This window comes from Halomonas stenophila, from assembly GCF_014192275.1.
Taxonomy (GTDB): Bacteria; Pseudomonadota; Gammaproteobacteria; order Pseudomonadales; family Halomonadaceae; genus Halomonas; species Halomonas stenophila.
In genome coordinates this window covers 1-56160 of sequence record NZ_JACHXR010000008.1, presented here as the reverse complement: position 1 = coordinate 56160, position 56160 = coordinate 1, and the positions used below count along the sequence as shown (strand labels likewise).

The window sequence follows — 56160 nt, the reverse complement described above, 5'->3', positions numbered from 1 at the left end:
GCGGGCGCGACCCTCGGCATCGAACAGCAGGGTGGTGGGCAACCCCGGGGCGCCACTCGCCACCAGCATCGACTGGCGCGGGTCGAGCAGGGCGTGCTCGAAGGCGAGCCCCTGGTCGTCGAGGTAGCGCACCACCGGCAGCAGGTCCTCGCCCTGGTTGATCACCACCACGGTGACGTCGTCCCGGGCGTCGGCCTCGGCCAGCAGCGGCATCTCGCGCCGGCACGGCGGGCACCAGGTCGCCCAGAGGTTGATCACCACGGTCTGGCCGGTGAGGGAGGCCAGTGCCACCGGTTCGCCCTCGAGGTTGTCCAGGGTCAGCTCGGGGAGCTCGCGCAGGGCCATGCCGCCGCCCAGCGGCGCCAGGGTCACCAGCGCCAGCCACAGCAGCGAGGCGCCGAGCGTCAGTCCCAGGGCGCCGAGCATGGCGCCGAGGCGCTGGCGTAGCGTCCAGGCGCTCCAGGCCAGTGCCGCCAGCAGGCCCCAGAGGGTATGGAAGCCCGGTTGCCAGAGCTTGAGGGCATCCAGCGGTGCGTCGAGATAGCTGGGCAGGTGCGTGGCCACGTGACCGATCCGGGCCCCGGCGAGCCAGGCGATCACCAGGCCATTGAACCAGCGGGCGTGGCGCCGCCTGGGCAGGCCGAGCAGGAAGGCACTGGCCGCCAGCAGCAGCAGGGCGACGGCGAGGGCATAGAGGCGCGGCAGGGGAAGGAGCACGGGCCCCAGGGCGATGGCGTCCATGTCGTGGTGGGCTCTCCCGAGAGTCGGGTTCGGCGCCGGCGCCGGACCGGTTACACTGGATGCGTTCGTTTCGCCAAGCCTACTGTCGGTAGGCGGGGCTGTCATCCAGCGGGAGCAATCATGGCAAGACCGGCCTTCGATACCCTGCGGGCCCTGGCCATCGCCAGCCAGGCCCTGGGCTTCATCCTCATCATCAGTCTGGAAACCGTCATGGGCGACGCCGCCCGGCCCTGGCAGGGCTGGACCCTGGCCGCCATGGTGGTGGCCGCGCTGTGGATCGCGCTGGTGCGCCTGTACCGGCGCAACAAGGCGCGCAAGGCCTGGGCGCGACAGCACAGCGATGACTAGGCTCGCCCGGAGGGGCCCATGGTTGCTGGCCGGATGGCTGGTGCTGGCCCTGCTCGCGGGCTGCGTTGGCCCGGCCGTGCCCCGGGAGCACGGGCTGGCGTTGCGCGATGCCGAGATCCGCAGCACCTGGCTGGGCCAGTGGGCCCGCCAGGCCGCCGCCGACCATGCCGGCCTGAGCGGCTTTGCCCTGCTGGCCAAGGCCGAGGAGGCCTTCGCCCTGCGCGCCAACCTGGTCGAGCAAGCCAGCAAGCGCCTGGACGTCCAGACCTACCTGCTGGGGGAGGGGCAGACGGTCCAGGTCCTGCTGCATCGCATGATCGGCGCCGCCCAGCGCGGCGTCGAGGTCCGCCTGCTGCTCGACGACCTCACGGCGTCGGGGCAGGGCGACCAGCTGGCGGCGCTGGACAGCCACCCGAACATCCAGGTCAGGGTCTTCAACCCCTGGCCCCTCGGCCGCGAGCACCTGGTCAGCCGGGTGGTGCTGTCGCTGCCCGCCCTGGCCCGCCAGCACCGGCGCATGCACAACAAGACCTGGATCGTCGACAACGCCGTGGCCATCACCGGTGGGCGCAATCTCGACGACGAGTATTTCAATGCCAGCGAGCCCCGCAACTTCGCCGATGTCGACCTGCTGGCGGTGGGCGACGTGGTCGATGCCCTGTCGCTGAGCTTCGACCTCTACTGGAACCACTTCCTCAGCCAGCCCCTCGCGCGCTACCACACCGCCGCGCCCGAGGCCTGGCGTGAACTGGCCACGAGCCTGGCGCGCCAGCTGGCCGAGCAGCGCGACAGCGACTCTCCCTACTTCGTGGCCCTGCGGGCCCGCTACGGGGCGGCCGCCGAAAACAAGCTGTTCCGCGACCTGCACTGGGCCCCGGGCCAGGCCCTGTGGGATCCGCCGGGCAAGATCGCCGGCAGTGAGCGCTCGCCGCTGAAGCGGACCCTGTTCGGGGCCCTGCTCGACCAGCTCCCGGAGCTGGAGTCGCGGCTGGTGATCGTCTCGTCCTACTTCGTTCCCGCCGAACGGGGAACGGCGCTGCTGACGCGGCTGGCCGAGTCGGGCATCCGGGTCGAGGTGATCACCAACTCCCTGGAGGCCACCGACCTGTCCCTGGTCCACGGCGCCTATGCCGGGCGTCGCCGGGCGCTGCTGGAGAGCGGCGTGCGGCTGCACGAGCTGCGTGGCCGCCAGCAGCACGGCGAGGAAGCCGAGATCGGCATCCCCGGCACCTCGCTCTCCTCGCTGCACAGCAAGGCGGTGAGCTTCGACGACGACCTGGTGTTCATCGGTTCCTTCAACGCCGACCCGCGCTCGGTCATCTGGAACACCGAGATCGGGGTGCTGGTCGAGAGCGAGTCCCTGGTGGCCGAGTTCCTCGAGTTCGCCGAGGCGGGCATGACCCCGTCGCTGAGCTACCTGCCCGGCCTCGACGGCGAGGGGCGCCTCTACTGGCTCACCGAGCTCGACGACCGGCTGGTGCGCCTCGACCGGGAGCCGGGCTCCCTGAAGCAGCGGCTGGGCTCCTGGTTGAGTCGCCTGCTGGGCCTCGAGATCTGGCTCTAGTGCCGTCGGCTTGATCCCGGTCAAGCCGACGGCGTCCGGCGTTGCCGGCGAGGCGGAAGCGACTAGGCTTATAAGCAGGGCCTATGCCGGGCCCTTCCCATCGCATCCTGCCAGGGGGTGATCATGTACACGTCGATCCTCGCGCCCGTCGACGGCTCCGAGCATTCCGCCAAGGCGCTGGGCGTCGCGGCCCAGCTGGCGCGGGCCTCGTCCGCGTCCCTCATCCTGCTGACCGTGGCCGAGTATCCGCCCGGCAACATGGGGCTGTTCACCGGCGGCACCCCCGAACCCTTCACCGCGGAGGACTGGGGCAAGGTGTCCGACTCCCTCAAGCAGGATGCCGAGGCGGCCCTGAGGAAGGTCCGGGACAGCGTCGACCTGCAGGGTATCGAGGTCGAGGAGGTGATCCGCCAGGGGGCGCCGGCCGAGGGCATCCTCCATGAGGCCAGGCATCGCGGCGTCGATGCCATCGTGATGGGCAGTCGCGGGGTCAGTGACATGCGCGGCATGCTCTTCGGCAGCACCTCCCACAAGGTCAGCCATGTCGCCGAGTGCACGGTCATCACCGTGGCCTGACGCCCGGGTACACGCATGACACCGAATCCGGCGGAGGCCCGGTGGCCCGCCTCGACCCTTCGGACCTCCCCCGTCGATCCCGACGAACACGGCCGAACCAGGCAGCCTGGTTCGGCCGTGTCGTCGGCAGGACGTGACTGCCGGTCATGGCATCAGGAGGGGAAGGCGAACTGCGCGCCCTCGCGAACCCCGGCCGACGGCCAGCGCTGGGTGACGGTCTTGCGCCTGGAGTAGAAGCGCACCGCGTCCGGGCCGTAGGCGGCGAGGTCGCCGAACAGCGAGCGCTTCCAGCCGCCGAAGCTGTGGTAGGACACCGGCACCGGCAGCGGCACGTTGATGCCGACCATGCCCACCCGGATGCGGTCGCTGAAGTAGCGGGCCGCCTCGCCGTCGCGGGTATAGAGGCAGGTACCGTTGCCGTACTCGTGATCGTCGATCAGCCGCATGGCCTCTTCCATGGAGCCGGCGCGGACCACCAGCAGCACCGGGCCGAAGATCTCCTCGAGGTAGCAGGTCATCTCGGGGGTCACGCGGTCGATCAGGGTGCCGCCGACGTAGAAGCCGTTTTCAAAGCCCGGCACCTGGACGCCACGGCCGTCGACGACGATCTCGGCGCCTTGCTGCTCGGCGCTGTCGATATAGCCGCAGACCTTCTCCTGGTGGGCCCTGGTGATGACCGGGCCAAAGTCGTTCTCGGCGTCATGGAAGGGGCCGACCCTGAGGGTCTTCATCTGCGCCTGCATCTTGGCGATCAGGGCGTCGGCCGCCGTGTCGCCCACGGCCACCGCCACGGACAGCGCCATGCAGCGCTCGCCGGAGGAGCCGAAGGCGGCCCCGGTCAGCGAGGTGACCACGTTGTCCATGTCGGCGTCGGGCATCACGACGGCGTGGTTCTTGGCGCCGCCCAGCGCCTGGCAGCGCTTGCCGTTGGCGCTGGCGCGGGAGTAGATGGTCTCGGCGATCGGCGTGGAGCCGACGAAGCTCACGGCCTGCACGCGGGCATCGTCGAGCAGGGTATCGACGGCTTCCTTGTCGCCGTTGACCACGTTGAGCACGCCGGCGGGCAGGCCCGCTTCCAGCGCCAGCTCGGCGATGTACAGCGTCGAGGTCGGGTCGCGCTCGGAGGGCTTGAGCACGAAGGTGTTGCCGGTGGCGATGGCCATCGGGTACATCCACAGCGGGACCATGGCCGGGAAGTTGAACGGCGTGATGCCGGCGACCACCCCCAGCGGCTGGAACTCGCTCCAGGAGTCGATGTTGGGCCCCACGTTCTTGCTGTACTCGCCCTTGAGCAGCTCCGGCACGCCACAGGCGTACTCGACGTTCTCGATGCCGCGTGCAAGCTCGCCCTTGGCGTCGTGGACGATCTTGCCGTGCTCCTGGCCGATCAGCCGGCAGATCTCGTCGGCATGTTGCTCGAGCAGGGCCTTGAAGCGGTACAGGGTGCGGGCGCGCTTGGCGGGCGGGGTGTCGCGCCAGGCCGGGAAGGCGGCCTGGGCGGCGGCGATGGCGTCCTCGACGGTGGCCTGGCTGGCCAGGCTGACCTGGCCGCCTACCTCGCCGGTGGAGGGGTTGAAGATGTCGTGGGTGCGCGCGGCGTCGTCGACACGGGCGCCGTTGATCAGATGGCCAAGAATGGTCATGGTGAATCCTCTCAATCCAGTTCGCCGATGGCATCGCCAAGGGCGTTGATGAGTCGGTCGATCTCGTCGCGCTCGACGGTGAAGGGCAGGCCGAGCTGGAGGGTGTCGCCGCCATAGCGCACGTAGAACCCCTTGTCCCAACACTTCATCGCGATCTCGAAGGGACGGCGAGCCGGCTCGCCGGGGTAGGGTTCGATCTGCAGGGCGCCGGCGAGGCCGTAGTTACGGATATCGCTGACATGGCGGCTGTCCTTGAGGCCGCCCTTGAGAGAATGAAGGGCGTCCTCGAAGACCGGGCTCATCTCACGCACGCGGCCGATCAGGCGACCCTGCTCGAGCACGTCCAGGGTGGCCAGGGCCGCGGCGCAGGCCACCGGGTGGCCCGAGTAGGTGTAGCCATGGGGCAGCTCCATCATGTAGTCGGGACCGCCCTGCGCCATGAAGGTCTGGTAGATCTCTCCCTGCACGATGACCCCGCCCATGGGCACCACCCCGTTGGTCAGCTGCTTGGCGACGTTCATGATGTCCGGCACTACGCCGAATTCCTCGGCGCCGGTCATCGACCCCATGCGGCCGAACCCGGTGATGACCTCGTCGAAGATCAGCAGGATGTCGTGGGCATCACAGATCTCGCGCAGGCGCTCGAGGTAGCCCCGGGGCGGCGGGATCACCCCGGCCGATCCGGCCAGGGGCTCGACGATCACCGCGGCGATGTTGGAGGCATCGTGCAGGGCGATCAGCTCCAGCAGCTCGTCGGCGCGCTCGGCCCCGCGCTCGGGCATGCCACGGGTGAAGGCGTTTTCCTTCAGCAGGGTATGCGGCAGGTGGTCGGCATCGATGCCCTGGCCGAACAGGGCGCGGTTGGCGCCGATGCCGCCCAGGCTGGTGCCGCCGAAGTTGACCCCGTGATAGCCCTTGGCGCGGCCGATCAGCTTGGTCTTGGTGGGCTTGCCCTTCTTGCGCCAGTAGGCCCGGGCGATCTTCAGCGCGGTGTCGGCGCTCTCGGAGCCGGAGCCGGTGAAGAACACGTGATCGAGACCCGCCGGTGTCAGCTCACGGATCCGGTGGGCCAGTTCGAAGGCCTTGGGGTGGCCGTACTGGAAGGCCGGGGCATAGTCCAGCTGCTGCAGCTGCCGGGCCACGGCCTCGGTGATCTCGGGGCGGCCATGGCCGGCGCCGCAGGTCCACAGGCCGGAGAGGCCATCGTAGATCCGGCGACCGTCGGCCGCGGTGTAGTAGCTGTCCTCGGCACCGACGATGATCCGCGGGTCGCGCTTGAACTGGCGGTTGCCGGAGTAGGGCATCCAGTAGGCATCCAGCTGCTCGGCGGTCAGGCCCGCGGTCTGCTGGAGAGAACGATCTGACATGGCAGCACCCTCTCTGGTCATCGTCTTGTTGGTGGCTGTGCAGGGAAGCGTGGTCTAGGGCGGCGATAAGTTAAATCTAGACGTGTTGAATTTCATGTAAGCGATGGCTTAACTTTCTGGCTCGTCCGGCATAGGCTGCAGGAGACCCATCACCGCGGGGGGAGAGGCCATGACACGCCGCAAGGAGGCCCTGACGGGGCAGCTCAGTGATGCGGACCTGCGGCTGCTGCGCATCTATCGCAAGGTCGTGGAATGCGGTGGCTTCTCCGCCGCCGAGGTGGAGCTGACCATCAGCCGTGCCGCCATCAGCATGGCGATGAGCGATCTGGAGACGCGGCTGGGGTTGCGGCTGTGCCAACGCGGCCGCAGCGGCTTCGCGCTGACCGACGAGGGCGCCGAGGTCTATGAGGCCACCCTGCAGTTGCTGGCGGCGACGGAGGGCTTTCGCACCCGCGTCAACAGCCTGCATGCCTGGCTCAAGGGCGAGCTCAACATCGGCATCACCGACAACCTGGTGACCATGCCGCAGATGCACATCACCGATGCCCTCAGCGCGCTGAAGGAGCGCGGCCCCGACGTGCGCATCAACATCCGCATGATCCCGCCCCACGATATCGAGCTCGCCGTGCTGGACGGCCGCCTGCACACCGGGGTGGTGCCCGCGATCAAGACCCTGCCCGGGCTTGACTACCTCTCGCTCTACGAGGAGACGTCGCAGCTCTACTGCGCCGGCGACCATCCGCTGTTCGATGCCGAGACCGTGACGGATGAGCAACTGGCGAGCAGCGATGCGGTGACGCCGGCCTATGCCCAGAGCCCGGAGATCAAGGCGCTGCATGAACCCCTCGAGGCCACCGCCTCGGCCACGGACCGGGAAGGCATCGCCTTCCTGATCCTCACCGGCCGCTATATCGGCTACCTGCCGACCCATTTCGCCGAGCGCTGGGTGCGTGACGGCAAGCTGCGCGCCCTGAACCCGGACACCTGCCGCTACGTCACCCGCTACAGCGCCATCACCCGCAAGGGGGCCCCGCCCAATCGGGTCCTGGAAAGCTATCTCGAGGAGCTGGGCCAGCGGGTGGAGGGGTGATTCACGTCCTGGCGACTCCACGGAGGCTCCCCGGCCTAGTCGTCTTCGGCCGTCCGGCGGGCCGTCTCGGGGAACTGCCTCGGCAACCGGGCCTCCAGCAGGCGGGCGGCCTGGATCAGCCGCAAGTCATCGAACCGGGCGCCGACCAGTTGCAGGCCGACTGGCAGGCCATGGTCATCGAGGCCGCAGGGTAGCGAGATGGCCGGTTGTTGGGTGAGGTTGAAGGGGTAACTGAAGGGCGTCCATTCCATCCATTCCCGATAGGGGCCGCCGGGCGGCACGTCGTGGCCCGCGGTGAAGGGCGAGAGCGGCAGGCTCGGCGTGACCAGGAGGTCGAAGCGCCGGTGGAAGTCTGCCAGCTGCGCGGTCAGCCGCTCCCGGGCCCGGCAGGCGGCGAGGTAGTCGGCGAGGGTGAGGGCGGCGCCGCGCAGGGCGATATCGAGCAGCCCGGGGTCCAGCAGCCGTCGCTGGGCCGCGCTCCAGGAAGCAAGCAACTGGGAGGCGCCGGCGAACCACAGGGTGTTGAATGGCTCCAGGGGGCAGGCGAACCCGGGCGTCACCTCCTCGACACGGGCGCCGAGTTCCCGGAGCCGTTCCGCCGCTTCCCGGACACGTGAGGCGATGTCCGGTGCCACCTCGACGTAGCCCAGGTCGAGACTCAGGGCGACCCGCCAGCCTCGCAGGTCGGGAGGCGGCGGCGTCAGCCAGTCGGGACGGCGAGGATTGCCCAGGTAGCCGTCCCGGGGATCGGGCCGGGCCAGGGTCTCCAGCATCAGGGCGACGTCCTCGACGCGGCGGGCGATCGGACCCAGGTGCGACAGGGTGCCCATGGGGCTGGCCGGCCATTGGGGCACCCAGCCGAAGGTTGGCTTGAGGCCGACGGTACCGGTGAAGGCACAGGGGATGCGGATCGAGCCGCCGGCATCGCTGCCCTGGTGCAGCAGCCCCAGGTTGAGCGCCGCCGCGGCCGCCGCCCCGCCCGAGGAGCCGCCCGGCGTGAGCCGCGTGTCCCAGGGGTTGCGGGTCACGCCGGTCAACGGCGAGTCGGTGACGGCCTTCCAGCCGTATTCCGGGGTGGTGGTCTTGCCGAGGATCACCGCTCCTGCCTCGTGCAGCTGCACCGCGATGGGAGCGTCGTCCCGCCAGGGGCCTTCCTCCGGCGTGGTGAGCGAGCCCAGCCGGGTCGGCATGCCGGCGGTGCGGGTCATGTCCTTGAGGGTGACCGGGATCCCGTCCAGGGGACCGCAAGGCGTCCCGGCCCGCCAGCGGGCCTCGGAGGCCCGGGCCGCCGCGCGAGCCGATGCCGCAGCCACATGGGCGAAGGCATTGATCGCGGGGTTCTCGCGTTCGATGCGAGCCAGGCAGTCCTCGACCAGTGTCAGCGGCGAGAGGGCGCCGCGGCGGAAACGGAACAGGGCCTCCGCGGCAGTCAGGGAAGCGAGGTCTTCGGCCGGCCGGAGGGAGGACATGGTGGCACTCCTCGGCATGGGTGACGTTCGGCGATGCCGCTCCGGCCCCTCCAAGTCTGCCGGGACGGCGTCTCCCATCAGTGTGGACGATGGGGCGCGTCTCCGGCATGTCTCTGCCGTCGGGTCCATGCCGTGGTTATCCTCCTGCGACGGGAGCCGCACCAAGTACGAGCGGCTGCGCTTCGTCCCCCTGGTCGAGTGCGAGCTGGGCCTGCTGCGCCCCGGGCGGCGCAGCCTGTCGCCGGCCGTCCAGGCCATGGAGGCCTTCGTGGTCGAGTCGCTGCGGCCAGACGCCGCCGCCGGGCGCTGAGTCAGGCGAGCGACAGCAGGGCGGCCACCAGCAGGTCCTCGTCGAAGTGAGGGGCGCTGCGCTCGCTGACCAGGGGGGTGTCGATCAGGGTCACCCCCAGTTCGGCCAGGAAGTCGGCGTCGAGGTGCCCGACATAGTCGCCGTGCCGGCTGTCGATGAGGATGACGTCGAGCAGCGCCGAGGCGGGACAGGCCTCGCCGGTATCGCGGCGCAGGGTCTCGACCAGGGTCGTGACCAGGCCGGGCAGGTCCCGGCCGACCTGTTCGGGGTCATGTCCCGGGTTGGGAATGAACACCTTCGGGCAGGGGGTATCGCGGATGGCCCGGCCGACCCCGGCGGGAAGGAGGTTGGCGAGCACGCTGGAATAGAAGCTGCCGGGGGGATAGCAGATCAGGTCGGCGGAGGCGATGAGCCGGCGGTTCTCCTCGGGCAGCGCCGCCGTGACCGGGACGTGCGCCTCGCCGCTGGCGGACAGGTCGACCCGTGCGATGGGGGTGTCCAGTGGCGGAACCTCCTTGCCGGTGATGCGGTGCTGGCCGAGCACCCGACGGCCGTCCGCCAGGGTGGCCGCCAGGTGATAGTCATCGCCGACCACCGCACGCACGGTGCCCCGCACGTGGACCAGCTCGGAGACTCGCCGGACCAGGGGGTCGAGCTGCCGTCGGCCGTCCAGGTAGCCGCCCGCCAGGATCAGGTTGCCGATGCTGGCGCCGCGCAGGTCGAAGTCGTCGGGCATGGCCGCCCGGAAGACGCCGAGCCGATGGCAGATCAAGCGGCGCATGGGGTTGGAAATGTCGTCGATCAGGGGGTGGTGTCCGCTCGCCAGCGCGTCCAGGGTGGCCCGCAGGGTGTCCGACCCGGCCTCCTTCGGCAGGCGGTGGGTGAACAGCCGGTGGACCTGCGAGTGGCCCGGGACAGTCTCGTCCGCCAGGGCCATCAGCCGGCTGCGCAGGTCGCCGAGGGCCGGCATGCCGAAGGCGTCGCGCAGCGTGGCCGAGCTGCCGCCGGAATCGAAGGGCGTCACCAGGTGGATGGTGTTGTGGCTGTAGCGCTGCAGTCGGCGCGAGATGCCCTCGAGGGCCGAGCCGCCGCTGAAGAACAGCAGCCTGGGGCCCCGTTCCGGGGCCTGCCGATAGCGTCGGACTCGCAGTGGGTCGAGCACCTGGTCGGTGCGGGGCGGCCGGATATCCATCATGCATCCTTTCCTTCGGCTTGGGTGCCTGCCTGGCTGGCGACGTTATCTCGTTGTGCTGGCCTTGTCGCCTGTCGATGCCGGGTTGGCCCGCCGCATGCGGACAGGCCATGTCGTTGTGGCAGGATTGGACCGCGAAGATGGCAAGAAGTGGCATTCCGGCGCCAGGGTCGAGCCGCCGGCGACGGGATCCAGGGGCCGAACAGGCGGGTTCTCCGGAAAGAGGCGATACGCCTGGCGGGGAAAAGGCGCGCAACATTCCTGGCGGGGTAGGGGATGCCATGGTGATGGCCGGTGCCGTAGACCCGAGGGGGCGCCCGTGGCCCGGCTGGTGGCTATCCTGAAATCACTCGCGTCGGATGCCAGCCCGGCCGCGCCATGCGGCGAGGCAGGCCCTCTGGCGACGCCTCCGAGCCGTCGAGAGGCCTCGCCATCGTCAAGGAGGCACGTCATGCCCCGAGAACTGCTACTGCTGCGCCACGGCAAGTCCGACTGGTCGAAACCGGTCTGCGACATGGCGCGGCCGCTGAAGCAGCGCGGCAAGCGCGGTTCGCGACGGATGGGGGCCTGGCTCGCCCGGGAGGGCCGGGTGCCGGAGCGGATTTTGACCTCGCCCGCCGAGCGCGCCCGGGCCACCGCGGAGACGTGCGCCAAGGCCATGGGGCTGGCCCGTGACGCCGTGGTGATCGAGGCGAGCCTCTACGAGGCCGGTCCCGAGGCGCTGGTGCAGGCGGTGGCGTGTTGCCCCGCCGCGGTCTCGCGACTGATGGTGGTCGGCCACAACCCCGGCCTCGAGGCCTTGCTGGTCTGGCTGCTGCCCGAATCGCCCCCCGTGCCCGACGATGGCAAGCTGCTGCCCACCGCCAGCCTGGCCCGCCTGACGCTCGACGGGCCCTGGTCGTCGCTCGGCGCCGGGAAGGCGCGCCTGGTCGAGATCCAGCGGGTGCGGGAGTTGCCGGCGGATCTTCCCTAGTCGCTTCCGCTCCTTGCCGAGGGGTGGCCCGGTGTCCACGCGGGGCGTCGCCGGTCCCCGCGCCAGGGGGCGCTTAGTCCGCCGGACCGATCAGGTGCTTGACCTCGAGATAGGCGGAGAGTCCCCAGGGGCCGAGCTCGCGGCCGATGCCGCTGATCCCGAAGCCGCCCCAGCTGGCTTCCGGCATCACCAGCTGCTCGCTGTTGAACCAGATGCTGCCGGCCCGAAGCGCGCGGCCGACGCGCCGGGCACGTTGCGTATCCCCCGAGATCACCGTGGCGGCCAGGCCGAAGGCGGAATCGTTGGCCAGCGCGATGGCCTCGGCGTCGCTCTCGACGCTGCGGGCGCAGAGCACCGGGCCGAAGATCTCCTCGCGCCACAGGCGGCTCTCGTTGGGCACGTCGCGAAACAGGGTCGGGGCGACGAACTCGCCCTGGGTGGGCAGCTCGCGATGGCGGGCGTCGCGCACCGCGACGAGGCCCTCCTCGCCGGCCACGGCCAGGTAGCCCTCCACGGCCTGGCGCTGACGGGCGCTGGTCATGGGCCCCATGTCGGTGGCGGCATCCAGCGGGTCGCCCAGGCGGAGGGCGTCGATGCGCGTGGCGAGTGCCGCATAGAGCGCCTCGGCCAGCGACGCGTGGACGATCAGCCGCGAGGTGGCCGAGCAGATCTGGCCGGAGTTGAAGTAGATGCCGGCCATCACCCAGTCGGCGGCCGCCTCGAGGTCGGCGTCGTCGAGCACCAGGATCGGCGACTTGCCGCCGAGTTCCAGCGACACCCCGCGCACGCCCTCGGCGGCGGCGCGCATGACCTTCTCGCCCACGGCATTGCTGCCGGTGAAGGACAGCTTGTCGACGCCGGGGTGGGCGGTGAGCGGCGCGCCGATGCCCTCGCCGTCGCCGTGCACCAGGTTGAGCACCCCCGCGGGCAGGCCGATCTCGAGGGCGATCTCCGCCAGCGCCTGCTCGGGCAGCGGCGTCACCTCGGAGGGCTTGAACACCACCGTGCAGCCGGCGGCCAGCGCCGGGGCGATCTTCCAGGCGCTGGTCACCAGCGGGAAGTTCCAGGGGGTGATCAGGCCCACGACCCCCGCGGGATCCTCGTAGCTACGGGCCTCGATGCCGTCCATGCCGTGCTCGACGAGGCGCCCCTGGCGCGCCTCGAGCGCCCGGGCCTGGCCGGCGTAGTAGCGGTAGCAGGCGATGGCATCGTCCAGGTCGATGCCGGCCTCGGCCAGCGCCTTGCCGTTGTTGGTGGACGAGAGGCGCATCAGTTCTTCGCGTCGCTCGACGAGTACCGTGGCGAAGGCCTCGAGGTAGGCGGCCCGGCGCTCGCCGCCCAGGGCCTGCCAGGCGGGCAGGGCGCGACGCGCGGCGGCCACCGCGGCGTCGACATCGGCCGCATCGCCGGCGGTGAGCTCGGCGATCGGCACCTGGCGATAGGGATCGGTCACCGCGAGCGAGCGCGCCCCTCGGGAGGGGATCCATTGATTGTCGATAAACTGCGTGGTCAGTCGTTGCACGGCAAGGCTCCGGTTGGGCCGACCGGTGGGACGGCCTGGGAGAGACAGACGGGGATCAGTCGACGGCGGCCTGCCAGGCGGCGGCATCGATCTCGATCAACAAGGGGCCATCCGAGGGTCGGGTGGCCAGGGCGTGGGCCAGTTCGGCGGGCGCGGCGACGCGGGTGGCCAGGCAGCCGAAGCCCCGGGCCACGGTCAGGAAGTCCGGGGCCCGGATGTCGACGCCCAGGCGGGTGACGCCGGCGTCGTCCATGAAGCGGCGGATCTCCTCGTAGCCCTGGTTGTGCCAGAGCAGGATCACCACCGGCAGCCCTTCCTCCACCGCGCAGGCCAGCTCGCCGAGGGTGAACATGATGCCGCCGTCGCCGACCAGCGCGACCACTGGCAGGTCGGGTCGGGCGAGGCTGGCGCCCAGGGCCGCCGGCAGGCCGTAGCCGAGGGTGCCGTAGCCGGTGGAGGCGTTGAAGAACCGCCGCGGGGCCGGCTGGGCGACCAGGTGGTTGGCGGCGTAGGTGGTGGCGCAGGAATCGCCGACCAGGATCGCCTCGGGCAGCGCCTCGCGCAGGGTCGCGAACAGCGGTACATAGGCGGCGAAGGCCGGATCCCGGGGCAGGTCCAGGGCCGCGAGGGCGGCGCGGGTGCGGGGGGCTCCGTCACGCGCCAGGCGCACGCCGGCGAAGCGCGCCGCCAGGGCGTCCAGGGTCTGGCCGGCGTCCGCCACCAGGGCCAGGTCGGCGGCCTGGTTGCGGGCGAGCTGCTGGGGGTCGACATCCACCCGGATCAGCCGGCCGTCCAGGCGGAAGCCGTCGTCGAAGACCACATCGTAATCGGTCTCGCCGAGCTCGGTGCCGATGGCCAGCACCACGTCGGCCTCCCGGGCCAGCGCGCGCACCGCCGGCAGCGAGGCATTGGCGCCCAGGTCCAGGGGGTGGTCGCGGCCGAGCAGGCCCTTGGCGTTGATGGTGGTGACGGTGGGCGCGTCCAGGGCCTCGACCAGCGTGCGGGCGGCCCCGGGCGCATCCACGCAGCCGCCACCGAGCAGCACCAGCGGACGCTCGGCGGCACCGAGCCAGTCGGCGGCCTGGGCCAGCGCCGCCTCGGCCGGGGCGGCTGGCGCCAGGGAACGCCGCTGCCAGGTGCGCAGGGCGCGCACCGGGGCGTCGAACAGGTCGATGGGGATCTCGATATGCACCGGCCCCGGCCGGGCCCCCTCGAACACCGCAAAGGCCCGGGCCAGGGTCTCCGGCAGGGCATCGGGGTCGAGCAGCGTCTGGCTGAAGCGGGCGACCCCGGCGATCAGCTGCTGCTGGCTCGGCAGCTCATGCAGCCGTCCCTGGCCACGGCCCAGGGTGTCGCGGCGGCTGACGCTGGAGATCACCAGCATCGGCACCGAGTCGGCGAGCGCCTGGCCCATGGCGGTGGCGATGTTGGTCATGCCGGGGCCGGTGATGATGAAGCACACCCCGGGCCGGCCGGTGGCCCGGGCGTAGCCGTCGGCCATGAAGCCGGCGCCCTGTTCGTGGCGCGGGGTCACGTGGCGCAGGCCGCTCGCCTCGCCGCCCGCCATTCCGCGGTAGAGCTCCACGGTGTGCACGCCGGGAATGCCGAACACGGTGTCGGTGCCATAGGTGTCGCGCAGCAGGCGGATCAGCAGCTCGGCGCAGGTCATCGGTGTCTCTCCGTTCAGGGGCATGGGCATGTCCTCAGCCCACCAGCCAGTGGCCCATGACCACGATGATCGGCAGGGTGATGGCGGTGCGCAGCAGGAAGATGACCATCAGCTCCCAGAGCTTGAGCGGGATCTTCGACTTGAGCAGCAGCGCGCCGATCTCGGACATGTAGATCAGCTGGGTCAGCGACAGGCAGGCGATCACGAAGCGCGTCAGCTCGCTCTCGATGTCGCTGGCCAGCACCGCCGGCAGGAACATGTCGGCGAAGCCGACCAGGGTCGCCGGGGCGGCCGCCTCGGCCTCGGGCACCCGCATCCACTCCAGCACCGGCACCATGGGCGTGGACAGCCAGGTGAACAGCGGCGTGAACTCGGCCAGCACCAGGGCCACGGTGCCGATGGCGATCACCAGGGGCAGCAGGCCGAAGAAGATGTCGGCGACGTTGAAGAGGGCGTGACGCAGCAGCTGGCGCGGGCCGGGAGCCTGCTCGGCGCGGGCCACGGCCATGCCCAGGCTGTAGCGCAGCAGGTTCTGGTTGCCGGTGTTCTCTTCCTGGATCTGGCAGCCGACCGGCTCGTGGTAGCTGTTCGGCTTGCGCGACAGCGGCGGCAGCCGCGGCACGATCACGGCGGCGACGAGGCCGGCGACGACCACGGTGAGGTAGAAGGGCACGAACAGGTGGTTGATGCCGATGAAGCTGGTGACCAGCAGCGCGAAGGCGATGGAGACGATCGAGAAGTTGGTGGCGATCGCCGAGGCCTCGCGGCGGTTGTAGAAGCCCTGTTCGTACTGCTGGGTGGTGATCAGCACGCCGACGGTGCCGGAGCCCATCCAGGAGGCCGTGGCGTCGATGGCGCTGCGCCCCGGCAGCCCGAAGATGATGCGGAAGGGCGTGCGCACCAGGCTGCCGATGAATTCCATGAAGCCGAAGTCGACCAGGAAGGGCAGCAGGATGGCGGCGAAGAAGAAGAAGGTCAGCAGCACTGGCGCCAGGTCGTTGAGCATCACGCCGCCGGTGAAGGAGGCGGTGATCACCGTCGGGCCGACCTGGAAAAAGGTCATCAGCGCGAAGAGGGCGCCGAGGGAGCGCATGATCACCCACAGGGGGGCCACGTCGAACAGCTCGCGCAGCATGCCCTCCCGGGCCCAGCCGGGCCGGGTGAGCTTGACGATGCCGGTCAACAGCACCGACAGGCACAGCACCAGGGTGGCGATGGCAGGCAGCGCCTCGCCGAGCAGGGCCTTGAGACCATCGGCCATCAGGCCCATGCCGATATTGATGGTGTCGCCCGTGGAGAAGGGCACCAGGAACAGGCCCACGCCGAGCAGCGAGGGGATCAGGAACTTCAGCAGCCCGTGGCGGCTGAGCGGGGTGGTCTCGGCGGCGAGGGCCGAGGCGGAATCGAGAGGGGACGGCATGGCAGTTACCCTTGTTGACATTGTAATCGTCGAACCCGGCCCGGGGCCGGGGTGTCACGAGGGGGCGTCGAGCCTAGTCACGGCGCCGGACGCCGGGCAGCACGCAGAGCATCTCGTAGAGCAGGGTGGCGCCCATCAGCGCGGTGTTGCCGCTGGGGTCGTAGGGCGGCGCGACTTCCACCAGGTCGCCGCCGACCACGTTGAGGCCCCAGGCACCGCGCACGATCTCCAGGCCCTGCTGGCCGGTGAGGCCGCCCATCTCGACGGTGCCGGTGCCGGGGGCCACCGAGGGGTCCAGGCCATCGATGTCGAAGGAGATGTAGACCGGGGCGTCGCCCATCTGCTCGCGTACCTCGGCCATCAACGGGGCCAACGACTTGTACCAGCACTGCTCGGCGGTGACGACCCGGAAGCCCTGATCGCGGCACCAGTCGAAGTCGTCGGCGGCGTAGCCGGTACCGCGCAGGCCGATCTGCACCACGCGCTGGCTGTCCAGCAGCCCCTCCTCCTGGGCGCGGCGGAAGGGGCAGCCGTGGGCGACCTCCTCGCCGAACATGTGCTCGTTGACGTCGGCGTGGGCATCGATGTGGATCAGCCCGACCGGGCCGTGCTTCCGGGCGATGGCCCGCAGCAGCGGCCAGGTCAGGGTGTGATCGCCGCCGAGCGTCAGCGGTACGCAGCCATGGGACAGCACTTCGTCGTAGTAGCGAGTGATGATGTCGAGGTTCTTCGGCAGGTTGAAGGTGTTGATCGGCACGTCACCGATATCGGCGACCTGCAGGCTGTCGAAGGGGGCGGCGCGGGTGGCCATGTTGTAGGGGCGCAGCATGCGCGACTCGTCGCGGATCTGGCGCGGTCCGAGCCGGGTGCCGGGACGGTTGGAGGTGCCGATGTCCATGGGCACACCGATGAAGGCGGCGTCGAGGCCGGCGGCATCGGCCTGGGTGGGCAGGCGCATCATGGTGGCGGGGCCGCCGAAGCGCGGCATCTCGTTGCCGCCCAGGGGTTGATTGAAGTCGCTCACGTAAGGCTCCGTCTCGCCAATGGATGTCCTGTATTTCAAGCAGGAAACGTGCCAGCTTGTAACATTCTGATATGTGAGGATTTTACGTCGCGACGATGCATAAATGGATCATTGCCTCGCCGGAGGTGATACACTGCTGCATCAATGATCCACTTCTGTATCGGGAGCGGCCGAATGGGCGACATCGACGGTGAGATCCTGCGCACCATCATCGACACCGCTCATGACCACTTCTTCGTGGTCGATGCCGACGGCCGGGTGCGTGACGTCAGCCCCTCGGCGGCGGCGGTGTACGGCATGTCCCGGGAGGCGCTCTGCCGGACCACCGTGCAAGAGCTCGAGGCTCGGGGAGTGCTGAAACCGTCCATCAGCCTGGAGGTCATGCGCACCGGCAAGCCCGCCCAGGTGATGCAGGTGACGGGCACCGGACGGCGGGTCATCGCCCAGGCCCACCCGGTGTTTCGTGACGGCAGGCTGGCCGCCGTGGTCAGCCGCTCCATGGACCTGACCGACCTGCAGCTGCTGCAGGAGGAATATGCCCTGTTGCAGCGGCGCTTCAGCGATCACCTGCGGCGCAGCGGCGTCGCCGACGAGCCGGGACTCGAGGCCGAGCTGGACGACCTGGAAGTGCGCAGCGGGGTGATGCGCGAGATTGCACTGCTGCTCAAGCGCGTGGCGCCGACGGATGCCACGGTGCTGATGCTCGGCGAGTCCGGCGTCGGCAAGACCGCCTTCGCGCGGCAGCTGCATCGCTGGAGCCCCCGCCAGGCCGGCCCCTTCATCGACGTCAACTGCGGGGCGATCCCGGAGAGCCTGTTCGAGTCGGAGATGTTCGGCTACCGGCATGGAGCCTTCAGCGGCGCCGCGCCGGGGGGCAAGGCGGGGCTGATGGAGCAGGCCGAGGGGGGCACGCTGTTCCTCGACGAGATCGGCGAGTTGCCCCTGGCGATGCAGACCAAGCTGCTCAAGGTCATCCAGGACAGCAGCGTCACGCGGCTCGGCGATACCCGGCCGCGACGCGTCGACTTCCGCCTGGTGGTGGCAACCAACCAGGACCTGGCGCGCCTCGTGGAGGTCGGCCAGTTCCGCCTGGATCTCTATTATCGCCTCAATGTCATTCCCGTGACGCTGCCGCCGCTGCGCGAGCGCCGCGAGGATATCCCCGGGCTGGTCGAGCGCCAGCTCAAGCGCCTCAATGGCCGCTATGGGCGCGACAAGATCATGGCACGGGATGTCTGGCAGCAACTGATGGGCCGGGACTGGCTCGGCAACGTACGCGAACTGGAGAACTGGCTCGAGCGAGCCTGGCTGTCGGCGGCGGATGATGTCATTCGCGCCGACGGACAGGCCGGCACCGGGCATCCTCGCGACTCGACGGGGGGCACAGCCGGGGCGGGCGGCAACGGCATGACGGCCACGGCGCCCGACGGCGCGGGGTTGCGCGACGGGGAAACGCTCAAGGCGGCCCTGGCGCGCACCGAGCGGGCCATCCTGGCCGAGCTGTGCGGCGAGCGGACCTCGACCTATGCGATCGCCGAGCGCCTGGGCATCAGCCAGCCCAGCGTGGTCCGCAAGCTCCGCCAGCATGGGTTACGGATCGGCCGGGATGCCTCGCCCGGGGACTAGCCGGTCGTTGTACGGGCCGCGCGCGCCGCCTACCCTGATGACATTCATCGGCCCTCCGCAGGGCTGCCTCATGGCAATGCTGACCCGAGGGAACGCCCATGTCCGACCGCCTGCTGCTGACCACGTCGTCCCATCTCGAGGGCTATCGCGTCACCGAACATCTCGACATCGTCTCCGCGGAGTGCGTGTTCGGCATGAACGTGCTCAAGGACATGTTCGCCGGGCTGCGCGACTTCTTCGGTGGCCGCAACAAGTCCTCCCAGGATGCGCTGCGTGATGCCAGGGTCGCCTGCCTGGACGAACTGCGCCGGGAGGCCGAGGCGCTGGGCGCCAACGCCGTGATCGCGGTGGATCTCGACTACAGCGAGATCTCCGGCGGTGGCAAGTCGATGCTGTTCCTGGTGGCCACAGGGACCGCCGTGAAGGTGGCGCGGGCCTGACCCGGAGCCCATATCATGACCACCCCGCTGGATCCGATCGTCTCCGAGTTCGAGACCCAGGAACAGGCGGACAGCTATGACCGCTGGTTTCGTGAGCAGATTCGCGAGAGCCTCGAGGATCCCCGCCCTTCGGTACCGCACGACGACGTGATGGCCGAGATGCGCGAGCTGCTCGACACCAAGCGGCGCCATGCTGCCGGTTGAATGATGGCCCAAGGCCCGACAGTCGCTGTGGACCATCCTCGATTACCTGGGTGACCGCAATCACTACGCCCCGGGCGCGTCGCCGGCACTCGCGAGGCCGTCGTTCACCCCAACTACCTGGTGATCTACCGCGTCGCCTCGGACCGCATCACCATTCTCGACGTGCTGCACGCTCGCCAGGCTATCCTCTGGGTCGCTGCCGGCTCTGTATCCCATGCCATGACGGGCTTCGCTTGGCTCGCTCCTCGGCCTGCGCACAAGGCCCCCATCTAGGCCCCTGCCTCCGGAGTCGCTCCTCCACCCGCGCTTGGCATCGCCCGCTCCTTGGGACGTGCTTGACTGGAACTGGCTAGGCCGACGCGCTCGAGCGGGTCGACGAAGCGCTGTCGCACTCTCCCACTGCTCTTCGCTTTCCTTTGCCACACTGAACCTGGCTCTTGTGCCAGGGGAACGACAAAGGGAGCAATACATGAGCAGAACAACACTCACCGATGCCTACGGCCAGCCCGTCAACCGGCGGCTGGCGCTTGCCCGAAACGCCACTCGCGATGCCAACGAGCTGTGTGGTCTGGCCCGCGGCATGCTGGCCGATGGCACCCTGAATCAGTCCGAAGCCGAATACCTGCTTCGCTGGCTCGAGGAACATCCGGAGTCACTCAGCGTCTGGCCGTTCGACGTGCTGTTCCAGCGTCTGCAGGAGATGCTCGCAGACCGGCACCTGGATGCCGAGGAGGAGGCTGAGCTGATGGGGTTGTTGCTGGACTACATCGGTGGCGGGAGCCTCGATGGCGACACCACTGCCAGCCGGCAGGCCAGCACGCTGCCCCTCTGCCAGCCGGCGCCGGAGGTCGAGTTCGAAGGCTGTAACTTCGTGCTCACCGGAAAGTTCATCACCGGCACGTGCCGTGAATGCGAGGCTGAACTGGCCGCCCGAGGGGCGGCTCCGCAGCAGGCACCCACCCGAGCCACGCACTTCCTGGTGATCGGCAACCTCGGAAGTTCCGACTGGGCGCAATCCAACTATGGGCGCAAGATCCAGCATGCCGTGGAACTGCGTGACCAGGGCTTGCCGATCCACCTTGTCAGTGAGCAACACTGGGCCGCCTGGCTGTATCGTTGACCCATCGCGCGCACAAAGAAAAACCGCCGCTCGGAAGGTTCCGTAAACGGCGGTTTCTCATGGAATTCTGTGGTCGGAGTAGCAGGATTCGAACCTACGACCTCTGCCTCCCGAAGGCAGCGCTCTACCAAGCTGAGCTATACTCCGATATTCGCCGCGCCTCTCGGGGCGACGGATGGGCATTATACGTAAACGAATGCCGGGTGCAAGCCCCGAAGCTGGCTCCCAGAAAAAATCAGTTGCTCCGCTCCACCGCCAGGCGGGCCAGCTCGGCCATGCTGTCGCGGAAGGCGGACTCGGGCAGAAGATCGAGCTGGGCCAGGGCCTTGGCCGACATCTCCTCGGCCCGGGCACGGGTGTAGTCGAGCGCGCCGGTGTCGTTGACGATGGCCAGCACCGCGTCGAGTTGTTCCAGGCCGCCCTGGCGGATGGCGCGGCGCACCACCCTGGCCTGGTCGGGCGTGCCCACGGCCATGGCCTGGATCAGTGGCAGGGTCGGCTTGCCCTCGGCCAGGTCATCGCCGACGTTCTTGCCCATGGCCTCGGCGTCGCCCTGGTAGTCGAGGAGGTCGTCGATCAGCTGGAAGGCCAGGCCCAGGTAGCGGCCGTAGGCCTGCAGGGCGGCCTCCTGCTCCGGCGTGGCGTCGGCGATGATCGCGCCGCAGTGGGAAGCCGCCTCGAAGAGCATGGCGGTCTTGCCCTGGATGGTCTCGAAGTAGGCGTCCTCCTCGACGTCGGGGTTGCCGACATTGGTCAACTGCTGTACCTCGCCCTCGGCGATGGTGCAGGTGGCCGCCGAGAGCACCTCCATGACCTTCATCGAGCCCACGTCCACCATCATCTGGAAGGAGCGGGAGTAGAGGAAGTCGCCGACCAGCACCGAGGGGGCATTGCCCCAGGCGTTGTTGGCGGTGGCCTTGCCCCGCCGCATGTGGGACTCGTCCACCACGTCGTCGTGGAGCAGGGTCGAGGTGTGCATGAACTCGATGAGGGTGGCGAGCGTCACGTGGCGGTCGCCCTGGTAACCCAGCGAGCGGGCGGCCAGCAGGACCAGCAGCGGACGCAGCCTCTTGCCGCCGCTCCCGATGATGTATTGCCCGATGGTCTCCACCAGCGGCACCCGCGAGGCCAGCTGCGTCAGGATGGTTCGATTGACCGCGGCGAAGTCCTCGGCGACCACCGCATGGATGGGCGATGCGGGGATGGCGGCGTCTAGCTGTGGCGACGAAGGGGTGGCTGGCATGGAGGCGGTATCGACGAAGAGAAAATAGGTGGGGGCCGGAACGGGCGTCTTCGCCTGTCGCGCCGACCTGGGGTTGCCGGTCATGCTATGGGCCCCCCGGGGGGGCGTCAAGGCAGGCGCCGTCCGGGCGTCAGCCCCGGCCGGCCTGCCGGCGAGCGGGGCGGGTTGCGGGTTGTGTGGTCGGGGCGGTGCGGTTATAATCCGCGACCCACTCATCTCGCTCCCTGTCAGATGGTTGCCGGAAGGGGCGCCACTCGAAGCAGGCCGATGAAGAGCCAACCCCGATGAGTACCGGAGAGACAAGCATGTACGCAGTTATCAAGAGCGGTGGCAAGCAGTACCGCGTTCAGGAAGGCCAGACTCTCAAGCTCGAGAAGCTGGAAGTGCCGACCGGCGACACCATCGAGTTCGATGAGGTCCTGCTGGTGGGCAGCGATGACGACGTCAAGGTCGGCGCCCCGACCGTCGACGGTGCCAAGGTGGCGGCCGAGGTCGTCTCCCACGGCCGTGGCGACAAGGTCACCATCATCAAGTTCCGTCGTCGCAAGCACAGCATGAAGCGTCAGGGCCACCGCCAGTGGTTCACTGAAGTCAAGATCACCGGGATCTCCGCGTAAGCGTCAGTTCCCCTGAACGAGCGAGGTATTTGCAATGGCTCATAAGAAGGCAGCGGGCTCCACACGTAACGGTCGCGATTCCGAATCCAAGCGCCTTGGCGTGAAGCTGTTCGGCGGTCAGGCCGTGACCCCGGGCAACATCATCGTCCGTCAGCGTGGCACCAAGTTCCACGCCGGCACCGGCGTCGGTATCGGCAAGGACCACACCCTGTTCGCCCTGGACGAAGGCGTGGTCAAGTTCGAGACCAAGGGCCCGAAAAACCGCAAGTTCGTGAGCGTCGTCTCCGCCTGAGACCGCCACGACTTGTCGCGAGAAGGCCCCGCCATGGCGGGGCCTTCTTGTATCATGGCGGCATGCACCGCCAGGAGAGTGACAGATGCAGTTCGTCGACGAAGCCTCGATCATCGTGGAAGCCGGCAAGGGCGGTAACGGCTGCCTGAGCTTCCGCCGCGAGAAGTACGTGCCCAAGGGCGGTCCCGACGGAGGGGATGGCGGCCACGGCGGCAGCGTCTACCTGATCGGTGACGATGCCCTCAACACCCTCATCGACTTCAAGTACCAGCGCTTCTACAAGGCGCAGAATGGCCAGCCCGGCCAGGGGCGGCAGATGAGCGGGCGGGCCGGCGACGACCTGCACGTCAAGGTGCCCGTCGGCACCACGGTGATCGACGAGGACACCCTCGAGGTGATCGCCGACGTCACCGAGATCGGCCAGGTCGTGCTGGTGGCCCAGGGCGGTCGCCGGGGGCTCGGCAACATCCATTTCAAGTCCTCCACCAACCGCGCGCCGCGACGCACCACGCCGGGCACCGAGGGCGAGCGGCGCAACCTGCGCTTCGAGATGAAGGTGATGGCCGATGTGGGCCTGCTGGGGCAGCCCAACGCCGGCAAGTCGACGCTGATCCGCTCGGTCTCGGCGGCCAAGCCCAAGGTGGCCAACTACCCCTTCACCACCCTGGTGCCGAACCTCGGCGTGGTGAAGATCGGTCAGCACGAGCACTTCGTGATGGCCGATATCCCCGGGCTGATCGAGGGCGCCTCCGACGGTGCGGGCCTGGGGCTGCGCTTCCTCAAGCACCTGACCCGCACCCGGCTGCTGTTCCACGTCGTCGACGTGGCGCCCTTCGACGAGTCCGATCCGGTGGCGGCCGCCGAGGCCATCGTCCACGAGCTGGGGCAGTTCTCGCCGACGCTGGCCGAGCGCCCGCGCTGGCTGGTGCTCAACAAGCTCGACCTGCTGCCGGCGGAGGAGCGCGAGACGGTGGCCGACGAGATCGTGCGGCGCCTGGACTGGGACGGTCCGGTGTTCCGTGTCTCGGCGATCAGCGGCGAGGGTACCGGGGCCCTGGTGCAGGCGGCCTATCGCTGGCTGACCGAGCAGCGCCAGTTGGAGAATGAGGACGAGGAAGCCGCCGAGCGCGAGCGCGAGATGCGCCGGCGCATGGAGGGCGAGGCGGTGGCGCGCACCGAGGCGCGCCTGGGTCGCAAGCGCAAGCGGGACGACGAGGATGACGACGACTTCGACGACGATGATTATGATGTCGAGGTCGAGTACGCCCCCTGATGTGGAGGGGAACTGGCTGCGCTCGGCCATACGGCGTTAAAAATTGGCTCAAGATGCTCATTTGCATCGGCAAACTCCGCGCTATTCGCCAATTTTTGCCTTGTCTGGCCATCGCTCGCTCAGTTCGCGAGGTCTAATCTGCAAAGGCTCGAGCCGAGGATAGGATGGAGAGCAGCGAACGGGTACCCGGCCGCGAGGCCCTCAAGGCCATGCGGCGGGTGGTGGTGAAGATCGGCAGCGCCCTGCTGACCAACGATGGCCGTGGCCTCGACGAGGCCGCCATCGGCGGCTGGGTCGACCAGATCGCCGCGCTGCACCGCCGCGGCGTGGAGGTGGTGCTGGTCTCGTCCGGGGCCGTGGCCGCGGGCATGGTGCGGCTGGGCTGGCAGGTGCGCCCCTCGGCGGTGCACGCCCTGCAGGCCGCCGCCGCGGTGGGGCAGAACGGCCTCACCGAGTGCTATGAGGGGCATTTCGCCCGCCACGGCCTGATCACCGCCCAGGTCCTGCTGACCCATGACGACCTCTCGAACCGCAAGCGCTACCTCAATGCCCGCTCGGCGCTGCGCACCCTGGTGGACATGCGGGTGGTGCCGGTGGTCAACGAGAACGACACCGTGGTCACCGACGAGATCCGCTTCGGCGACAACGACACCCTCGGCGCCCTGGTGGCCAACCTGCTGGAGGCCGACGCCCTGGTCATCCTCACCGACCAGGAGGGGCTCTTCGATGCCGACCCGCGTCACGACCCGCATGCCCGGCTGATCGCCGAGGGGCGTGCCGACGACGCCCGGCTGGCCGCGGTGGCCGGCGGGGGCGGGGCGCTGGGGCGAGGCGGCATGGCGACCAAGGTGCGGGCGGCCCGGCTGGCGGCCCGCTCCGGTGCGGTCACCGTCATCGCCAGTGGCCGCCAGTCGGCCGTGCTGCAGCGGCTGGCCGACGGCGAGCGCCTGGGCACGCTGCTCACCCCCGAGCGGGCCCCCATGGCGGCGCGCAAGCGCTGGCTGGCGGGACAGCTCCAGGTGCGCGGCAGCCTGACCCTGGATGCCGGGGCGGTGAAGGTGCTGCGTGGCAGCGGCTCGAGCCTGCTGCCGGTGGGGGTCAAGGCGCTGTCCGGCGACTTCGTGCGGGGCGACATGGTGCTCTGCGTCGACGAGCAGGGGCAGCGGGTGGCCAAGGGGCTGGTCAACTATGGCGCCGACGAGGCGCAGCGGCTGCTGGGCCAGCCCAGCCACCGCATCGAGGCCATCCTCGGCTACATGGAGGCGCCGGAGCTTATCCACCGCGACAACCTGGTGGTGCTGTAAGGGGCGTCGATTTTCTATTGCGCTCGATATCCTGGTCGCCGGCGGTACTCGTCATCCTCATTTACCCGGCTTGTAAACTGCGGTGCCTGCGTTCCGGCGGCGACCAGCCTCTCTTCGCTCATGACGTAAATCGTCTGCCCCTTAGCCAGGCGTGGCGCGGGCTGGCCCATGGCGAGGCTGGCAAGCCGCCGGGTCGCGTGATAGGATACGCCATCCTCTCAGACACGGCCCGTAGCGACTGCGTCCCCGAGCCGCGGTCGGCCGGATGGCCAAGCCGACGGGGATTTCTCGATTTCCCTGTTGGATCAAACCGTTATCAAAAGCCGCCCGAGTCGGCGGTGACAACTTTCTCCAAGGAGACAGTCAGTGGCTAACAGCAAGCAAGCCCGCAAGCGCGCCCGTCAGGCAGAAGGCCGTCGTGTCCTGAAGGCGAGCCAGCGCAGCATGGTCCGCACCTACATCAAGCGCGTCATCACTGCCATCAAGGGCGGTGACCATGCCCAGGCCATGGATGCCTTCAAGCAGGCGCAGCCGGTCATCGACCGCATCGCCGACAAGGACGTGCTGTCCAAGAAGAAGGCCGCTCGCCTGAAGAGCCGCCTGAACAAGCGCATCAAGGCCCTGGCGGCGTAAGCGCGCCGGACGCCTAATGGGTGCCCGCGCCTGACGTGGGCACACCATCGAAAAACCGGCTGCGGCCGGTTTTTTTGTGCCCGATGATATCCCCACAGGTCTGGCAAGGAAGAGTGCGGTGACCGATCCCGATCCTCAGCAAGCCTCCGACAGCATCCCGACGACGCCCGACGGGTCGACCCGCGCGGTGGCCCCTCGCGGCGGCGGGCTGATGCGCTCGGGGATGATCGTCAGCGCCATGACCATGCTCTCCCGGGTGATGGGCCTGGCCCGTGACGTGGTGATCGCCGCCCTGTTCGGGGCCGGCCAGGGCGCGGATGCCTTCTTCGTCGCCTTCAAGGTCCCCAACTTCCTGCGCCGGCTGTTCGCCGAGGGCGCCTTCAACCAGGCCTTCGTGCCGGTGCTCTCGGAGTATGCCACCCGGCGCACCCGGGAGGAGGTGCGCGAGCTGCTCGATGCCGTGGCCGGCAGTCTCACCGCCGTGCTGCTGCTGATCACGGCGCTGGCCATGCTGGCGGCCCCCTGGCTGGTGTGGGCCTTCGCGCCGGGGTTCGGCCGCGACCCCGAGAAGCTGGCGCTCACCGCCGACATGCTGCGCCTGACCTTCCCCTACCTGCTGCTGATCTCGCTGACGGCCTTCGCCGGGAGCGTGCTCAACACCTGGAACCGCTTCGCGGTGCCGGCCTTCACCCCGGTACTGCTCAATCTCTCGCTGATCGGCGCGGCCCTCGCGCTGACGCCGCTGATGAGCGAGCCGGCCCTGGCGCTGGCCTGGGGCGTGCTGATCGCCGGAGCGGCCCAGCTGCTCTTCCAGGTGCCGTTCCTGGCCCGGCTGGGGCTGCTGCCGCGGCCCTGGCCGCGCTTCGCCCACGAGGGGGTGCGGCGCATCCTGCGACTGATGGCGCCGGCTCTGTTCGGCGTCTCGGTGTCGCAGATCAACCTGTTGCTGGACACCGTGCTGGCCTCGCTGCTGGCCGCGGGCAGCGTGTCCTGGCTGTATTACTCCGACCGGCTGGTGGAGCTGCCCCTGGGGGTGTTCGGCATCGCCATCGGCACGGTGATCCTGCCGGCGCTGTCCAAGCGTCACGCCGAGCAGTCCGGCGAGCACTTCGCCGCCATGCTCGACTGGGCGCTGCGCGCCGTGCTGCTGCTGGGCCTGCCGGCGGCGCTGGCGCTGGTGGTGCTGGCCGAGCCGCTGCTGATCACGCTGTTCCACTACGGCGCCATGACCGACCACGATATCGCCATGGCGGCGATGAGCCTGCGCGCCTATGCGGTGGGGCTGGTGGCCTTCATGCTGATCAAGGTGCTGGCCCCGGGGTTCTTCGCCCGCCAGGACACCAGGACGCCGGTGAAGGTCGGCATCATCGCCATGGTCGCCAACATGGTCTTCAACCTGATCCTGATCTGGCCGCTGGCCCATGCCGGCCTGGCGCTGGCCACCGCGCTCTCGGCCTTCCTCAATGCCGGCCTGCTGGGCTACCTGCTGCGCCAGCAGGGCGTACTGGTCTTCCAGCCCGGCTGGGGGCGCTATGGCGTTCAGCTCGTCGGCGGCTGCGCGGTGATGGGGCTGGGGCTGGCCTGGCTGTCGCCCGCCTGGCAGGCCTGGCTTGACTGGTCGCTGTGGCACCGGATCGGCTGGCTGGCGCTGCTGGTGGTGGCCGGCGCGCTGGTCTACTTCGCCTGGCTGGCCGCCTTCGGCGTCCGCCTGCGCCACTTCCGGATGCGAGGCTAGCCGCTTCCCTCGCCTTCAGGCCTGCCGGGAGCGTCTATGCTGGCTGAGGTAATGACATCGGAGGACGCGGCATGGACGAATCGCAGGGCAGTAGTCGTCGTATCGATGGTGGCACCGTCCGCCTGCTGATCATCGTGCTGCTGGGGGCGGTGCTGATCGCCGTTCCCTGGCTGACCCATAACCGCCTGGTCGACAGCGAGGAGCGTGTGGCGGCGGCCTGGGCGGACGTCGAGAGTACCCTGCAACGCCGGGCCGACCTGGTGCCGAACCTGGTGCGCAGCGTCCAGCAGCACATGAGCTACGAGAGCGAGACGATGGTGCGGTTGGTTCGTGAGCGCGCCGACGCCCTGAGCGACGCCCTGGCGACCGCCCGGGACGGGGCGGACCCTGCGCGGTTCGCCGGACTGGAGGCGGCCCTCTCCCGGGAACTGGCACGCCTGATGCGCCAGGCCGGCGAGCATCCCGCGCTGCGCAGCGGCGATCAGTTCCTGCGCTTGCAGGCCCAACTGGAAGGTAGCGAGAACCGCATCAATGTGGCCCGCCTGCGCTACAACGCGGCGGTGCGCGACTACAACGGCGCCCTGCGCGGCTTCATCGGGCGCTGGGTGGCGGGCTCGCTGGGGCTGGTGCCCCGTGACTACTTCGAGGCGCGGCCCGGGGCGGAGGAGCCGGTCCCCGTGGCGTTCGACTAGGGGCCGGCGGGCATGATCGACCTTCCGGTGGCGAATGGCCTGCTGGTCGGGCTCGGCCTGCTGCTGCTGAGCTGGCTGCTGGTCCGGTTGGGGCTACGCCTGCCCGGGTGGCTGGCCGTCCTGGCCGGTGTGCTGGTGGTGGGCGGCCTCTGGTGGGCAGGTGGGCCCGAGCGGGTAGCGGACCGCTTCGAGCGAGTCGACGACAGGATCGACCTGCTTGACGAGGCGGAGCGCCAACGCCTGGCGGAATATCACGCCCTGCTGGCGGCCGACCACGATATCGATTACCGGGTGGTGATCGACCGTGAGCTGGGCGATCTCGATCGCTTCGCCGTCGACCATGTGCGTCGTCATGGCGTCGGGGGCGACCAGGGCCGGGGGCTGCTGCTGGTGCTGGACGTCTCGGCCGACCAGGTGCGCCTGGAGGTGGGGCATGGCCTGGAGGGGCAGTTCGTCGATGCCTTCGTCGCCTATCTGGAGGCGCGCCAGATGACCGAGTTCTTCGCCGTGGGGCGGGTCGCCGATGGTATCCTGGCCAGCACCGAGCTGATCGTGGCCCAGGCCCAGCAGGCCGAGGGCGAGCTGGTGCCGGCCATCGCCGGCAGTGGCGGTGCCGGGGCGCGTCTGCCGGCGCGTCTCGGCGAGGGACGAGCGGGGCCCCGCGAGGCCCAGGTGACGGTCGACGAGGGGGGCTCGCCCCGTGACGTGCTGGCGGCCTATCGGGGCGCCATGGCGGCGCGCAACGACAACCCCGAACTCGCGATCTACAGCCACGGCACGCGCGATATGCTGGCGGACTGGGTGATGACTCCCGCGCAGATGGACAACATGGCGCGCAGCCTGGCCGGCTGCCCCGTGGCGCGTGAACTGACCGATGCCCGGGAGCGGCGGGCCGTACTGCTGGCGCCCCTGGCCGAGCGCCAGTGTCCGCCGTACTTCCTGATTCAGGAGGAAGGCGTCTGGCGGCTCGACCTGGTCACCATGATGCAGGCCGTGCGCTTCGGTCGCGACAACAGCTGGCGGCTGGAGCGCGAGGCCCTCGGCCCGTATGACTTCGGATTCGCCGGGATCCGCTTCGATTCCCGGGGCTATCCGCGGACGCCGTAGGCAGATGCCTGACAATGGCCAAGCCGCGCCGGCTGTCAAGGGGCCGCCGGTCCGTTATAATCGATCCCTTTACCCACTCGCGATGACGCCCATGCAAGTGATTCGAGGACTGCACAACCTGCGCGACGAGCATCGTGGCTGCGTGGCGACCATCGGCAACTTCGATGGCGTCCATCGGGGCCATCAGGCGATCCTCGATCAGCTGCGCGAGCGGGCTCGCACGCTGTCGCTGCCGGTCACCGTGGTGGTCTTCGAGCCCCAGCCCCGCGAGTTCTTCGCCGGCGACCAGGCGCCGCCGCGGCTGACGCGGCTGCGCGACAAGGTCGAGCTGCTGGCCGAGCTCGGCGCCGACCGGGTGCTCTGCCTGCCGTTCAACGATGCCCTGCGTAGCCTCACCGCCCGGGCGTTCATCGACCTGGTGCTGGTGCGCGGGCTCGGCGTGCGTCACCTGGTGGTGGGCGACGACTTCCGCTTCGGCTGCGACCGCCTCGGGGACTTCGCCTTGCTGGAGGCGGTGGGCGCCGAGCAGGGCTTCGGGGTCGAGCACACCCGGACCTTCCTGCTGGATGGCGAGCGGGTCTCCAGCTCCCGGGTGCGCACCCTGCTGGCCAGCGGCAACTTCGCCCAGGCCGCGCGCATGCTGGGGCGCCCCTACCGCCTCGGGGGGCGGGTGGTGCGCGACCGCCAGCTCGGCCGCACCATCGGCGTGCCCACCGCCAACCTGCCCCAGCCCGCGCGTTCGCTGGCCCTGCAGGGCGTCTACGCGGTGACCACCACGCTGCCCGACGGGCGCTGTGCCGAGGGCGTGGCCAACATCGGCTGGCGGCCCACGGTCGGCAGCCATCGCCCGGTGCTCGAGGTGCACCTGTTCGACTTCGACGGCGACCTCTACGGCCAGCGCCTCTCGGTGCTGCCCTGCGCCAAGCTGCGTGGCGAGGTGAAGTTCGAGAGCCTCGACGAGCTGAAGGCGCAGATCGCTGCCGATCAGGCGCGCGCCCGGCGCTTCTTCGCCGAGGCCGCCGGCGACCCCCTTCCTCTGGCATCGGCGCCGCTGGCGCGCGAGACCGTGACTTCCGATTCCTCGGCGGGGTTTCCCGCCGACCAAGACGACGGCTGACCCCCAGGATATGAGCGACTACAAGCACACTCTGAATCTGCCAGAAACCGAGTTCCCGATGCGCGGCATGCTGCCCAAGCGCGAGCCCGCCCGGGTGGCGCAGTGGCAGGAGATGGACCTCTACCATCGCCTGCGCGAGGCGCGTCGCGGCCGCGAGCTGTTCGTGCTCCACGACGGCCCTCCCTACGCCAATGGCAGCATTCACATCGGTCACGCCGTCAACAAGATCCTCAAGGACATCATCGTCAAGTCGAAGAACCTGGCCGGCTTCGATGCGCCCTATGTGCCGGGCTGGGACTGCCACGGCCTGCCCATCGAGCACAAGGTGGAGACCACCCACGGCAAGCACCTGGAGCCGGCGACGGCCCGCGAACTGTGCCGCGAGTATGCCGCCGAGCAGATCCAGGGGCAGCTGTCCGACTTCGTGCGCCTGGGCGTGATCGGCGACTGGGACAACCCCTACCGCTCCATGGACTACGCCAACGAGGCCGGCGAGATCCGCGCCCTGGCCGAGATGGTCGAGGGCGGCTACGTCTTCAAGGGGCTCAAGCCGGTGAACTGGTGCTTCGACTGCGGCTCGGCCCTGGCCGAGGCCGAGGTGGAGTACGCCGACAAGCAGTCCGATGCCATCGACGTGGCCTTCCCCTGTGCCGAGGACGACAAGCTGGCCGCGGCCTTCGGCCTCGAGGCGCTGGCCAAGCCCGCCGCCGTGGTGATCTGGACCACCACCCCCTGGACCATCCCGGCCAACCAGGCGCTCAACGTCCATCCCGAGTTCACCTATGCCCTGGTGGGTGCCGGCGAGCGCCTGCTGCTGCTGGCCGAGGAACTGGTGGAGTCGTGCCTGGCACGCTTCGGGCTCGAGGGCGAGATCATCGCCACCGCCACCGGCGAGCGCCTGGACGGCATCGCGTTCGCCCATCCCTTCTACGAGCGTCGCTCGCCGATCTACCTGGCCGACTATGTCGCGGTCGACGAGGGCAGCACCGGTATCGTCCACTCGGCCCCGGCCTACGGGGTGGACGACTTCGTGACCTGCCGCGCCCATGGCATGGCGTTCAGCGAGATCGAGAGCCCGGTGCAGGGCAACGGCGTCTACGTGGACGACCTGCCGTTCTTCGGCGGCCAGCTGATCTGGAAGGCCAACCTGCAGATCGTCGCCAAGCTCGACGAGGTGGGCGCGCTGATGGCCCACAAGACCATCACCCACAGTTACATGCACTGCTGGCGCCACAAGACGCCGGTGATCTACCGCGCCACCGCCCAATGGTTCGTGGGCATGGACCTGGCCGGCCACGATGGCCGGACCCTGCGCGACAAGGCGCTGGCGGGCATCGAGGCCACCACCTTCACCCCGGCGTGGGGCAAGGCGCGGCTGCACGCCATGATCGCCAACCGCCCCGACTGGTGCATCTCCCGCCAGCGCAACTGGGGCGTGCCGATTCCGTTCTTCCTGCACAAGGCCACCGGCGAGCTGCACCCGCGCACCGTGGCGCTGATGGAGGAAGCCGCCTGGCGCGTCGAGCGCGAGGGCATCGACGCCTGGTTCCGCCTCGACCCCGCCGAGCTGCTGGGCGAGGAGGCCGCCGACTACGACAAGGTCACCGATACCCTGGACGTGTGGTTCGACTCCGGCACCACCCATCGCCACGTGCTGCGCGGCTCGCATCCCCATGGCCACGAGCAGGGCCCCCGGGCGGATCTCTACCTGGAAGGCTCGGACCAGCACCGCGGCTGGTTCCACTCCTCGCTGCTCACCGGCAGCGCCATGGACGGCCATCCGCCGTATCGCGGCCTGCTGACCCACGGCTTCACCGTGGACGCCCACGGCCGCAAGATGTCCAAGTCCATGGGCAACGTGGTGGCGCCCCAGGAGGTGATGGACAAGCTCGGCGCCGACATCCTGCGCCTGTGGGTGGCCTCCACCGACTACGGCGGCGAGATGGCGGTCTCCGACGAGATCCTCAAGCGCACCGCCGACGTCTACCGGCGGATCCGCAACACCTCGCGGTTCCTGCTCGCCAACCTCAACGGCTTCGACCCGGAGCGCGACGGCCTGGCCTTCGACGACCTGCTGGCCCTGGACCAGTGGGTGGTCGACCGCGCCGCCCAACTGCAGGCGCGCATCGAGACCGCCTATGAGGAGTACCGCTTCCTCGACGTCTACCAGCAGGTGCACGGCTTCTGTGCCCGGGAGCTCGGTGGCTTCTACCTGGACGTCATCAAGGATCGCCAGTACACCACCCAGGCCGATTCCGTGGCTCGGCGCAGCGCCCAGACCGCGCTCTATCACGTCATCCAGGCCTTGGTGCGCTGGGTGGCGCCGATCCTCTCCTTCACCGCCGAGGAGATCTTCGAGCACATCCCCGGCCGCCGCGGCGACAGCGTGCTGCTCGAGGAGTACTACGCCGGGCTCGGCACCCTGGCCGAGGACGCCGACCTGGGTCGCGGCTTCTGGGAGCAGGTGCTGGAGGTCAAGCAGGCCGTCAACAAGTGCCTGGAAGACGCCCGCAACGCCAAGGCCATCAAGGGCAGCCTGGCCGCCGAGGTGACCCTCTACGTCGACGATGCCCTGCAGGCCACCCTGGCCAAGCTCGGCGACGAGCTGCGCTTCGTGATGCTGACCAGCGAGGTGACCCTCAGGCCGCTGGCCGAGGGCGGGGAGGCCGAGGCCACCGAGCTCGAGGGGCTGAGGGTCGCCGTGGCGGCCAGCGCCCACGCGAAGTGCGAGCGCTGCTGGCACCACCGCGAGGACGTGGGCAGCCATGCCGGCCATGACGACCTCTGTGGCCGGTGCGTGAGCAACCTGCCGGACGGCCCCGGCGAGGCCCGTCACTATGCATGAGGTGGACAGCATGCCGGAGACCCCGAAGGGCGCCGCCAAGGCGGCGCCCATGCACAAGCCGTTGCGCTGGCTGTGGCTCGCCGTGGCCGTGGTGGCCCTGGACCTGGGCACCAAGGCGCTGGCCTCGAGCCTGCTGACCTATGCCCAGCCGGTGGTGGTGCTGCCGTTCTTCAATCTGACCCTGCTGCACAACACCGGTGCGGCCTTCAGCTTCCTGGCCGACCATCCCGGCTGGCAGCGCTGGTTCTTCGCCGCCATCGCGGTGGTGGCCAGCGTGGGGCTGACGCTCTGGATGCGCCGCCTGAGGGCCGACGAGAAGCTCCTCGGCGGCGCCCTGGCGCTGATCATCGGCGGCGCCCTGGGCAACCTCTACGACCGGCTGGTGCATGGCTATGTGGTGGACTTCCTCTCCTTTCATGTCGCCGGCTGGTATTACCCGGCCTTCAACGTGGCGGATATCGGCATCACCCTGGGCGCCATCGGGCTGATCTGGGAGTCGGTGTTCGGCGAGCGTCGCCGGGCCCGACGCGGCCGCTGAGGAACCCAGGGCGCGCCGCGTCATCCAAGCCACCAGCTCCTACGCGACCATCACCACAGCTTCGAGAGAGCACATGAGCGACCAACACGCGCAAGGCCACCGCATCGACGAGGGCATGGAAGTCACCCTGCACTTCAGCCTCAAGCTGGAGGATGGCACCGAGGTGGATTCCACCCGCGACAAGGCGCCGGCCACCTTCCAGGTCGGCGACGGCAACCTGCCGCCGGGCTTCGAGCAGCCGCTCAAGGGCATGGGCCCCGGCGAGTCCGGCAGCTTCGAGATCAGCCCCGAGCATGGCTTCGGCCAGCACAACCCCCAGAACATCCAGGTGCTCAAGCGCGAGGAGTTCGACAGCGACGCTCCCGAGGTGGGCATGGTGATGTCCTTCGCCGATGCCGCCGGCGGCGAGTTGCCCGGGGTGATCAAGCGCGTCGACGACGAGCGGGTCGAGGTGGACTTCAATCATCCCCTGGCGGGGCGTACCCTGACCTTCGAGGTCGATGTCGTAGACGTGAAGCCCGCCACGACTCATTGATCGAACGGATGCTCGAGCATCAAGGCAAGGCAAATCATGCAAATCAAGCTGGCCAATCCCCGCGGCTTCTGCGCCGGCGTCGATCGCGCCATCGATATCGTCAACAGCGCGCTGGACGTCTTCGATCCGCCCATCTACGTGCGCCACGAGGTGGTGCACAACCGCTTCGTGGTCGACAGCCTGCGCGAGCGGGGCGCGGTCTTCGTCGAGGAACTGCACGAGGTGCCGGATGACGTCATCGTGATCTTCTCGGCCCACGGCGTCTCCCGGGCCGTTCAGGAGGAGGCCGAGCGGCGTGGCCTGAAGGTCTTCGACGCCACCTGCCCGCTGGTCACCAAGGTCCATATGGAGGTGCTGCGCTACGCGCGGCGCGGCCAGGAGTGCATCCTCATCGGCCACGAGGGCCATCCGGAGGTGGAGGGCACCATGGGGCGCTACGATACCTCCCACGGGGGGCGGATCTACCTGGTCGAGAACGAGGGGGACGTGGCCAACCTGGAGGTCGAGGACCCGAGCCGCCTGGCCTTCGTGACTCAGACCACGCTCTCCATGGACGACACCGCCAGGGTGATCGATGCCCTGCGCGAGCGTTTCCCCGAGATCGCTGGGCCGCGCAAGGACGACATCTGCTACGCGACCCAGAACCGCCAGGACGCCGTGCGCGAGCTGGCGGCCGGCTGTGACCTGGTGCTGGTGGTGGGCAGCCCCAACAGCTCCAACTCCAACCGCCTGCGCGAGCTGTCCGAGCGCGTCGGGACGCCCGCCCACCTGGTGGATAGCGCCGAGCAGGTCGATCCGGCCTGGCTGGAGGGCGTGAACGCAGTGGGGGTCACCGCCGGCGCCAGTGCCCCCGAGGTGCTGGTCAAGGGGGTGATCGAGCGGCTCCAGGCCCTGGGCGCCAGTGCGCCCGAGGAGCTCGCGGGCCGCGAGGAGACCATTACCTTCTCCATGCCGCGCGAACTCCGCGAGCGAGTGATCGCCAGCGACTAGCCCTGTAGAACCGTGAGCCTGGCGCTCAGCGGGCGCCTCAGGCTTTCGTAGGAGCAAGCAAACCGGACCCTGTCCGGTTTTTTTGTGACTATCGGCTGTCGGAAACGACAGTCCTGATACATACTGAAACAAATCGTGACGTACGCAGGGGAGATGCGCCGCGTGACCATGACCCGCAGACGACATCGGCCGAATGGCCCTGAAGACCATGCCCGGCACCAGGCCGGCTTCACGCTGATCGAGCTGATGATCACGGTGGCGGTGATCGGGATCCTCGCCGCCATCGCCTATCCCAGCTATACGCAGTATGTCCAGAAGGCCCGGCGCACGGACGCGATGTCTGCCTTGGGGAGTGTCGCCAGTCGGCTAGAGCGTTGCTATACGGTGTCGAGCGACTATACGGATGATGGTAGCTCAAGTGGCTGTGTGACGTTTCCTGTCACATCGGATGAGGGGTTCTATTCGGTCACGGCCACGACCCTCACTTCCTCCACCTATACGTTGAAGGCAGCCCCACAGGGTGCGCAAGCAGGGGATGACTGCAGCAACTTTACCCTGAATCATCAAGGCATGCGTGGAAACGAACAAAATGATGGGACCACGATTGATGAATGCTGGTGATAAAAAACGCCATTCAGGGTTTACACTGATCGAGCTTTTGGTCGCTATAGCCATGGTCGCGATACTCGCGACCATGGCGGTGCCCAGTTTTCAGGGCATGATGATTCGTAATCAATTGACCACCGACTTTAATCAGGTGTTGACGGGTATCCATTATGCGCGAAGCGAGGCGATCAAGAGTCGTAAACCGGTTACCGTGGTAATGACGTCGGGTGCCGATGGAGATGGGTGGAAACTCGAGGTTTGGGAAGGGGATGGCAGCACGGCTGTTTCTTGCCCTACTGATGCTGGCTGCTGGAAGGTGATGAATGAAAATGACTCCGCAGTCAATGTCAGTGTCACGACAGGAAGCGGTAGCGGTAAGGTGACCTTTAACCAGTTAGGGAGGGCGTCCTCCTCCTGCCCGCTGGGCACACCCTGCTCGATTTCTCTCGAGCACGAGAACCTTACAGGAAGCCCGGAAACTCTTAATATCAATGCTCTCGGCAATATCACGAGACCCTAAATAATACAGATGGAAGGAGGGTTAGTTGAGAATATCCGGAGTTAGAGGGTTCACCTTGATTGAGGCTTTGGTGGCTGTGCTTGTGCTATCGATTGGCCTTTTGGGAGTGGCTGCCATGCAACTCAAGGCATTACAGAGTTCCCATGTCTCCCACCAGCGGACCATTGCCTCCATGGCGGCTCAGGATGCCGTGGAGCGGCTCTGGGTGACGCTGGGTGAGAACAGCGTACAAGCGTGTCCCGATGCAGACCCTGCCAATTGGAAAGCCGATTGGAGTACCCATCTGTCGCTGAGGGACGTCACGACAATCACCGAAGATTCCACCTACTGTGAGTATGGTATCACCGTGGGCTGGGTGGATGATCGTTTCGAAGGTGAAGATGTCTCGACTCTCGAATATCGTATCAAGCTGCCGAAGAAGTGAGCCATGAAACTCCATGCTGAAAAAATGCAAGACTTTAAAAAAAGGGAGAGTGGGTTTTCCCTGGTGGAGCTGATGATTGCGCTGGTAATCGGGCTGCTGATTGTGCTCGGAGCCGGGCAGCTCTTCCTGACGTCCAAGCAGAGCTATAATCAGATGGAGGCGCTGGCGGAGCGGCAAGAGGCCTTGCGTGCGATAACAGACCTGATTTCACTTGATATCAGGACGTCATCAGACATCACAGATAATAGCGCTGACCAGAGTGTTTTGCATATGAGCTATGGCAGTGGGGTAAGGGAGAATGATCCATATTGTGCGGGAGCGAACAAGCTAAACGATGTTACATATAGCTTTGCTGACCAAGATCTTCAGGTTCAAGTGGTTTGCGGCTCTGCTTCCTCTGGAGGTTCTTTGGTAAACGGTATTGAAAGCATGCAGTTTGCCTTGGATCCATCTCTTTCTGCGGCCGAGGGGCTTTTCGTCAAAGTGGAGGTTACCTTCCCCGCGATAATGTCTGGAGAGCCTGTTAGCAAGAGGAAATATAGTTTCATGGTGGCGAGGCGGAATAATATTCTCCACTAATGCCTCACATTTCATAGGGGGTATATCATGAATAGGGGATTTGGCGACTTAAAAAGGCAGAGCGGAGCGGCTTTGATAGTGACTCTGGTGCTGCTAGTTGTGGCGCTGCTGCTGGGGGTGACAGGCTTCCAGAATGCTCGGAATGAGGAGGCCATGGCCGGTAATCAACGGGCCAGTAATTTGGCGATGATGGCTGCAGAGTACGGGGCATCGGATTTTTGGCATCGGGTAAAAGGGGCGAGTATTGTCCCGGATGCCCTTGAGTCTGGTGATACGGTCGATCAATATATGGAGAAAATTCTTCTGGCTTTGAAAGGTTGGGCCGAGGGTCAGGATTTTGTCAGCAGTTGTGTGGAAGTCGATATATCTCTCTCCAATGCGTGCTATCGTGTCAATGTGTCTTCTCCATCAGACGACCTGGTTTCAATCCTCGTAGATGGGGTTGTGCATTCAGGGGACGCTGATGCGGATAGTGATGGCACTCCCGATGAAGTGATCGCGCGACGCCAGGTCTCTATGGGTTGGGGGGCGATGTTGGGGGAAGCTCTCTCTCCATTCAACCTGACAGGTGTCATTGCCGATTATGATGGCATCAACTCACAGGCGGATGTTTCTGGCGAAGAGGTAGATGGCTATCTCAATCCGGCAATATCGGTAAGCAGCAAGGCCGAGGCGGAAAAGATTGTTCAGGATATTATCGGGGATAGCAAGAATATCAATGACTTCGCGGTCTTCGTTCCAGAGACTGGCCAGGGATGTACTGGCCATGATGACTGTGGGCCCGATACTGAAGGTGTATACCATGCCAAGGATGTGGTGACAGGAGATCCCGCTGAGTATGAAGGGAACTATGACAATTGCACTACTGCTAACAATGACTTGTGCAACTACAAGGGCGGCATCGCTTCCGAACTAGGTACGCCCATCCTGTATAATCCGGAACAGTTTCATGTCTTCATTAACGCGCTCGTTAGGCAGCAGGATGACACTAGTACTGCAGATGACAATGAAGCCTCCAAGTGGACGAATAATGTTGCCCAGGATTTTGGCGCTGGTGTCCATTTTGTCACCGACAAGGTGGCCGAAGATGAATATTATGGGCAGGATGGTTTCGTCGTTGAGGATGCTGATGATTATGGCGCGCCTGTGTATGACCCCGACAACCTGCAAGAGGATGGCCAGCGACTCAGCAGGCCGCTATTTGAAGTGGGAAGTGGGAATTTTTCGGGTAGCGGTGTGCTGATTGTCGATGGGGATGTCGAGTTCAAAGGAAATCCTGAGTTTGATGGCCTCATCATCGTAATGGGTGACTATACCATCGATGGCAGTGGCAACGAACCTTTTACCGGGGCTATCATCTCGGCTCCGTATAGCAAGCATTATGAGTATGAGGCTGCAGATGGCACATGGGGTGATCTGAATCCTCAGTATGATTCCACAACAGGAGAGTTTCTGCATTTTGAAACTGCCGATGGTTCAAAAGTCTATGTTGGATCGGATGGAGGGTGGACGACTGAGCCTGGGGCCGCGGATTCGCCGAACGAACTTGCTACCATGGACATGATTGAAGGTGAGGAAGTGGGCGGCCTGGTTGCTAACAGGACGTTTGATCCCGTTGGTCTGGATGTCAGTGGTGGTGGTAATCAAGACTATAATTACAGCTATGACTCTCTGCTGACGGCTTTCGAATACTTTAACGGAGAATCTCTTTTGGCTTGGCTGGTTGGGCAGGCGCAGCTAGATGGAAGTTATGAGTACGGTCTGGCCACGTGGAGCGAAAAAGTGGTTATCGATGGCTGATTGAGTCTCACGGGTTGAAGCAAGGGAGTGGTGAAGTTCAGTCAGCAGCTTGAACTTGTATCTTCGCTCCTTGCTCTTCCCATGTTGTTGATGATGATGGCTGCGCTTTCCTCTTTGAGGGAGCAAACAGCGAATGTTCCATTAAATCCCTGCGACCAACCACGAGAGGAGTAGCGCACCGGGCGGTCGCTTCTATTGAAACTGACATCGACACTGTCCGATTCTGCCAAAACACGCAGTACCTTGTTTCCCGCCAGGCTTCCTCCCGTTGCCTCGCCCTCCACGATGACCCAGTCCTGGTCCCAGTCATCGAAGGTGCAGGTCTCATAGGGCGGCCCAGCACTGGCGCAGACGGAGATAGTGGTGCGTCGCATCACGGCGGTATTCCGCGCCAGCGCCAAGGCGGTCTTGATGCGCATGACCTCCGCGGCGACCTCGTTGCGGGCGGCGAACTGCTGGAAGCTGGGGATGCCCCAGGTGGCCATGAGGATCATCACGGCGAGCGCCACCAGCAACTCGATCAGTGTGAAGCCCCGCTGGGCGGGCTTTGCCAGGCCCGGTGGCCTGCCGGTAAGCTGATGGCCTTCGGTGGTGTCCTGTCCCATGCCGCGTCTCCCTCGAGTACCCGTTTTCGTGGGTGTCCCTTCAAGCTAGACAGGTGCCGCGCTCTCTCCGTAAGCGATAGCGGACACGCCTCGTGAGTGATTTTCTCGTTGTGGGCGGTGGCGTCATCGGCATGATGACGACGCTGCAACTGGCCGATGCCGGCCATTCGGTGACCCTTCTCGAGCGCGGCCAGTGCGGCCGCGAGGCCTCCTGGGCCGGCGGCGGGATCGTCTCGCCGCTCTATCCCTGGCGCTACAGCGCGCCGATCTCGCGCCTCTCCACCTGGTCGGAGGGCTTCTATCCGGAGCTGGCCCTGCGCCTGCTGGAGGAAACCGGCATCGATCCGGAGTATCGCCAGAAGGGCTTGCTCTACCTGCGGGTCGACGACGAGGCGCGGGCCATGGACTGGGCCCGCGAGGTCGGCAAGCCCCTGGAGCGGGTCTCCGCCGATTTCCTCTATGCCAAGGAGCCCGAGGCGGCGCCCGGCTGCCGCGAGGCGCTGTGGATGCCGACGCTCGGCAGCATCCGCAACCCGCGGCTGACCCGGGCGCTGCGCCGCCGCCTGGTCGAGATGGGGCGCGTGTCGTTGCGGGAAGGCAGCGAGGTCACGGGCCTGCGCCTCGCGGGGGGGCGCGTCTCGGGGGTGGAGACCACGGCGGGCATCGTCGGCGGGGAGCAGGTCATCGTCTGCGGCGGCGCCTGGGCGGCCGGCCTGCTGGCGCCGCTGGGGGTAGCGCTGCCGGTGCGGCCGGTGAAGGGGCAGATGATCCTCTTCAAGGCGCCTCCGGGGCTGGTTAGCCGAGTGGTGCTGATGGACGGGCGCTACGTGATCCCCCGGGCCGACGGCCGGGTGCTGGCCGGCTCGACCCTGGAGGAGGCGGGGTTCGACAAGTCCGTGTCCGGTGAGGCCCGCAAATCCCTCTGGCACTCGGCGACCCGGATCGTCCCGGCCCTGGCCGAGTGCGAGGTGGAGCACCACTGGGCGGGGTTGCGCCCGGGCTCGCCGGACGGGGTGCCCTTCATCGGTGCGCTACCGGGCATCGACAACCTGCATGTGAATGCCGGCCACTACCGCAATGGCCTGGTGCTGGCGCCGGCCTCGACACGCCTGCTGGTCGATGAGCTGCTGGGGCGCGAGCCGATCGTCGATCCGGCGCCCTACCGGTTGGCGGGGCGGCTGCCGGCCTGACGCGCCGGCGGGGAAGGTGGGGTCACTCCCCGTGATGCTGCTCTTCCAGGTACTTGTTGCGGTGGTCGGGCGAGCAGAACCACTGGCCCTTCTCCCGCAGGGCCTCGTCCTCCGGGAGGTGCACCTGGCACCAGGCGCAGCGCACCATCTGGTTGCCCTGGGGGCTGCCTTGGGCGGCCTCCTCGCGGTCGAGCTTCCACTCGCGGTACATGCGATACAGCTTGAGGCCGGCGAAGAACAGCACGGCGAAGATGATCAGGCGGATCAGCAACAGGTTCATCCTCAGGTGACTCCCTGTGTGGGGTCGGCCGCCTTTGCCACTCGACCGCCCTTGCGGGACAATGCACGTATCAACGGATTCTCGAGAGATTTCTACGCCCATGCAAGACCTGACGCTGGTGATGGCTCAGCTGGACCCGCTGGTCGGGGATATCCCCGGCAACACCGACCGAGCCATCGAGACGGTACGCGAGGCGCGCATCGAGCATGGTGCCGACGTGGTGGTGCTGCCGGAGCTCTTCCTCACCGGCTATCCGCCGGAGGACCTGCTGCTGCGCCCCTCCATGGAGACCCGCCTGCGCCATGCCCGGGCTCGCATGGCCGAGAAGATGGTGCGCGACGTCATGGTGATCGTCGGCTATCCGGGGCGGCGCGAGGGGCGCAACTGGAACCTCGCCGGGGTGCTCTACAACGGTGAGTGGCTCGACGAGTATGCCAAGCAGGCCCTGCCCAACTACGAGGTCTTCGACGAGCAGCGCTACTTCGCGGTCGGCAGCGAGCCGCTGGTGGTCGAGCACAAGGGAGCCAGGCTGGGCATCCTGATCTGCGAGGACATCTGGGCGGAGGCCCCGGTGCGCCAGGCGCGGGAGGCCGGGGCCGAGATCCTCGTCACCCTCAATGCCTCGCCCTTCCATCAGGACAAGCCGGCCGAGCGCCTGGCGCTGCTCACGCAGCGGGCCTCCGAGGTGGCGCTGCCGATCGTCTACGTCAACCAGATCGGTGGCCAGGACGAGCTGGTGTTCGACGGCGGGTCGGCCTGTGTCGACGCCGAGGGCGAGCTGCGGGTGCAGGCGCCGCACTGGGCGGTGGGCCTGATGCCGATCCAGTTCGTCCGCGAGCGGGGCCACTGGACCCCCCAGGCCGGGGAGACCGACCCCGAGGTGGCGCCGGAGGAGAACCTCTATTGCGCGCTGGTGACCGGGCTTCGCGACTACGTCAACAAGAGCGGCTTCGAGGGCGTGGTGCTGGGGCTGTCCGGGGGCATCGATTCGGCCCTGTCGCTGGCCATCGCCGTGGATGCCCTGGGACCGCAACGCGTCCATGCGGTGATGATGCCGTATCACTACACCGCCGACATCTCCCGGCAGGATGCCGCCGAGCAGGCCAGGCTCCTCGGCGTCGGCTACGAGGTACTGCCCATCGAGTCGATGGTCGAGGCCTTCATGGAGACCCTGGCCGACAGCTTCGCCGGCACCCAGCGCGATACCACCGAGGAGAACCTGCAGTCGCGGTGTCGCGGGGTGCTGCTGATGGCGATCTCCAACAAGAAGGGCCTGATGGTGCTGAGCACCGGCAACAAGAGCGAGATGGCGGTGGGCTACGCCACGCTCTATGGCGACATGGTGGGCGGCTACAACGCCATCAAGGACGTCTACAAGACCTGGGTCTATCGCCTGGCCCGGTGGCGCAACACCCAGTCGCCGGCGATCCCCGAGCGGGTCATCGAGCGGCCGCCGTCCGCCGAGCTGGCGCCGGACCAGCAGGACAGCGACTCGCTGCCCGACTACGACACCCTGGACGCCATCCTGGTGCGCTACATCGAGGGCGACATGAGCGCCGAGGCGATCATCGCCGCGGGCTTCGACCGGGACGACGTCTATCAGGTGGTGCGGCTGGTCGACCGCTGCGAGTACAAGCGCCGCCAGGCCCCGGTGGGCGTGCGGGTCACCCGGCGCGGCTTCGGGCGTGACCGCCGCTACCCCATCGTCAACGGCTGGCAGCCGGGGGAATGAAGCGGAAAGCTTGAAGCCGAAAGCTCGAAGAAAAACCGGCGCTGCTTCTGGCAGCGCCGGTTGTTACATCTGGGTGGGGGCCGTCAGCCGGGTCGGGTCAGGCCGAGAGGGCCGGCGCGTCCACGTAGCGGGGGTCGAAGGTGCGGCCGTTCAGCCGCTCGTGGTCCGGCGCATTCTCGATCAGTACCTTCAGGGACTCCCGGGCGCGGTCGGTCATGTTCAGGCCCAGGTAGCCCTCGACCATCACCGCCAGGGCGTCCCGGGTGCCGTCGGCCTGCGGGTAGTTCTCGATGACCCAGCGGCCGCGCTCGACGGCGGCCAGGTAGGCGCCCTTGCGCAGGTAGAAGTCGGCCACCTGCAGCTCATGGCGGGCCAGCAGGTTGCGCAGGTAGACGATGCGCTGGCGGGCATCCGCGGCATACTGGCTGTCGGGGAAGCGCTGGACCAGCTCGCGGAAGTCGGAGTAGGCGTCGCGGCTCGCGCCCAGGTCGCGCTTGGAGATGTCGATCAGGCGCAGGGCCTCGAGACTGAAGCGACCGGCCTGCCAGGCCGCCAGGCCGCGCATGTAGTAGGCATAGTCGACCTGGGGGTGGTCCGGATGCAGGCGGATGAAGCGGCTGGCCGCGGCCCGGGCGCTCTCCCAGTCATCGGTCTCGTAGTAGGCGTAGATCAGTTCCAGCTGGGCCTGCTCCGCGGTATCGCCGAAGGGGAAGCGGGTGTCGATGGCCTCGAGCCGGTTGATGGCGGTGGTATAGCGGCCGCTTTCCAGCGCGGCGCGGCCTTCCTCGTAGAGCTGGCGCTCCTGCAGGTCGGGGGCCTCCTCGTCACCGGTGCTGGCGCAGCCGGCCAGCAGGGTGGTCGCCAGCAGCATGGCGGCCAGGCGAGTCCCGGTCGTGATAACGCGCATCGTGATCCTCGTGTCAAACAACCCTGGGCGGCCGTGCTAGAATCGGCCAGGAATCGCCCACTATAAAGCACCTTGCGGTAAAACGCAGTCATCGCGCCGGCCGTGATGACAGGTCGCCTACGGGCGTCGCCACCCTCCAGACGGACCCATCGACGAGCCCATGTCCCAGACCCTCGAAGCCCAGCACCGCGTTCCCGAGCGCATGGCAGGCCTGCGCCTCGACCAGGCCGCCGCCGAACTCTTCGCCGACTTCTCCCGGGAGCGCCTCAAGGGATGGATCAAGGACGGTGCCCTGACCGTCGACGGCAGTCCCGCCAAGCCCAAGGACAAGGTCTACGGGGGCGAGGCGCTGGCACTCGCCGCCGAGATCGAGGACGACGCCCGCTTCGAGCCCGAGGCGATTCCCCTGGAGGTGGTCTTCGAGGACGACCAGGTGCTGGTGGTCAACAAGCCGCCTGGCCTGGTGGTGCACCCGGCCGCCGGCAACCCCGACGGCACGCTGCTCAACGGCCTGCTGCACCACTGCCCCGAGCTGGCGGCGATCCCCCGGGCCGGCATCGTCCACCGCCTGGACAAGGACACCAGCGGCCTGATGGTGGTGGCCAAGACGCTGCCCGCCCAGACCACGCTGGTGGAGCAGCTGCAGGCGCGCAGCGTGTCCCGGGAGTATGACGCCGTGGTGGTCGGGGTAATGACCGCCGGCGGCACCGTGGATGCGCCCATCGGCCGCCACCCCCGGGACCGCAAGCGCCAGGCGGTGAACGCTTCCGGCAAGCCGGCGGTGACCCACTACCGGGTGGTCGAGCGCTTCCGCGCCCATACCCATGTGCGCTGCCGCCTGGAGACCGGGCGCACCCACCAGATCCGCGTGCACCTGGCGCACCTGCGCTATCCGCTGATCGGCGACCCGGTCTACGGCGGTCGCCTGAAGCTGCCCGCCGGGGCGGGGGAGCCCCTCAAGGAGGTACTGCGCGAGTTTCCCCGCCAGGCGCTGCACGCCCGCAAGCTGGCCTTCGTGCATCCCGGCAGCGGCGAGACCCTGACGTTTCGTGTGGCCCTGCCCGACGACCTGCTGATGCTGCTCGACTTCCTGCGCGACGACTGCGAGACGATGCGATGAGCGATGCCCTCGACCTGCGCCCGACGCTGATCCGTCCGGACTGGCCGGCGCCGCCCTCGGTGGCGGCCTTCGTCACCACCCGGGAGACCGGCCCCAGCCAGGGCGACTTCGCCGCCTTCAATCCGGCCCTGCACGTGGGGGACAACCCGGCCCATGTGGCGCTGTGCCGTCGCCAGCTGCACAAGGAGGTCGGCGACGACCGCCCGCTGCTGTGGCTCGACCAGGTGCATGGCGCCCGGGTCCAGCAGGTCTATTCCGGGGAGGCGCCCGAGGCCGACGCCTCGGTGGCCCTGGACCACGGCCACGCCTGCGTGGTGCTGACCGCCGACTGCCTGCCGGTGTTCTTCTGCGACCGCGCCGGCCAGCGCGTCGGGCTGGCCCATGCCGGCTGGCGCGGCCTGGCCGGCGGGGTGCTCGAGGCCACGGTGGCGGCCATGGGCGTCCCGGCCGAGGCCCAGATGGCCTGGCTGGGGCCGGCCATCTCCAATGCCCAGTTCGAGGTGGGCCCGGAGGTGCGCCAGGCCTTCGTGGCGGTGCACCCCGAGGCCCTGGAGGCCTTCGATCCCAGTCCCTACCGGCTCGGTCACTACATGGCCGACCTCTACAAGCTGGCGCGCCTGCGTCTCGAGCGACTCGGCCTGGCCCATATCAGCGGCGGCCACTTCTGCACCGCCTGCGAGCCGCGTTTCTACTCCTACCGCCGCGACGACGGCATCACCGGCCGCATGGCCAGCATGATCTGGCTGCGCTGATGCCCTTCGCCCCTTGACCCACATCAATCCCCTTCGCTTTCCGATGGCCCCTACCTTGAAAGCCGGCCATCCTGGCTCCATTGAAGATGTCAAGACCCATGACACCGGGCCAGGCGGCGCGTCAAACCGCGCCGTTACCCCGACGGAGGAAAGCGAATGCGATTCGACAAGTTCACCGCCAAGCTGCAGAACGCCGTGGCCGATGCCCAGTCCCTGGCGGTGGGACACGGGCACAACCAGCTCGAGCCCGGCCACCTGCTGCTGGCGCTGCTGGATGCCACCGACACCGGCGTCAAGGCGCTGGTGCAGAAGGCGGGCGGCGATGCGGCCAGGCTGCGTGACGCCCTGGTAGGCCACCTGGACGAGCTGCCCCAGGTGGCCGACTTCGACGGCGAGGTGCAGCCCTCCCGCGACCTCGTCAAGCTGTTCAACCTCACCGACCGCGAGGCCCAGAAGCGTGGCGACCAGTTCATCGCCAGCGAGCTGGTGCTGCTCGCCGCCCTGGAGATGCGCCATGCGGTGAGCAAGCTGCTCGGCCGGGCCGGCCTGACGCGCCAGGCCCTGGAGACCGCCATCAGCAGCGTGCGTGGCGGCGAGAAGGTCGATGACCCCAACGCCGAGGAGCAGCGCGAGGCGCTGGACAAGTACACCCTGGACCTCACCGAGCGGGCGTCCAGCGGCAAGCTCGACCCCGTGATCGGCCGCGACGACGAGATCCGCCGCACCATCCAGGTGCTGCAGCGGCGCACCAAGAACAACCCGGTGCTGATCGGCGAGCCCGGCGTGGGCAAGACCGCCATCGTCGAGGGCCTGGCCCAGCGCATCGTCGACGGCGAGGTGCCGGAAGGACTCAAGGACAAGCGGGTGCTGTCGCTCGACATGGGCGCGCTGCTGGCCGGGGCCAAGTTCCGCGGCGAGTTCGAGGAGCGCCTCAAGGCGGTGCTCAAGGAGCTGGCCCAGGAAGAGGGTCGGGTCATCCTGTTCATCGACGAGCTGCACACCATGGTCGGCGCCGGCAAGGCCGAGGGCGCCATGGACGCCGGCAACATGCTCAAGCCGGCCCTGGCCCGCGGTGAGCTGCACTGCGTGGGCGCCACCACCCTGGACGAGTACCGCAAGTACATCGAGAAGGACGCGGCCCTCGAGCGCCGCTTCCAGAAGGTGCTGGTCGACGAGCCCAGCGAGGAGGACACCGTGGCCATCCTGCGGGGCCTCAAGGAGCGCTACGAGGTGCACCACGGCGTCGATATCACCGACGGGGCGATCATCGCCGCCGCCAAGCTGTCGACCCGCTACATCACCGACCGCCAGCTGCCCGACAAGGCCATCGACCTGATCGACGAGGCCTGCTCGCGGATCCGCATGGAGCTGGACTCCAAGCCGGAGGAGATGGATCGCCTCGATCGCCGGCTGATCCAGCTGAAGATGGAGCGCGAGCACCTCAAGAAGGAGACCGACGAGCCCTCCCGCAAGCGGCTGGAGAGCCTCGAGGAGCAGATCGGTGAGCTCGAGCGGGAGTACGCCGACCTCGACGAGATCTGGAAGGCCGAGAAGGCCAGCATCCAGGGGGCGGCCCAGTTCAAGGACGAGCTCGACAAGGCGCGCATCGACCTCGAGCAGGCCCGTCGCCAGGGCGACCTGGGACGCATGTCCGAACTGCAGTACGGGGTGATCCCGGAGCTCGAGAAGAAGATCGCCGAGAGCAGCGAGGCCGAGGCCGATACCGCCAGCCACAAGCTGCTGCGCTCCAATGTCACCGAGGAGGAGATCGCCGAGGTGGTGTCGCGCTGGACCGGCATCCCGGTCTCCAAGATGCTCGAGGGCGAGCGTGACAAGCTGCTGCGCATGGAGGAGGCCCTGCACGAGCGGGTGATCGGCCAGGACGAGGCGGTCACCGCCGTGTCGAACGCCGTGCGCCGCTCCCGGGCCGGGCTGGCCGACCCCAACCGGCCCAACGGCTCCTTCCTGTTCCTCGGCCCGACCGGGGTGGGCAAGACCGAGCTGTGCAAGTCGCTGGCCAATTTCCTGTTCGACACCGAAGAGGCCATGGTGCGCATCGACATGTCCGAGTTCATGGAGAAGCACTCGGTGGCGCGGTTGATCGGTGCGCCCCCCGGCTACGTCGGCTACGAGGAGGGTGGCTACCTGACCGAGGCCGTGCGCCGCAAGCCCTACTCGGTGCTGCTGCTCGACGAGGTGGAGAAGGCCCACCACGATGTCTTCAACATCCTGCTGCAGGTGCTGGAGGACGGTCGCCTCACCGACGGCCAGGGGCGTACGGTCGACTTCCGCAACACCGTCATCGTGATGACCTCCAACATGGGCTCGGACGTCATCCAGCGCATGGGCGGCGACGACAGCGACTATCGGCAGATGAAGGACATGGTGATGGAGGTGGTGGGCAGCCACTTCCGCCCCGAGTTGATCAACCGCATCGACGAGGTGGTGGTCTTCCATGCCCTGGGGCAGGATCAGATCCAGGCCATCGCCGATATCCAGCTCGACCGCCTGCGCGCGCGCCTGGCCGAGCACGACCTGGGGCTCGAGGTCTCCAGCGAGGCCATGGCCCAGCTGGCCGTGGTGGGGTTCGATCCGGTGTTCGGCGCCCGTCCGCTCAAGCGGGCGATCCAGAGCCGGCTCGAGAACCCGCTGGCCCAGGACCTGCTGGCCGGCCGCTTCTCGCCCGGCGACGTCATCCGCGTCGCGGTCGAGGAGGACCACCTGGTCTTCCGCAGCTGAAACCGCTCGCCCGCGCCGGAAGGTGTGCGGCGCGGGCGAGCGTGAACCGGGCCGGTGCTGGCCCCTGGCCCGCCGGGTGCATCCCGGCGGGCCTTCTCGTGTCGGCCAGTCAGCCCCGGGCGCGCACCCGGGCCCGCGACAGGTGGACCCGGCGCAGGCTGACGTTGTCGCCGACCAGGTGATGCTGCAGGTCCTCGAGGGAGACGCCCTTGGTCTCGGGCATCAGGAACATCACGAAGACCAGCTGCAGCAGCATCATCACCGCGAAGAAGGCGAACACCGGGCCGCCGCTGAAGGTCCCCAGCACCCAGGGCATCACCAGGGTGATCAGCGCGGCGCAGATCCAGTGGATCGAGCTGCCGAAGGACTGGCCGCGGGCGCGCACGTGGTTGGGGAACACCTCGGCGATGAACACCCAGATCACCGCCCCCTGGCTGATCGCGTGGGCGGCGATGAACAGCCCCAGCAGCAGCGGCACCTCGAGCCCGCCGAGCTCGCTCTGGAAGAAGGCCCGCGAGATCAGCACCAGCGACACCAGGTAGCCGGCCGAGCCGATGTACAGCAGGGTGCGGCGGCCCAGACGATCGATCAGCGCCATGCCGAGCATGGTGAACACCAGGTTGACCAGTCCGATGCCGGCGGTGGAGAGCAGCGCCACCTGGCTGCCGAGCTCGGCGGCCTCGAGCACTCGTGGCGCGTAGTAGATGATGAAGTTGATGCCGGAGAGCTGGTTGAAGAAGGCGATCAGGAAGGCCAGCAGGATCGGCAGGCGGTAGCGGCGCGAGAAGAAGGGCGCGTGGGCATTGCGCTCCTCGTCCTCGGCGGCGCGGATGGTGGCGATCTCGGCGTCGATGTCGGCATCGGGCTTGATCAGGCGCAGCACCCGGCTGGCCTCTGCGACGTCATTGCGCTTGAGGATCAGCCAGCGCGGGCTGCGGGGCACCCGGGTGATCATCAGGGTGTAGAGCAGCGCCGGCACGGCCTCGATGCCGAGCATCCAGCGCCAGGCGGTCTCGTCGAGGATGAGGCTGCCGATGAGGTAGTTCGACACGAACGCCATCAGGATGCCGAAGACGATGTTGAACTGGTACATGGCGACCAGGAGGCCGCGATAGCGGGGCGGCGCGATCTCGGAGATGTAGGTGGGGGCGGCCACCGAGGAGATCCCCACGCCGATGCCGCCGACCAGGCGGAAGAGGGCGAACAGCGTGGGGTCGGTGACCAGCGCCGAGCCGACGGCGGAGACCAGGTAGAGCACGCCGATCATCAGCAGGGTGGCGCGCCGGCCGAGGCGGTCCGTCGGCCAGTTGCCGAAGATCGCGCCGATCACGGTGCCCCACAGGGCCATGGACATGATCAGCAAGCCATGCTGCAGGTCGCTCAGTCCCCACAGCGTCTGGATGGGCTTGTCGGCGCCCGAGATGACCGCGGTATCGAAGCCGAACAGGAAGCCGGCCAGGGCCACGGTGATGGACCATTGCACGATGCGTGACATGGTGCGTCTCCTCTGGTGAGGCGTTGTCTGGTTGTTGGAAGTGAATCGATTCACCTGGTGGCCGAAAGAGAACGCCGCTTGGGCTTGATCGGCGAGTTCGGCCCCATAGGGGATATCACCAGTAAGCTGAATCGTGTCACCTGGCGACATTAAAGCAGTATCGCGTCCAAGCCGCGAGTCGAGGATGGTAGACTTTGGTCGTGGTCAGCGGGATCGGACGGCCATGTCCCCCGGCAAATCGGCGTCTCGAGGTGGGGGGTGGTTGACACTCTTCGGGGGCTATTGGAATCTTGACGGTTCCTGACTGACGGGCGCGGACACTAGCGGGCAACCCCCCACTCCCGCGCGAAGGGTAGGCCGTGGGCCTCTACCCGCCGTAGGACTTCCGGGTCCGGGCCAACCGCCCGGCCTGGCCAACGCCCCGACGCGGTGATCCGCCGTGATGAGAGTGCTGGCCCTACCAGGGCCCTAATACGCCAGGGTTTGGCATCAGGTGCCGGCGTGACCGGCAGCGGCATACCGCCGCACTCGACCCCGTGTCCCGAGAGGGGATGCGGATCGCACTCGAGACCTCCAGGGGAGAAACATCTGTGGAATTGCTTTCCGGCGCGGACATGATCGCCCGCTTCCTTCAGGACGAGGGCGTCGAATACATCTATGGCTATCCAGGCGGGGCGGCGCTGCATATCTATGACGCCCTGTTCCGTCAGGACAAGGTCAAGCACATCCTGGTGCGCCACGAACAGGCCGCCACCCATGCCGCCGACGGCTATGCCCGGGCCTCCGGCAAGCCCGGCACGGTCCTGGTGACCTCCGGTCCCGGCGCCACCAATGCCGTCACCGGCATCGCCACCGCCTACATGGACTCGATTCCCATGGTGGTGCTGTGTGGTCAGGTGATGAGCCACCTGATCGGCGACGACGCCTTCCAGGAAACCGACATCATCGGCGTGACCCGCCCCATCGTGAAGCACAGCTTCTCGATCCGGCACCCGACCGAGATCCCGGAGGTCCTCAAGAAGGCCTACTACCTGGCCTCGACCGGGCGGCCGGGCCCGGTGGTGGTGGACATTCCCAAGGACATGACCGCGCCCACCGAGCGCTACGAGTACGTCTATCCGAAGAAGGTCAAGCTGCGCTCCTACAACCCGGTCGCCCGCGGCCATACCGGCCAGATCAAGAAGGCCGTGGAGCTGATGCTCAAGGCCCGGCGTCCGGTGTTCTATACCGGCGGCGGCGTGGTGACCGGACGGGCCTGCGAGGGGCTGACCGACCTGGTCAAGCGCCTGGGCTACCCGATCACCACCACCCTGATGGGGATCGGCGCCTATCCGCAGAGCGACCAGCAGTGTCTCGGCTGGCTCGGCATGCACGGCTCCTACGAGTCGAACATGGCGATGCACCATGCCGACCTGATCATCGCCATCGGCGCGCGCTTCGACGACCGGGTGACCAACAACACCTCCAAGTTCTGCCCCACGGCCAAGATCGTCCACGTGGACATCGATCCCAGCTCGGTCTCCAAGACCGTACGCGCCGACGTGCCCATCGTCGGCCCGGCCCAGAGCGTGATCAACGAGATGATCAGCCTGCTGCAGGGCAAGGAGATCGCCAATCCCGATGCGCTAGAGGAGTGGTGGCGGACCATCGAGGGCTGGCGCGAGGAGCGCCGCGGCAAGCTCTACGAGCCATCGAAGCCCGGCGAGACGATCAAGCCCCAGGAGGTCATCGAGGCGATCTGCCGGCAGACCCGCGGCGAGGCCTACGTGACCACCGACGTGGGCCAGCACCAGATGTTCGCGGCCCAGTACTACAAGTTCGACAAGCCCAACCGCTTCATCACCTCCGGCGGCCTTGGCACCATGGGCTTCGGCTTCCCGGCGGCCATGGGCATCAAGCAGAACTTCCCGGACGAGCAGGTGGTCTGCGTGACCGGCGAGGGCAGTTTCCAGATGATGATGCAGGAGCTGTCGACCTGTAAGCAGTTCGGCGGCGGCGTGAAGATCGTCAACCTGAACAACGCCTCGCTTGGCATGGTGCGCCAGTGGCAGGACCTCAATTACAAGTCCCGGCATGCACATTCCTACATGGAGTCGCTGCCCGACTTCCAGAAACTCATCGAGTCGTATGGCTTCACCGCCCTGAAGGTGCAGACGATGGAGGAGCTCGAGCCGGCACTGGAACGCACCTTTGCCGACAAGGACGAGCTGGTGTTCCTCGACGTGGCCGTGGACCCGCACGAGCACGTCTATCCGATGCAGGTGCCCCTGGGCTCCATGCGTGACATGCTGCTTTCCAAGACGGAGCGGACCTGATGCGCCATATCATCTCGATTCTGATGGAAAACGAACCGGGCGCTCTGTCACGCGTGGTGGGGCTGTTTTCCCAGCGCAACTTCAACATCGAAACCCTCAACGTGGCGCCCACCGAGGACGAGACCCTGTCGCGGCTGACCGTGACCACCGTGGGCGACGACCGGGTGATCGAGCAGATCACCAAGCACCTCAACAAGCTGATCGACGTGGTCAAACTGGTGGACCTGACCGAGGGCAGCCATATCGAGCGCGAGTTGATGTTGGTGAAGGTCAAGGCCCTGGGGGCGGCCCGCGACGAGGTCAAGCGCACGGTGGACATCTTCCGCGCGCAGGTCGTCGACGTGACGCCGAGCCTCTACACCGTGCAGATCACCGGCGACGCCGAGAAGCTCGATGCCTTCCTCCAGGCCATGGCGCCGGTAGGCATCCTGGAAGTGGCGCGGACCGGGGTGTCGGGGATCGCCCGGGGGGACAAGGTGCTGTCCCTCTGAATCGACTCCCCGGCCAGTCGAGCACGAGCCGCCCTACGGGGCGGCTTTTTCGTGGCCGCTCAGCCGCGTTCCTCGACCTCGTCCCACAGCGCGTTGATCAGCGGGCTCTTGAGGCGACGGTTGAGCACGCACAGCCCCACGTCGTAGTGGGGCAGTTCGGGCTTGACCGGCAGGATGCGCACGCGCTCCACGAGCGGGCTCGCCTCCAGCACGATGCGCGGCACCACGCCGACGCCGAACCCCAGGCCCACCATGCTGACGATGGCCTCGTGCCCGGCGACCTGGGCATAGATGCGCGGCGTCACCCCGAGGGCCTTGAACCAGGTGTCGCTGACCTCCCGGGATAGTCCCGCTTCGGAGAGCACCATGGGCACGTCCCGCCACTGGGCGGCGCTGGGACTCCGCGGGTCGGGCGGCACCCAGGGCGCCCCATCCCGCGGGGCGATGAACACCAGCGGCGAGCGAGTCAGCGACTTGAAGGCCAGGGCCTCGGGCAACTGGCGGGGACGGGAGGTGATCGCCATGTCCTCCTCGCCGCCCAGCACCCGGGACATCGACTGGGCGGGGTCGCCGGTGTGCAGCTTGAGCTCGATGCCGGGGTAGCGGGTGCGGAACTCGCTGAGCAGGTCGTAGAGGAAGCTGTAGCTGGCGGTGACCGAGCAGTAGATGCTGATCTCGCCGGTGAGGGTCAGTGCCTCGCTCATCAGCGACTGTCGCATCTGCTCCCACTGTTCCAGGGTATCCCGGGCATAGGCGTGAAAGCTCTGCCCGTGGCGGGTCAGCACCACATGCCGGTTGTCGCGCTCGAAGAGCCGCACGCCGAGGCTCTCCTCGAGCTGGCGGATCGAGCGGGAGAGGGTCGAGGGGCTGACGTGGCAGGCTTCGCTGGCGCGGCCGAAGTGCAGGGTGTCGGCCAGGGTCAGGAAGTGCTTGAGGGGGCGCATGTCCATGGACTGATTATTTCACATCTCGGGATGTTGTGTTGCAAATATAGCGTTTTACGCAATGCAGGGCCTGGCGTAGAGTCGAGACATCGTCGGGTGAGACACCCGAGGCAAGACGCCCAGCGCCGCGACAGACGGCGCGGGTGGCCATCGACGCTGACACCGAACTTCCCTTTTCTCTACAGGAGCACCCCTCATGCGCGTTTACTACGACAAGGACTGCGATCTCTCCCTCATCCAGGGCAAGCAAGTGGCCATCGTGGGCTATGGTTCCCAGGGCCACGCCCATGCCAACAACCTGAAGGAGTCCGGCGTCGACGTCACCGTCGCGCTGCGCCCGGGCTCCTCCTCCGCGGCCAAGGCCGAGGCCGCCGGCCTCAAGGTCGCTTCCGTGGAAGAGGCCGCCAAGGCAGCCGACGTGCTGATGCTGCTGGCCCCGGACGAGAACCAGAAGGCCATCTACGAGCAGCAGATCGCGCCGAACCTGAAGCAGGGCGCCACCCTGGCCTTCGCCCACGGCTTCAACATCCACTACAACCAGGTCGAGCCGCGCGCCGATCTGGACGTGATCATGATCGCGCCCAAGGCGCCGGGCCACACCGTGCGTTCCGAGTTCGTCCGTGGCGGCGGCATCCCGGACCTGATCGCCATCCACCAGGATGCCTCCGGTGGCGCCAAGGAGCTGGCCCTGTCCTACGCCGCCGCCATCGGCGGTGGTCGCAGCGGCATCATCGAGACCACCTTCAAGGACGAGACCGAAACCGACCTGTTCGGCGAGCAGGCGGTACTGTGCGGCGGCGCCGTCGAACTGGTCAAGGCCGGCTTCGAGACCCTGACCGAGGCCGGTTACGAGCCCGAAATGGCCTACTTCGAGTGCCTGCACGAGCTCAAGCTGATCGTCGACCTGATGTACGAGGGTGGCATCGCCAACATGAACTACTCCATCTCCAACAATGCGGAGTATGGCGAGTACGTGACCGGCGGCGAGGTCATCAACGACCAGTCCCGCGAGGCCATGCGCAACGCGCTCAAGCGCATCCAGACCGGCGAGTACGCCAAGATGTTCATCAACGAGGGCAACAGCAACTACCCATCGATGACCGCGCGTCGCCGACTCAATGCCGAGCACCCCATCGAGCAGGTCGGCGAGAAGCTCCGCGCCATGATGCCCTGGATCGCCGCCAACCAGCTGGTCGACAAGTCCAAGAACTGATCGATTCACGCCAGTAGTATCGACGAGGGCGCGCTTTCCGCGCCCTCGTTGCGTTTGGTCATCGCGATGGCCGGTGAGCCATCGCCGGCCGAGTGTGTAGAATGGGGGGCACCCCCAAGCCGCAACGGATGTGACCGATGAGCCAGGACCCCCGCAACAGCGAGAACGAGACGCACGAGGCAAAAGACGACGACCTGGCCACGACGTTCGTCCGCGAATCGGAGGTGGTCGAGGAGGCCGTGGAAGACGGCAAGAAGGTGCGCCGCAAGGGGATCTATCTGCTGCCCAATCTCCTGACCACTTCAGCGCTGTTCTCGGGCTTTTTCGCCGTGGTGGCCGCCATCAACGGTGACTTCACCGCCGCGGCCGTCGCCATCTTCATCGCCATGGTGCTCGATGGCCTGGACGGTCGCGTGGCGCGCCTGACCAACACCCAGAGCGCCTTCGGCGCCGAGTACGACAGTCTATCCGACATGCTGTCCTTCGGCGTGGCGCCAGGGCTCGTGGCCTTCACCTGGATCCTCCAGGATGTCGGCAAGACCGGCTGGGTGGTGGCCTTTCTCTATGTGGCCTGTGCCGCCCTGCGCCTGGCGCGCTTCAATGTCCAACTCGGTAGCGTCGACAAGAAGTGGTTCATCGGCCTGCCGAGTCCCTCGGCGGCGGCGGTGGTGGCCGCTAGCGTCTGGACCTTCCACAGCTTCGATGCCGAGGCATTCGGCTTCAAGCTGCTGATGCTGTTCGTGGTGGGGGCCGCCGGCATCCTGATGGTCAGCAATATCCGCTATTACAGCTTCAAGGATGTCGACCTCAAGGGACCGGTGCCCTTCGTCATGCTGCTGGCCATCGTGCTCGGCTTCGTGGTCATCTCCATCGAGCCTTCGGTCATGCTGCTGCTGTTGTTCGGTACCTACGTGGTTTCCGGGCCGGTACTGGCAGTGTTGCGCAAGTTGCGCAAGACGCCCTGAGCAAACATTTCCGCTGCGCTTCGCGACGCCCGCCCCTGGCGGGCGTTCGCGTTTCTGGCCGAGGCGCCCGGTTATCCACGACGGGTCGCCTGCCCCGGAGGGTGTGGATAGCCGGGGCCGAGGGTGGGAAGATTTTCTTTACAAAGGGCTTGCGTGGGCCCCGGATAAGCCGTAAAGTACGCATCCGCTGCCGGCGACGGGCAACGTTGCAGGCGGTGATGAGTGGCAGAAGTGCTTGTTTCTTCGAGAGTTTTTGAAAAGGCT

52 protein-coding genes, 1 tRNA gene and 1 pseudogene (1 of these 54 only partly in view) are annotated in these 56160 nt (G+C 67.5%); 38 read left to right on the top strand and 16 right to left on the bottom strand.

Features of this window, described 5'->3' with window-relative positions:
* Positions 1-741 carry the 5' portion of a TlpA disulfide reductase family protein gene (locus FHR97_RS13715; protein WP_183384378.1) on the bottom strand. It extends 60 nt beyond the left edge of the window, so only the first 741 of its 801 coding nucleotides appear in the window; its start codon is at positions 739-741; the stop codon falls past the left edge of the window.
* Positions 742-861: 120 nt separating this feature from the next.
* Between FHR97_RS13715 and FHR97_RS13710 the strand changes: the two genes are divergently transcribed.
* From FHR97_RS13710 to FHR97_RS13700, 3 genes are all read left to right on the top strand, one after another.
* Positions 862-1089, top strand: coding sequence for a hypothetical protein (locus tag FHR97_RS13710; RefSeq protein WP_183384377.1), 228 nt, complete (start codon positions 862-864; stop codon positions 1087-1089).
* A 22-nt stretch (positions 1090-1111) separates the two neighbouring features.
* Complete coding sequence (locus tag FHR97_RS13705) at positions 1112-2653, top strand: phospholipase D family protein (RefSeq protein ID WP_246404011.1); 1542 nt, start codon at positions 1112-1114, stop codon at positions 2651-2653.
* Positions 2654-2776: 123 nt separating this feature from the next.
* Positions 2777-3229 carry a universal stress protein gene (locus tag FHR97_RS13700; RefSeq protein WP_183384375.1) on the top strand — a complete coding sequence of 151 codons (453 nt, stop codon included), beginning with the start codon at positions 2777-2779 and terminating at the stop codon, positions 3227-3229.
* A gap of 152 nt (positions 3230-3381) precedes the next feature.
* Here FHR97_RS13700 and FHR97_RS13695 read toward each other — a convergent pair whose 3' ends face one another.
* Both FHR97_RS13695 and aptA read right to left on the bottom strand, forming a co-directional pair.
* Entirely contained in the window at positions 3382-4872 is a 1491-nt protein-coding gene (locus tag FHR97_RS13695) for a CoA-acylating methylmalonate-semialdehyde dehydrogenase (RefSeq protein ID WP_183384374.1), read from the bottom strand.
* A gap of 11 nt (positions 4873-4883) precedes the next feature.
* Positions 4884-6239, bottom strand: a complete 1356-nt coding sequence (gene aptA / locus FHR97_RS13690) for an omega-aminotransferase AptA (protein ID WP_183384373.1) — start codon at positions 6237-6239, stop codon at positions 4884-4886.
* A 169-nt stretch (positions 6240-6408) separates the two neighbouring features.
* On the opposite strand from aptA, the gene FHR97_RS13685 reads away from it, so the two are divergent.
* Entirely contained in the window at positions 6409-7329 is a 921-nt protein-coding gene (locus tag FHR97_RS13685; RefSeq protein ID WP_183384372.1) for a LysR family transcriptional regulator, read from the top strand.
* A 35-nt stretch (positions 7330-7364) separates the two neighbouring features.
* On the opposite strand, the gene FHR97_RS13680 is transcribed toward FHR97_RS13685, so the two are convergent.
* Positions 7365-8798, bottom strand: a complete 1434-nt coding sequence (locus FHR97_RS13680) for an amidase (protein ID WP_183384371.1) — start codon at positions 8796-8798, stop codon at positions 7365-7367.
* A gap of 127 nt (positions 8799-8925) precedes the next feature.
* Here FHR97_RS13680 and FHR97_RS13675 point away from each other — a divergent pair, with 127 nt between their 5' ends.
* Entirely contained in the window at positions 8926-9108 is a 183-nt protein-coding gene (locus FHR97_RS13675; protein ID WP_183384370.1) for a hypothetical protein, read from the top strand.
* Between the two features lies 1 nt (position 9109).
* Here FHR97_RS13675 and FHR97_RS13670 read toward each other — a convergent pair whose 3' ends face one another.
* Entirely contained in the window at positions 9110-10303 is a 1194-nt protein-coding gene (locus tag FHR97_RS13670) for a GAK system CofD-like protein (RefSeq protein WP_246404009.1), read from the bottom strand.
* A gap of 448 nt (positions 10304-10751) precedes the next feature.
* On the opposite strand from FHR97_RS13670, the gene FHR97_RS13665 reads away from it, so the two are divergent.
* A complete protein-coding gene (locus FHR97_RS13665; RefSeq protein ID WP_183384369.1) occupies positions 10752-11273 on the top strand; it encodes a SixA phosphatase family protein in 522 nt (173 codons plus the stop codon).
* A 73-nt stretch (positions 11274-11346) separates the two neighbouring features.
* On the opposite strand, the gene FHR97_RS13660 is transcribed toward FHR97_RS13665, so the two are convergent.
* From FHR97_RS13660 to speB, 4 genes are all read right to left on the bottom strand, one after another.
* Positions 11347-12795: an aldehyde dehydrogenase family protein gene (locus tag FHR97_RS13660; RefSeq protein ID WP_183384368.1), complete on the bottom strand. Its 1449-nt coding sequence runs from the start codon at positions 12793-12795 to the stop codon at positions 11347-11349.
* A gap of 55 nt (positions 12796-12850) precedes the next feature.
* On the bottom strand, positions 12851-14488 hold the full coding sequence (locus FHR97_RS13655) for a 5-guanidino-2-oxopentanoate decarboxylase (RefSeq protein WP_246404007.1): 1638 nt from the start codon (positions 14486-14488) through the stop codon (positions 12851-12853).
* A gap of 10 nt (positions 14489-14498) precedes the next feature.
* Entirely contained in the window at positions 14499-15884 is a 1386-nt protein-coding gene (locus FHR97_RS13650; protein ID WP_183384367.1) for a YjiH family protein, read from the bottom strand.
* Positions 15885-15957: 73 nt separating this feature from the next.
* The gene (speB, locus tag FHR97_RS13645; RefSeq protein WP_183384366.1) at positions 15958-16908 is read right to left on the bottom strand and encodes an agmatinase; all 951 of its coding nucleotides are present in this window, start codon (positions 16906-16908) and stop codon (positions 15958-15960) included.
* A 174-nt stretch (positions 16909-17082) separates the two neighbouring features.
* On the opposite strand from speB, the gene FHR97_RS13640 reads away from it, so the two are divergent.
* The 5 genes and pseudogenes from FHR97_RS13640 to FHR97_RS13620 all read left to right on the top strand — a co-directional run bounded on the left by FHR97_RS13640 (position 17083) and on the right by FHR97_RS13620 (position 20298).
* On the top strand, positions 17083-18534 hold the full coding sequence (locus FHR97_RS13640; RefSeq protein ID WP_183384365.1) for a sigma-54 interaction domain-containing protein: 1452 nt from the start codon (positions 17083-17085) through the stop codon (positions 18532-18534).
* 98 nt (positions 18535-18632) lie between these two features.
* Positions 18633-18974 carry a YbjQ family protein gene (locus tag FHR97_RS13635; protein WP_183384364.1) on the top strand — a complete coding sequence of 114 codons (342 nt, stop codon included), beginning with the start codon at positions 18633-18635 and terminating at the stop codon, positions 18972-18974.
* 15 nt (positions 18975-18989) lie between these two features.
* A complete protein-coding gene (relB, locus tag FHR97_RS13630) occupies positions 18990-19178 on the top strand; it encodes a type II toxin-antitoxin system RelB family antitoxin (protein ID WP_183384363.1) in 189 nt (62 codons plus the stop codon).
* A 66-nt stretch (positions 19179-19244) separates the two neighbouring features.
* Positions 19245-19451: pseudogene (locus FHR97_RS13625) on the top strand (type II toxin-antitoxin system RelE/ParE family toxin); the annotation flags it as partial.
* A 196-nt stretch (positions 19452-19647) separates the two neighbouring features.
* Positions 19648-20298 carry a BRCT domain-containing protein gene (locus tag FHR97_RS13620; RefSeq protein ID WP_183384362.1) on the top strand — a complete coding sequence of 217 codons (651 nt, stop codon included), beginning with the start codon at positions 19648-19650 and terminating at the stop codon, positions 20296-20298.
* A gap of 70 nt (positions 20299-20368) precedes the next feature.
* Here the strand turns inward: FHR97_RS13620 and FHR97_RS13615 are convergent.
* Both FHR97_RS13615 and ispB read right to left on the bottom strand, forming a co-directional pair.
* Positions 20369-20445: transfer RNA gene (locus FHR97_RS13615), tRNA-Pro, on the bottom strand.
* A gap of 88 nt (positions 20446-20533) precedes the next feature.
* Complete coding sequence (gene ispB / locus FHR97_RS13610) at positions 20534-21541, bottom strand: octaprenyl diphosphate synthase (protein WP_183384361.1); 1008 nt, start codon at positions 21539-21541, stop codon at positions 20534-20536.
* 305 nt (positions 21542-21846) lie between these two features.
* Here ispB and rplU point away from each other — a divergent pair, with 305 nt between their 5' ends.
* From rplU to FHR97_RS13520, 18 genes are all read left to right on the top strand, one after another.
* The gene (rplU, locus tag FHR97_RS13605) at positions 21847-22158 is read left to right on the top strand and encodes a 50S ribosomal protein L21 (RefSeq protein ID WP_183384360.1); all 312 of its coding nucleotides are present in this window, start codon (positions 21847-21849) and stop codon (positions 22156-22158) included.
* Positions 22159-22192: 34 nt separating this feature from the next.
* Positions 22193-22450: a 50S ribosomal protein L27 gene (gene rpmA, locus FHR97_RS13600; RefSeq protein ID WP_097790539.1), complete on the top strand. Its 258-nt coding sequence runs from the start codon at positions 22193-22195 to the stop codon at positions 22448-22450.
* Between the two features lie 85 nt (positions 22451-22535).
* Positions 22536-23723 (top strand): Obg family GTPase CgtA, encoded by a 1188-nt coding sequence (gene cgtA / locus FHR97_RS13595; RefSeq protein ID WP_183384359.1) that lies wholly within the window; start codon positions 22536-22538, stop codon positions 23721-23723.
* Positions 23724-23887: 164 nt separating this feature from the next.
* Positions 23888-25027, top strand: a complete 1140-nt coding sequence (gene proB / locus FHR97_RS13590) for a glutamate 5-kinase (protein WP_183384358.1) — start codon at positions 23888-23890, stop codon at positions 25025-25027.
* Positions 25028-25393: 366 nt separating this feature from the next.
* Positions 25394-25660 (top strand): 30S ribosomal protein S20, encoded by a 267-nt coding sequence (rpsT, locus tag FHR97_RS13585; protein ID WP_183384357.1) that lies wholly within the window; start codon positions 25394-25396, stop codon positions 25658-25660.
* A gap of 211 nt (positions 25661-25871) precedes the next feature.
* Positions 25872-27395, top strand: a complete 1524-nt coding sequence (gene murJ, locus FHR97_RS13580; protein ID WP_183384482.1) for a murein biosynthesis integral membrane protein MurJ — start codon at positions 25872-25874, stop codon at positions 27393-27395.
* Positions 27396-27466: 71 nt separating this feature from the next.
* The gene (locus tag FHR97_RS13575; protein ID WP_183384356.1) at positions 27467-28087 is read left to right on the top strand and encodes a LemA family protein; all 621 of its coding nucleotides are present in this window, start codon (positions 27467-27469) and stop codon (positions 28085-28087) included.
* Positions 28088-28099: 12 nt separating this feature from the next.
* Complete coding sequence (locus FHR97_RS13570; RefSeq protein ID WP_183384355.1) at positions 28100-29194, top strand: TPM domain-containing protein; 1095 nt, start codon at positions 28100-28102, stop codon at positions 29192-29194.
* Between the two features lie 91 nt (positions 29195-29285).
* Positions 29286-30311, top strand: coding sequence for a bifunctional riboflavin kinase/FAD synthetase (ribF, locus tag FHR97_RS13565; protein ID WP_183384354.1), 1026 nt, complete (start codon positions 29286-29288; stop codon positions 30309-30311).
* A gap of 10 nt (positions 30312-30321) precedes the next feature.
* Entirely contained in the window at positions 30322-33156 is a 2835-nt protein-coding gene (gene ileS, locus FHR97_RS13560) for an isoleucine--tRNA ligase (protein WP_183384353.1), read from the top strand.
* Between the two features lie 10 nt (positions 33157-33166).
* Positions 33167-33694: a signal peptidase II gene (gene lspA, locus FHR97_RS13555; protein ID WP_183384352.1), complete on the top strand. Its 528-nt coding sequence runs from the start codon at positions 33167-33169 to the stop codon at positions 33692-33694.
* A 73-nt stretch (positions 33695-33767) separates the two neighbouring features.
* A complete protein-coding gene (gene fkpB / locus FHR97_RS13550) occupies positions 33768-34229 on the top strand; it encodes an FKBP-type peptidyl-prolyl cis-trans isomerase (RefSeq protein ID WP_183384351.1) in 462 nt (153 codons plus the stop codon).
* Between the two features lie 36 nt (positions 34230-34265).
* On the top strand, positions 34266-35219 hold the full coding sequence (gene ispH / locus FHR97_RS13545) for a 4-hydroxy-3-methylbut-2-enyl diphosphate reductase (protein ID WP_183384350.1): 954 nt from the start codon (positions 34266-34268) through the stop codon (positions 35217-35219).
* A 168-nt stretch (positions 35220-35387) separates the two neighbouring features.
* Positions 35388-35840, top strand: coding sequence for a type IV pilin protein (locus FHR97_RS20530; protein ID WP_183384481.1), 453 nt, complete (start codon positions 35388-35390; stop codon positions 35838-35840).
* A complete protein-coding gene (locus tag FHR97_RS13535) occupies positions 35827-36345 on the top strand; it encodes a GspH/FimT family pseudopilin (RefSeq protein ID WP_183384349.1) in 519 nt (172 codons plus the stop codon). The genes FHR97_RS20530 and FHR97_RS13535 overlap by 14 nt, the downstream gene beginning before the upstream one ends.
* 70 nt (positions 36346-36415) lie before the next feature.
* Complete coding sequence (locus tag FHR97_RS13530) at positions 36416-36769, top strand: type IV pilus modification PilV family protein (protein ID WP_425486091.1); 354 nt, start codon at positions 36416-36418, stop codon at positions 36767-36769.
* A 3-nt stretch (positions 36770-36772) separates the two neighbouring features.
* A complete protein-coding gene (locus FHR97_RS13525) occupies positions 36773-37348 on the top strand; it encodes a PilW family protein (RefSeq protein ID WP_183384348.1) in 576 nt (191 codons plus the stop codon).
* 27 nt (positions 37349-37375) lie between these two features.
* Entirely contained in the window at positions 37376-39148 is a 1773-nt protein-coding gene (locus tag FHR97_RS13520) for a PilX N-terminal domain-containing pilus assembly protein (RefSeq protein ID WP_183384347.1), read from the top strand.
* 41 nt (positions 39149-39189) lie between these two features.
* Here the strand turns inward: FHR97_RS13520 and FHR97_RS13515 are convergent, their stop codons facing one another.
* Entirely contained in the window at positions 39190-39753 is a 564-nt protein-coding gene (locus FHR97_RS13515; RefSeq protein ID WP_183384346.1) for a GspH/FimT family pseudopilin, read from the bottom strand.
* Positions 39754-39845: 92 nt separating this feature from the next.
* Here FHR97_RS13515 and thiO point away from each other — a divergent pair, with 92 nt between their 5' ends.
* Positions 39846-40943 carry a glycine oxidase ThiO gene (thiO, locus tag FHR97_RS13510; RefSeq protein ID WP_183384345.1) on the top strand — a complete coding sequence of 366 codons (1098 nt, stop codon included), beginning with the start codon at positions 39846-39848 and terminating at the stop codon, positions 40941-40943.
* 22 nt (positions 40944-40965) lie between these two features.
* Here thiO and FHR97_RS13505 read toward each other — a convergent pair whose 3' ends face one another.
* The gene (locus tag FHR97_RS13505; protein WP_183384344.1) at positions 40966-41223 is read right to left on the bottom strand and encodes a PP0621 family protein; all 258 of its coding nucleotides are present in this window, start codon (positions 41221-41223) and stop codon (positions 40966-40968) included.
* 100 nt (positions 41224-41323) lie between these two features.
* Between FHR97_RS13505 and FHR97_RS13500 the strand changes: the two genes are divergently transcribed.
* Positions 41324-42955 (top strand): NAD+ synthase, encoded by a 1632-nt coding sequence (locus tag FHR97_RS13500; RefSeq protein WP_183384343.1) that lies wholly within the window; start codon positions 41324-41326, stop codon positions 42953-42955.
* 97 nt (positions 42956-43052) lie between these two features.
* Here the strand turns inward: FHR97_RS13500 and FHR97_RS13495 are convergent, their stop codons facing one another.
* Positions 43053-43862, bottom strand: coding sequence for an outer membrane protein assembly factor BamD (locus FHR97_RS13495; protein ID WP_183384342.1), 810 nt, complete (start codon positions 43860-43862; stop codon positions 43053-43055).
* Between the two features lie 160 nt (positions 43863-44022).
* On the opposite strand from FHR97_RS13495, the gene rluD reads away from it, so the two are divergent.
* From rluD to clpB, 3 genes are all read left to right on the top strand, one after another.
* Positions 44023-44982, top strand: a complete 960-nt coding sequence (gene rluD / locus FHR97_RS13490) for a 23S rRNA pseudouridine(1911/1915/1917) synthase RluD (RefSeq protein WP_183384341.1) — start codon at positions 44023-44025, stop codon at positions 44980-44982.
* On the top strand, positions 44979-45734 hold the full coding sequence (pgeF, locus tag FHR97_RS13485) for a peptidoglycan editing factor PgeF (RefSeq protein WP_183384340.1): 756 nt from the start codon (positions 44979-44981) through the stop codon (positions 45732-45734). Before rluD ends, pgeF begins: the two co-directional genes overlap by 4 nt.
* A gap of 156 nt (positions 45735-45890) precedes the next feature.
* Complete coding sequence (gene clpB / locus FHR97_RS13480) at positions 45891-48473, top strand: ATP-dependent chaperone ClpB (RefSeq protein WP_183384339.1); 2583 nt, start codon at positions 45891-45893, stop codon at positions 48471-48473.
* A gap of 109 nt (positions 48474-48582) precedes the next feature.
* Here clpB and FHR97_RS13475 read toward each other — a convergent pair whose 3' ends face one another.
* Entirely contained in the window at positions 48583-50118 is a 1536-nt protein-coding gene (locus FHR97_RS13475) for a sugar porter family MFS transporter (protein ID WP_281380489.1), read from the bottom strand.
* Between the two features lie 440 nt (positions 50119-50558).
* On the opposite strand from FHR97_RS13475, the gene FHR97_RS13470 reads away from it, so the two are divergent.
* On the top strand, positions 50559-52283 hold the full coding sequence (locus FHR97_RS13470) for an acetolactate synthase 3 large subunit (RefSeq protein WP_183384337.1): 1725 nt from the start codon (positions 50559-50561) through the stop codon (positions 52281-52283).
* Positions 52283-52774, top strand: a complete 492-nt coding sequence (gene ilvN, locus FHR97_RS13465) for an acetolactate synthase small subunit (RefSeq protein ID WP_126485044.1) — start codon at positions 52283-52285, stop codon at positions 52772-52774. Before FHR97_RS13470 ends, ilvN begins: the two co-directional genes overlap by 1 nt.
* Positions 52775-52833: 59 nt before the next feature.
* Here ilvN and ilvY read toward each other — a convergent pair whose 3' ends face one another.
* A complete protein-coding gene (gene ilvY / locus FHR97_RS13460; protein WP_183384336.1) occupies positions 52834-53724 on the bottom strand; it encodes an HTH-type transcriptional activator IlvY in 891 nt (296 codons plus the stop codon).
* 190 nt (positions 53725-53914) lie between these two features.
* Here ilvY and ilvC point away from each other — a divergent pair, with 190 nt between their 5' ends.
* Both ilvC and pssA read left to right on the top strand, forming a co-directional pair.
* The gene (gene ilvC, locus FHR97_RS13455; RefSeq protein WP_183384335.1) at positions 53915-54931 is read left to right on the top strand and encodes a ketol-acid reductoisomerase; all 1017 of its coding nucleotides are present in this window, start codon (positions 53915-53917) and stop codon (positions 54929-54931) included.
* A gap of 137 nt (positions 54932-55068) precedes the next feature.
* Positions 55069-55896: a CDP-diacylglycerol--serine O-phosphatidyltransferase gene (gene pssA / locus FHR97_RS13450; RefSeq protein WP_183384334.1), complete on the top strand. Its 828-nt coding sequence runs from the start codon at positions 55069-55071 to the stop codon at positions 55894-55896.
* The last annotated feature ends 264 nt before the right edge of the window (positions 55897-56160 follow it).

Coding starts and splice junctions, on each gene's coding strand:
- FHR97_RS13710 (WP_183384377.1), top strand. CDS start 862: ATGGCAAGACCGGCCTTCGATACCCTGCGGGCCCTGGCCATCGCCAGC.
- FHR97_RS13700 (WP_183384375.1), top strand. CDS start 2,777: ATGTACACGTCGATCCTCGCGCCCGTCGACGGCTCCGAGCATTCCGCC.
- FHR97_RS13695 (WP_183384374.1), bottom strand. CDS start 4,872: ATGACCATTCTTGGCCATCTGATCAACGGCGCCCGTGTCGACGACGCC.
- aptA (WP_183384373.1), bottom strand. CDS start 6,239: ATGTCAGATCGTTCTCTCCAGCAGACCGCGGGCCTGACCGCCGAGCAG.
- FHR97_RS13685 (WP_183384372.1), top strand. CDS start 6,409: ATGACACGCCGCAAGGAGGCCCTGACGGGGCAGCTCAGTGATGCGGAC.
- FHR97_RS13680 (WP_183384371.1), bottom strand. CDS start 8,798: ATGTCCTCCCTCCGGCCGGCCGAAGACCTCGCTTCCCTGACTGCCGCG.
- FHR97_RS13675 (WP_183384370.1), top strand. CDS start 8,926: ATGCCGTGGTTATCCTCCTGCGACGGGAGCCGCACCAAGTACGAGCGG.
- FHR97_RS13670 (WP_246404009.1), bottom strand. CDS start 10,303: ATGATGGATATCCGGCCGCCCCGCACCGACCAGGTGCTCGACCCACTG.
- FHR97_RS13665 (WP_183384369.1), top strand. CDS start 10,752: ATGCCCCGAGAACTGCTACTGCTGCGCCACGGCAAGTCCGACTGGTCG.
- FHR97_RS13655 (WP_246404007.1), bottom strand. CDS start 14,488: ATGCCCCTGAACGGAGAGACACCGATGACCTGCGCCGAGCTGCTGATC.
- FHR97_RS13650 (WP_183384367.1), bottom strand. CDS start 15,884: ATGCCGTCCCCTCTCGATTCCGCCTCGGCCCTCGCCGCCGAGACCACC.
- FHR97_RS13640 (WP_183384365.1), top strand. CDS start 17,083: ATGGGCGACATCGACGGTGAGATCCTGCGCACCATCATCGACACCGCT.
- FHR97_RS13635 (WP_183384364.1), top strand. CDS start 18,633: ATGTCCGACCGCCTGCTGCTGACCACGTCGTCCCATCTCGAGGGCTAT.
- relB (WP_183384363.1), top strand. CDS start 18,990: ATGACCACCCCGCTGGATCCGATCGTCTCCGAGTTCGAGACCCAGGAA.
- FHR97_RS13620 (WP_183384362.1), top strand. CDS start 19,648: ATGAGCAGAACAACACTCACCGATGCCTACGGCCAGCCCGTCAACCGG.
- ispB (WP_183384361.1), bottom strand. CDS start 21,541: ATGCCAGCCACCCCTTCGTCGCCACAGCTAGACGCCGCCATCCCCGCA.
- rplU (WP_183384360.1), top strand. CDS start 21,847: ATGTACGCAGTTATCAAGAGCGGTGGCAAGCAGTACCGCGTTCAGGAA.
- rpmA (WP_097790539.1), top strand. CDS start 22,193: ATGGCTCATAAGAAGGCAGCGGGCTCCACACGTAACGGTCGCGATTCC.
- cgtA (WP_183384359.1), top strand. CDS start 22,536: ATGCAGTTCGTCGACGAAGCCTCGATCATCGTGGAAGCCGGCAAGGGC.
- proB (WP_183384358.1), top strand. CDS start 23,888: ATGGAGAGCAGCGAACGGGTACCCGGCCGCGAGGCCCTCAAGGCCATG.
- murJ (WP_183384482.1), top strand. CDS start 25,872: ATGCGCTCGGGGATGATCGTCAGCGCCATGACCATGCTCTCCCGGGTG.
- FHR97_RS13575 (WP_183384356.1), top strand. CDS start 27,467: ATGGACGAATCGCAGGGCAGTAGTCGTCGTATCGATGGTGGCACCGTC.
- FHR97_RS13570 (WP_183384355.1), top strand. CDS start 28,100: ATGATCGACCTTCCGGTGGCGAATGGCCTGCTGGTCGGGCTCGGCCTG.
- ribF (WP_183384354.1), top strand. CDS start 29,286: ATGCAAGTGATTCGAGGACTGCACAACCTGCGCGACGAGCATCGTGGC.
- ileS (WP_183384353.1), top strand. CDS start 30,322: ATGAGCGACTACAAGCACACTCTGAATCTGCCAGAAACCGAGTTCCCG.
- lspA (WP_183384352.1), top strand. CDS start 33,167: ATGCCGGAGACCCCGAAGGGCGCCGCCAAGGCGGCGCCCATGCACAAG.
- fkpB (WP_183384351.1), top strand. CDS start 33,768: ATGAGCGACCAACACGCGCAAGGCCACCGCATCGACGAGGGCATGGAA.
- ispH (WP_183384350.1), top strand. CDS start 34,266: ATGCAAATCAAGCTGGCCAATCCCCGCGGCTTCTGCGCCGGCGTCGAT.
- FHR97_RS20530 (WP_183384481.1), top strand. CDS start 35,388: ATGACCCGCAGACGACATCGGCCGAATGGCCCTGAAGACCATGCCCGG.
- FHR97_RS13535 (WP_183384349.1), top strand. CDS start 35,827: ATGAATGCTGGTGATAAAAAACGCCATTCAGGGTTTACACTGATCGAG.
- FHR97_RS13525 (WP_183384348.1), top strand. CDS start 36,773: ATGAAACTCCATGCTGAAAAAATGCAAGACTTTAAAAAAAGGGAGAGT.
- FHR97_RS13520 (WP_183384347.1), top strand. CDS start 37,376: ATGAATAGGGGATTTGGCGACTTAAAAAGGCAGAGCGGAGCGGCTTTG.
- FHR97_RS13515 (WP_183384346.1), bottom strand. CDS start 39,753: ATGGGACAGGACACCACCGAAGGCCATCAGCTTACCGGCAGGCCACCG.
- FHR97_RS13505 (WP_183384344.1), bottom strand. CDS start 41,223: ATGAACCTGTTGCTGATCCGCCTGATCATCTTCGCCGTGCTGTTCTTC.
- FHR97_RS13500 (WP_183384343.1), top strand. CDS start 41,324: ATGCAAGACCTGACGCTGGTGATGGCTCAGCTGGACCCGCTGGTCGGG.
- FHR97_RS13495 (WP_183384342.1), bottom strand. CDS start 43,862: ATGCGCGTTATCACGACCGGGACTCGCCTGGCCGCCATGCTGCTGGCG.
- rluD (WP_183384341.1), top strand. CDS start 44,023: ATGTCCCAGACCCTCGAAGCCCAGCACCGCGTTCCCGAGCGCATGGCA.
- pgeF (WP_183384340.1), top strand. CDS start 44,979: ATGAGCGATGCCCTCGACCTGCGCCCGACGCTGATCCGTCCGGACTGG.
- clpB (WP_183384339.1), top strand. CDS start 45,891: ATGCGATTCGACAAGTTCACCGCCAAGCTGCAGAACGCCGTGGCCGAT.
- FHR97_RS13475 (WP_281380489.1), bottom strand. CDS start 50,118: ATGTCGCCAGGTGACACGATTCAGCTTACTGGTGATATCCCCTATGGG.
- ilvN (WP_126485044.1), top strand. CDS start 52,283: ATGCGCCATATCATCTCGATTCTGATGGAAAACGAACCGGGCGCTCTG.
- ilvY (WP_183384336.1), bottom strand. CDS start 53,724: ATGGACATGCGCCCCCTCAAGCACTTCCTGACCCTGGCCGACACCCTG.
- ilvC (WP_183384335.1), top strand. CDS start 53,915: ATGCGCGTTTACTACGACAAGGACTGCGATCTCTCCCTCATCCAGGGC.
- pssA (WP_183384334.1), top strand. CDS start 55,069: ATGAGCCAGGACCCCCGCAACAGCGAGAACGAGACGCACGAGGCAAAA.